The organism is Cupriavidus cauae (genome assembly GCF_026210475.1).
GTDB classification, from domain to species: Bacteria; Pseudomonadota; Gammaproteobacteria; order Burkholderiales; family Burkholderiaceae; genus Cupriavidus; species Cupriavidus cauae.
The window spans coordinates 1-56,238 of sequence record NZ_CP080293.1 but is presented as its reverse complement, the minus strand read 5'-3'; the positions used below and the strand labels follow the sequence as shown (position 1 = coordinate 56,238).

At 66.5% G+C, this 56,238-nt stretch carries 53 protein-coding genes, 1 tRNA gene and 1 pseudogene (1 of these 55 only partly in view); 24 read left to right on the top strand and 31 right to left on the bottom strand.

What is annotated here, in order from left to right:
• On the bottom strand, positions 1–31 hold the start of the coding sequence (locus KZ686_RS25445) for a helix-turn-helix transcriptional regulator (RefSeq protein WP_322784878.1). It extends 599 nt beyond the left edge of the window; 31 of the gene's 630 nt are visible here — the first part of the coding sequence; the start codon lies at positions 29–31; its stop codon lies off the left edge, out of view.
• 247 nt (positions 32–278) lie between these two features.
• On the opposite strand from KZ686_RS25445, the gene KZ686_RS00265 reads away from it, so the two are divergent.
• The 5 genes from KZ686_RS00265 to KZ686_RS00245 all read left to right on the top strand — a co-directional run bounded on the left by KZ686_RS00265 (position 279) and on the right by KZ686_RS00245 (position 7,514).
• Positions 279–2,393, top strand: coding sequence for a TonB-dependent siderophore receptor (locus KZ686_RS00265; RefSeq protein WP_265632793.1), 2,115 nt, complete (start codon positions 279–281; stop codon positions 2,391–2,393).
• A 321-nt stretch (positions 2,394–2,714) separates the two neighbouring features.
• The gene (locus KZ686_RS00260) at positions 2,715–3,662 is read left to right on the top strand and encodes a tripartite tricarboxylate transporter substrate binding protein (RefSeq protein ID WP_226107661.1); all 948 of its coding nucleotides are present in this window, start codon (positions 2,715–2,717) and stop codon (positions 3,660–3,662) included.
• A gap of 50 nt (positions 3,663–3,712) precedes the next feature.
• The gene (locus KZ686_RS00255) at positions 3,713–4,504 is read left to right on the top strand and encodes an enoyl-CoA hydratase/isomerase family protein (protein WP_149316747.1); all 792 of its coding nucleotides are present in this window, start codon (positions 3,713–3,715) and stop codon (positions 4,502–4,504) included.
• Positions 4,505–4,508: 4 nt separating this feature from the next.
• Entirely contained in the window at positions 4,509–6,614 is a 2,106-nt protein-coding gene (locus tag KZ686_RS00250) for an acetate--CoA ligase family protein (protein WP_265632792.1), read from the top strand.
• Positions 6,615–6,686: 72 nt separating this feature from the next.
• A complete protein-coding gene (locus KZ686_RS00245) occupies positions 6,687–7,514 on the top strand; it encodes an IclR family transcriptional regulator (protein WP_150083345.1) in 828 nt (275 codons plus the stop codon).
• Between the two features lie 33 nt (positions 7,515–7,547).
• Here the strand turns inward: KZ686_RS00245 and KZ686_RS00240 are convergent, their stop codons facing one another.
• The 3 genes from KZ686_RS00240 to KZ686_RS00230 form a co-directional block, all read right to left on the bottom strand.
• Positions 7,548–10,694 carry an efflux RND transporter permease subunit gene (locus KZ686_RS00240; RefSeq protein WP_265632791.1) on the bottom strand — a complete coding sequence of 1,049 codons (3,147 nt, stop codon included), beginning with the start codon at positions 10,692–10,694 and terminating at the stop codon, positions 7,548–7,550.
• Positions 10,691–11,794 (bottom strand): efflux RND transporter periplasmic adaptor subunit, encoded by a 1,104-nt coding sequence (locus KZ686_RS00235; protein WP_265632790.1) that lies wholly within the window; start codon positions 11,792–11,794, stop codon positions 10,691–10,693. The genes KZ686_RS00240 and KZ686_RS00235 overlap by 4 nt, the downstream gene beginning before the upstream one ends.
• Positions 11,795–11,871: 77 nt before the next feature.
• Positions 11,872–12,489, bottom strand: a complete 618-nt coding sequence (locus tag KZ686_RS00230; protein WP_149316752.1) for a TetR/AcrR family transcriptional regulator — start codon at positions 12,487–12,489, stop codon at positions 11,872–11,874.
• Positions 12,490–12,579: 90 nt separating this feature from the next.
• Between KZ686_RS00230 and KZ686_RS00225 the strand changes: the two genes are divergently transcribed.
• On the top strand, positions 12,580–14,040 hold the full coding sequence (locus KZ686_RS00225; RefSeq protein ID WP_265632789.1) for an efflux transporter outer membrane subunit: 1,461 nt from the start codon (positions 12,580–12,582) through the stop codon (positions 14,038–14,040).
• 182 nt (positions 14,041–14,222) lie between these two features.
• Positions 14,223–14,819: an alpha-ketoglutarate-dependent dioxygenase AlkB gene (locus KZ686_RS00220; RefSeq protein ID WP_265632788.1), complete on the top strand. Its 597-nt coding sequence runs from the start codon at positions 14,223–14,225 to the stop codon at positions 14,817–14,819.
• A 42-nt stretch (positions 14,820–14,861) separates the two neighbouring features.
• On the opposite strand, the gene denD is transcribed toward KZ686_RS00220, so the two are convergent.
• The 7 genes and pseudogenes from denD to KZ686_RS00185 all read right to left on the bottom strand — a co-directional run bounded on the left by denD (position 14,862) and on the right by KZ686_RS00185 (position 21,891).
• Positions 14,862–15,833, bottom strand: coding sequence for a D-erythronate dehydrogenase (gene denD, locus KZ686_RS00215; protein ID WP_149316754.1), 972 nt, complete (start codon positions 15,831–15,833; stop codon positions 14,862–14,864).
• Between the two features lie 116 nt (positions 15,834–15,949).
• On the bottom strand, positions 15,950–16,732 hold the full coding sequence (gene otnI / locus KZ686_RS00210) for a 2-oxo-tetronate isomerase (protein WP_265632787.1): 783 nt from the start codon (positions 16,730–16,732) through the stop codon (positions 15,950–15,952).
• 54 nt (positions 16,733–16,786) lie between these two features.
• Complete coding sequence (locus KZ686_RS00205; protein ID WP_149316756.1) at positions 16,787–18,109, bottom strand: MFS transporter; 1,323 nt, start codon at positions 18,107–18,109, stop codon at positions 16,787–16,789.
• A 91-nt stretch (positions 18,110–18,200) separates the two neighbouring features.
• Positions 18,201–18,839 (bottom strand): 3-oxo-tetronate 4-phosphate decarboxylase, encoded by a 639-nt coding sequence (gene otnC / locus KZ686_RS00200; RefSeq protein ID WP_265632786.1) that lies wholly within the window; start codon positions 18,837–18,839, stop codon positions 18,201–18,203.
• On the bottom strand, positions 18,836–20,188 hold the full coding sequence (otnK, locus tag KZ686_RS00195) for a 3-oxo-tetronate kinase (protein ID WP_265632785.1): 1,353 nt from the start codon (positions 20,186–20,188) through the stop codon (positions 18,836–18,838). The genes otnC and otnK overlap by 4 nt, the downstream gene beginning before the upstream one ends.
• Before the next feature lie 68 nt (positions 20,189–20,256).
• Positions 20,257–21,153: pseudogene (gene ltnD, locus KZ686_RS00190) on the bottom strand (L-threonate dehydrogenase); the annotation flags it as partial.
• 33 nt (positions 21,154–21,186) lie between these two features.
• Positions 21,187–21,891 carry a FadR/GntR family transcriptional regulator gene (locus KZ686_RS00185; protein ID WP_265632784.1) on the bottom strand — a complete coding sequence of 235 codons (705 nt, stop codon included), beginning with the start codon at positions 21,889–21,891 and terminating at the stop codon, positions 21,187–21,189.
• Positions 21,892–22,290: 399 nt separating this feature from the next.
• On the opposite strand from KZ686_RS00185, the gene KZ686_RS00180 reads away from it, so the two are divergent.
• Entirely contained in the window at positions 22,291–23,331 is a 1,041-nt protein-coding gene (locus KZ686_RS00180) for a phage integrase (RefSeq protein WP_265632783.1), read from the top strand.
• 119 nt (positions 23,332–23,450) lie between these two features.
• On the opposite strand, the gene istB is transcribed toward KZ686_RS00180, so the two are convergent.
• The 3 genes from istB to KZ686_RS00165 all read right to left on the bottom strand — a co-directional run bounded on the left by istB (position 23,451) and on the right by KZ686_RS00165 (position 26,671).
• Positions 23,451–24,257, bottom strand: coding sequence for an IS21-like element ISRme20 family helper ATPase IstB (gene istB / locus KZ686_RS00175; protein ID WP_011516034.1), 807 nt, complete (start codon positions 24,255–24,257; stop codon positions 23,451–23,453).
• Positions 24,257–25,288, bottom strand: a complete 1,032-nt coding sequence (gene istA / locus KZ686_RS00170) for an IS21-like element ISRme20 family transposase (RefSeq protein WP_042976508.1) — start codon at positions 25,286–25,288, stop codon at positions 24,257–24,259. Before istA ends, istB begins: the two co-directional genes overlap by 1 nt.
• A 193-nt stretch (positions 25,289–25,481) precedes the next feature.
• A protein-coding gene (locus KZ686_RS00165; protein WP_390885778.1) for an IS3 family transposase occupies positions 25,482–26,671 on the bottom strand; the annotation gives its coding sequence in 2 pieces (ribosomal slippage) (positions 25,482–26,383 and positions 26,383–26,671; 1,191 coding nt in all).
• Here KZ686_RS00165 and KZ686_RS00160 point away from each other — a divergent pair.
• Positions 26,582–26,989 (top strand): hypothetical protein, encoded by a 408-nt coding sequence (locus KZ686_RS00160; protein ID WP_265633505.1) that lies wholly within the window; start codon positions 26,582–26,584, stop codon positions 26,987–26,989. The genes KZ686_RS00165 and KZ686_RS00160 overlap by 90 nt on opposite strands.
• Positions 26,990–27,205: 216 nt before the next feature.
• Here the strand turns inward: KZ686_RS00160 and KZ686_RS00155 are convergent, their stop codons facing one another.
• Positions 27,206–27,979, bottom strand: a complete 774-nt coding sequence (locus KZ686_RS00155) for a hypothetical protein (protein WP_265632782.1) — start codon at positions 27,977–27,979, stop codon at positions 27,206–27,208.
• An 869-nt stretch (positions 27,980–28,848) separates the two neighbouring features.
• Here KZ686_RS00155 and KZ686_RS00150 point away from each other — a divergent pair.
• The 7 genes from KZ686_RS00150 to KZ686_RS00125 all read left to right on the top strand — a co-directional run bounded on the left by KZ686_RS00150 (position 28,849) and on the right by KZ686_RS00125 (position 32,185).
• A complete protein-coding gene (locus tag KZ686_RS00150; RefSeq protein WP_265632781.1) occupies positions 28,849–29,109 on the top strand; it encodes a hypothetical protein in 261 nt (86 codons plus the stop codon).
• Between the two features lie 84 nt (positions 29,110–29,193).
• Entirely contained in the window at positions 29,194–29,607 is a 414-nt protein-coding gene (locus KZ686_RS00145; RefSeq protein WP_265632780.1) for a hypothetical protein, read from the top strand.
• A 2-nt stretch (positions 29,608–29,609) separates the two neighbouring features.
• Positions 29,610–29,963, top strand: a complete 354-nt coding sequence (locus KZ686_RS25485) for a DUF1376 domain-containing protein (protein ID WP_407648497.1) — start codon at positions 29,610–29,612, stop codon at positions 29,961–29,963.
• Positions 29,964–30,418: 455 nt separating this feature from the next.
• Positions 30,419–30,634 (top strand): hypothetical protein, encoded by a 216-nt coding sequence (locus tag KZ686_RS00140; protein WP_265632779.1) that lies wholly within the window; start codon positions 30,419–30,421, stop codon positions 30,632–30,634.
• Positions 30,635–30,644: 10 nt separating this feature from the next.
• Positions 30,645–30,875, top strand: coding sequence for a hypothetical protein (locus tag KZ686_RS00135; RefSeq protein WP_265632778.1), 231 nt, complete (start codon positions 30,645–30,647; stop codon positions 30,873–30,875).
• Entirely contained in the window at positions 30,868–31,191 is a 324-nt protein-coding gene (locus KZ686_RS00130; RefSeq protein ID WP_265632777.1) for a hypothetical protein, read from the top strand. Before KZ686_RS00135 ends, KZ686_RS00130 begins: the two co-directional genes overlap by 8 nt.
• Positions 31,192–31,243: 52 nt before the next feature.
• Entirely contained in the window at positions 31,244–32,185 is a 942-nt protein-coding gene (locus tag KZ686_RS00125) for a hypothetical protein (protein ID WP_265632776.1), read from the top strand.
• A gap of 106 nt (positions 32,186–32,291) precedes the next feature.
• Here the strand turns inward: KZ686_RS00125 and KZ686_RS00120 are convergent.
• The 5 genes from KZ686_RS00120 to KZ686_RS00100 form a co-directional block, all read right to left on the bottom strand.
• Positions 32,292–32,376: transfer RNA gene (locus KZ686_RS00120), tRNA-Leu, on the bottom strand.
• A 145-nt stretch (positions 32,377–32,521) separates the two neighbouring features.
• Complete coding sequence (locus KZ686_RS00115) at positions 32,522–33,391, bottom strand: NAD(P)-dependent oxidoreductase (RefSeq protein ID WP_265632775.1); 870 nt, start codon at positions 33,389–33,391, stop codon at positions 32,522–32,524.
• Between the two features lie 79 nt (positions 33,392–33,470).
• Positions 33,471–34,670, bottom strand: a complete 1,200-nt coding sequence (locus KZ686_RS00110) for an ABC transporter substrate-binding protein (RefSeq protein WP_265632774.1) — start codon at positions 34,668–34,670, stop codon at positions 33,471–33,473.
• Between the two features lie 155 nt (positions 34,671–34,825).
• Positions 34,826–35,986, bottom strand: coding sequence for a methyltransferase (locus KZ686_RS00105; protein WP_226107666.1), 1,161 nt, complete (start codon positions 35,984–35,986; stop codon positions 34,826–34,828).
• Positions 35,987–36,063: 77 nt separating this feature from the next.
• Positions 36,064–37,005 (bottom strand): CysB family HTH-type transcriptional regulator, encoded by a 942-nt coding sequence (locus KZ686_RS00100; RefSeq protein WP_150083333.1) that lies wholly within the window; start codon positions 37,003–37,005, stop codon positions 36,064–36,066.
• A gap of 157 nt (positions 37,006–37,162) precedes the next feature.
• On the opposite strand from KZ686_RS00100, the gene KZ686_RS00095 reads away from it, so the two are divergent.
• The 7 genes from KZ686_RS00095 to cobA all read left to right on the top strand — a co-directional run bounded on the left by KZ686_RS00095 (position 37,163) and on the right by cobA (position 44,345).
• The gene (locus tag KZ686_RS00095; protein ID WP_265632773.1) at positions 37,163–37,936 is read left to right on the top strand and encodes a sulfite exporter TauE/SafE family protein; all 774 of its coding nucleotides are present in this window, start codon (positions 37,163–37,165) and stop codon (positions 37,934–37,936) included.
• Positions 37,937–38,011: 75 nt separating this feature from the next.
• Entirely contained in the window at positions 38,012–39,691 is a 1,680-nt protein-coding gene (locus KZ686_RS00090) for a nitrite/sulfite reductase (RefSeq protein ID WP_226107272.1), read from the top strand.
• A 41-nt stretch (positions 39,692–39,732) separates the two neighbouring features.
• On the top strand, positions 39,733–40,311 hold the full coding sequence (locus KZ686_RS00085; protein WP_149316766.1) for a DUF934 domain-containing protein: 579 nt from the start codon (positions 39,733–39,735) through the stop codon (positions 40,309–40,311).
• The gene (locus KZ686_RS00080) at positions 40,308–41,117 is read left to right on the top strand and encodes a phosphoadenylyl-sulfate reductase (RefSeq protein WP_226107274.1); all 810 of its coding nucleotides are present in this window, start codon (positions 40,308–40,310) and stop codon (positions 41,115–41,117) included. The genes KZ686_RS00085 and KZ686_RS00080 overlap by 4 nt, the downstream gene beginning before the upstream one ends.
• Positions 41,118–41,125: 8 nt before the next feature.
• A complete protein-coding gene (gene cysD / locus KZ686_RS00075) occupies positions 41,126–42,112 on the top strand; it encodes a sulfate adenylyltransferase subunit CysD (RefSeq protein ID WP_149316768.1) in 987 nt (328 codons plus the stop codon).
• Positions 42,113–42,218: 106 nt separating this feature from the next.
• Positions 42,219–43,532 carry a sulfate adenylyltransferase subunit 1 gene (locus KZ686_RS00070; protein ID WP_226107276.1) on the top strand — a complete coding sequence of 438 codons (1,314 nt, stop codon included), beginning with the start codon at positions 42,219–42,221 and terminating at the stop codon, positions 43,530–43,532.
• Between the two features lie 48 nt (positions 43,533–43,580).
• Entirely contained in the window at positions 43,581–44,345 is a 765-nt protein-coding gene (gene cobA, locus KZ686_RS00065; RefSeq protein WP_265632772.1) for a uroporphyrinogen-III C-methyltransferase, read from the top strand.
• 109 nt (positions 44,346–44,454) lie between these two features.
• On the opposite strand, the gene KZ686_RS00060 is transcribed toward cobA, so the two are convergent.
• From KZ686_RS00060 to ruvC, 5 genes are all read right to left on the bottom strand, one after another.
• Positions 44,455–45,078 (bottom strand): hypothetical protein, encoded by a 624-nt coding sequence (locus KZ686_RS00060; protein ID WP_265632771.1) that lies wholly within the window; start codon positions 45,076–45,078, stop codon positions 44,455–44,457.
• Positions 45,075–46,151: a Holliday junction branch migration DNA helicase RuvB gene (gene ruvB, locus KZ686_RS00055; protein WP_265632770.1), complete on the bottom strand. Its 1,077-nt coding sequence runs from the start codon at positions 46,149–46,151 to the stop codon at positions 45,075–45,077. Before ruvB ends, KZ686_RS00060 begins: the two co-directional genes overlap by 4 nt.
• Before the next feature lie 296 nt (positions 46,152–46,447).
• Positions 46,448–47,029 carry a Holliday junction branch migration protein RuvA gene (gene ruvA / locus KZ686_RS00050; protein ID WP_149316773.1) on the bottom strand — a complete coding sequence of 194 codons (582 nt, stop codon included), beginning with the start codon at positions 47,027–47,029 and terminating at the stop codon, positions 46,448–46,450.
• A 191-nt stretch (positions 47,030–47,220) separates the two neighbouring features.
• Positions 47,221–48,408: a glycerophosphodiester phosphodiesterase gene (locus tag KZ686_RS00045; protein WP_265632769.1), complete on the bottom strand. Its 1,188-nt coding sequence runs from the start codon at positions 48,406–48,408 to the stop codon at positions 47,221–47,223.
• 190 nt (positions 48,409–48,598) lie between these two features.
• Positions 48,599–49,144 carry a crossover junction endodeoxyribonuclease RuvC gene (gene ruvC, locus KZ686_RS00040; protein ID WP_150083327.1) on the bottom strand — a complete coding sequence of 182 codons (546 nt, stop codon included), beginning with the start codon at positions 49,142–49,144 and terminating at the stop codon, positions 48,599–48,601.
• Positions 49,145–49,284: 140 nt separating this feature from the next.
• On the opposite strand from ruvC, the gene KZ686_RS00035 reads away from it, so the two are divergent.
• On the top strand, positions 49,285–49,575 hold the full coding sequence (locus KZ686_RS00035) for a HigA family addiction module antitoxin (protein ID WP_149316776.1): 291 nt from the start codon (positions 49,285–49,287) through the stop codon (positions 49,573–49,575).
• A gap of 148 nt (positions 49,576–49,723) precedes the next feature.
• Here the strand turns inward: KZ686_RS00035 and purH are convergent, their stop codons facing one another.
• The 6 genes from purH to KZ686_RS00005 form a co-directional block, all read right to left on the bottom strand.
• Positions 49,724–51,298, bottom strand: coding sequence for a bifunctional phosphoribosylaminoimidazolecarboxamide formyltransferase/IMP cyclohydrolase (gene purH / locus KZ686_RS00030; protein WP_226107286.1), 1,575 nt, complete (start codon positions 51,296–51,298; stop codon positions 49,724–49,726).
• 16 nt (positions 51,299–51,314) lie between these two features.
• Entirely contained in the window at positions 51,315–51,548 is a 234-nt protein-coding gene (locus tag KZ686_RS00025) for a Fis family transcriptional regulator (protein ID WP_006578759.1), read from the bottom strand.
• Positions 51,545–52,603 (bottom strand): tRNA dihydrouridine synthase DusB, encoded by a 1,059-nt coding sequence (gene dusB, locus KZ686_RS00020; RefSeq protein ID WP_150083324.1) that lies wholly within the window; start codon positions 52,601–52,603, stop codon positions 51,545–51,547. Before dusB ends, KZ686_RS00025 begins: the two co-directional genes overlap by 4 nt.
• A gap of 259 nt (positions 52,604–52,862) precedes the next feature.
• Positions 52,863–54,191, bottom strand: a complete 1,329-nt coding sequence (locus KZ686_RS00015; RefSeq protein WP_265632768.1) for a UbiH/UbiF/VisC/COQ6 family ubiquinone biosynthesis hydroxylase — start codon at positions 54,189–54,191, stop codon at positions 52,863–52,865.
• Positions 54,172–54,639, bottom strand: a complete 468-nt coding sequence (locus tag KZ686_RS00010) for a hypothetical protein (RefSeq protein ID WP_265632767.1) — start codon at positions 54,637–54,639, stop codon at positions 54,172–54,174. The genes KZ686_RS00015 and KZ686_RS00010 overlap by 20 nt, the downstream gene beginning before the upstream one ends.
• Positions 54,639–56,024 (bottom strand): aminopeptidase P N-terminal domain-containing protein, encoded by a 1,386-nt coding sequence (locus KZ686_RS00005; protein ID WP_265632766.1) that lies wholly within the window; start codon positions 56,022–56,024, stop codon positions 54,639–54,641. Before KZ686_RS00005 ends, KZ686_RS00010 begins: the two co-directional genes overlap by 1 nt.
• Between the last annotated feature and the right edge of the window lie 214 nt (positions 56,025–56,238).

The window sequence follows — 56,238 nt, the reverse complement described above, 5'->3', positions numbered from 1 at the left end:
TGGGATTTTCCACAATCAGCAGCGCACGCATTGGTCCTCCCCGCCACTGTAGAGACCGTTTGTCGATTTGCCGGAAGGTGCCCGACCGAGTCACGCCGTTCCGTTATGGTCCCTGATGGAAGGTTTGATGGACGATGGTTTAAATGTCAAGGACGCTTACGCTGAACCCGTTCCGCGATCCGGCATCATCCCGACCCCGTGTGAGGGCTAATCGAAATGCGAATCGTTCGCGATTCCGGTTATCATTGCCGGTTTTCCGCCGACTTTTCGCTCCTTCGATGTCCATCACCCTGTCGACCCGCCGCTTCGCCTGGCCGGTCACGCTGGCTGTCCTGTCCGGGTTCGGGCTCGGTATGGCCCACGCCGACACGCCCAGCAACGATGCCCCCGCCGATCTACCCGAAGTCCGCGTCAGCGCGAATGCCGGCGGCGGCTACGTGCCGACCGAAAGCCGCGGCGCGACGCGCACCGACACGCCGTTGCGCGAAATACCGCAATCCGTTCGCGTGGTCACCACCGAACTGATCGACGACCTCGGCGCCACGCGCCTCGCCGATACGGTCGACTACGTCAGCGGCGTTTCGCGCCTGAACGATTTCGGCGGCACCTGGGACAACTATGCGATCCGCGGCTTCAGCAGCACGGACATGGGATACCTGGTCAATGGCTTCCCCGGCTCTCGCGGCTATAACCCGATGCGCGACAGCGCCACGGTCGAGCGCTTCGAATTCCTCAAGGGCCCGGCGGCCGCCGTCTACGGCAGCAGCGAGCCGGGCGGCACGATCAATATCGTGACCAAGAAGCCGAGGTTCACCCCGGCGACGAGCGCCGAGCTCAGCGTCGGCACGCTCGGCTTTCGGCGTGCCGCGGTCGAAAGCACCGGTCCGATCACCGACAAGCTGGCCTACCGCCTGAACGTCATGGGCGAAGACGGCGCGAGCCGCAGTTCGCTGATCGACAACAACAAGTACCTCGTCGCGCCGGCGCTGGCATGGGCGCTCGACGACAAGACGCTGCTGCAGTACGAAGGCGAGTTCATGCGCGTGCGCACGCCGCTGGACCGCGGCCTGGTCAACGTCAACGGCAGGATCGACCTGCCGCGCAACCGCTATCTGGGCGAGCCCAACGATCCGAACCTGCATCTGTCGAGCGATACGCATCAGCTGACGCTGGACCGCGAGCTGGCGCCGGGCTGGCGTACCCGCATCGGGGCGAGCTACAAGGAGTCGAGCTTCGAAGGCTATGCCGCCGATCTCGGCAGTGTGCTGCCCGACGGCCGCACGCTGACCCGCCGCCACAGCTGGCGCACGCTGCCGTCGCGCGACACTTCGATGCAGGCCGAAGTCGAAGGCAACTTCGACACGGGCGGTCTGGGACATCGCATGCTGTTCGGCGTCGACGCGTCGCGCCTGCACATGGGCATGGACATCGCCTACTCGACGCTGGCCACCAACCCCTATGCGATCGACATCTACCAGCCGGTCTACGGCCAGCCCAAGCCGCCGCTGGTGATGACGACCTCGACGCGAGAGAACCAGCGCAACGTGGGCGCCTTCGTCCAGGACGAGATTTCGCTGAGCGAGCAATGGAAGGTGCTGGCGGGCGTGCGCTTCGACAGCTATCACCAGCGCCTGGACAACCTGATCACCGGCCGGTCCACCAGCCAGGACCAACATGCCGTGTCGCCGCGCCTGGGCGTGACGTGGCTGCCCAATGCACAGACCTCGCTCTATGCCTCGTGGGGCAAGTCGTTCCGGCCCAACAGCGGCGTGGACGAGGCCGGCAACCCCTTCGATCCGCAGAGCGGCCGCGCGCTGGAGGCGGGCGTCAAATGGCAATCGGCCGATGCGAAGCTGGGCGCAACGCTGGCGGTCTTCGACATCCGCAAGAGCAATGTGCTGACGCGCAGCCCGACCAATCCGAACTTCAGCGTCGCGGCCGGCGAGGTCACCAGCCGCGGCTTCGAGGCGGACGCCTTCGGCCAGCTCGACCAGCATTGGCGTGTCAGCGCCAGCTTCACGCTGACGAACGCCAAGGTCACCGAAGACAATGCCATCGCGCCCGGTACCCGCGTGACCAATATCCCGAAGGTCAGCGCCAGTCTGCTGGCGATCCGCGAAGATGCGATGCCGCGATTCGGCGGCCGCTATGGCGTCGGCACCGGCATCGTCTACGTGGGCTCGCGCTCGGGGAATGCCACCGACACGTATTCGCTGCCCGCCTATGCCACGGTCAAGCTGGTGTCGTACTGGCAGATCGACCGCAAGACGCGCGTCTTCTTCGACGTCCACAACGTGTTCGACAAGGAGTATTACCCCGCATCGTGGGGCAATCTCGCGGTGATCCCGGGCCTGGGCCGGCAGTTCGTCGCGGGCGTCAAATATCAGTTCTGAAGGCCGCCGGCGGGCGGCATCCCCGGACCGGCCGCACAGGGCATCGTGCCCGGCAGCGTGCTTCGCGCTGCCGGGCTTTTTTTCGTCCGTGTGATCCAGCATCGGCGGCATTTTCCGGCATTTCCATGCAATGGAAATAGGGGGCTGTATGCCGAGCGGACAAGGCCTAAGCTGTCTCCCACAAACAAGGCGCGCCTCGCCGGCAGGTGAACAGGCGGCGGCGCTTCAAGGATTTTCAGGAGACGCTTGATGCCATCGATCCGCACCCCGATTTTCGGCCCCATTTTCACTCCATTCGCCCGCCGGCTCGCCAGCGCCGCCATGCCGTTGTTGATGGCCGTTGCCGCGCCGCTGCCCGCGCTGGCAGCCTTCCCCGACAAGCCGATCCGCCTGGTCGTGCCGTTCGCCCCGGGCGGCGGAACGGACCTGATCGCGCGCGCGATGGGCGTCACCATGGGCGAGGATCTCGGCCAACCCGTGCTGGTCGACAACAAGCCGGGCGGCGGCACGATCATCGGGACCGACCTGGTCGCCAAGAGCGCGCCTGACGGCTACACGCTGGTGATGGCCACCATGGCCCACGCCGTCAATCCGAGCCTGCACAAGAAGCTGCCGTTCGATACCGACAAGGCGTTCTCGCCGGTCATGCTGGTGGGGCGCTCGCCCAATGTCCTGGTCGTCAAGCCGGACAGCCCCATCAAGACCGTGCAGGACCTGATCGCAGCGGCCAAGGCGCGGCCGGGCAAGCTCAACTACGCGTCGCAGGGCCCGGGCACCTCGGCCCATCTGGCGGGCGAACTCTTCAAGAAGCTCGCCAAGGTCGACATCACCCATGTGCCGTATCGCGGCGCCGGCCCTGCCATTACCGACCTGCTGGGCGGGCAGGTCGACGCGATGTTCGCCACCGCGGCTGCCGTCGCGCCGCACCTGGAGAGCGGCAAGTTGCGCGCGGTAGCGGTCACGACCGCGCAGCGTTCCCAGGCGCCGGCGCTGAGCAAGGTGCCGACCATCGCCGAGGGCGGCGTGCCCAATTACGTGGCCGACAGCTGGTATGGCCTGTTTGCGCCGGCCGGTACGCCGCCGGCCGTGATCGCGCGACTGAACGCGGCGGCGAAGAAGGCCGTGCAGACCGAAGCGTTCCGCAAGCGCGCCGAGCAGGAAGGCCTGGCCGTTGGTGGCGGCACGCCGGAAGAGTTCGGCCGCTACGTGAAGGGCGAGAGCGAGCGGTGGAGCAAGGTCATCAAGGAAGCCAACATCACCGTCGACTGAGCGCGGCGCCGACCACAGAACCCATTCCATACACCGCACCGGATCAAGACATGGACCACTACTCCCTGATCGAACTGAAGATCGAAGCGGGCATCGCGCTGCTCGCCTTCAACCGTCCCGACAAGCGCAACGCCATCAGCGACGACATGCGCACCGAATTGATCGATGCGCTCGAACGTGTGGCGTCGGACAAGGCGATCCGCGCGCTGGTGCTGACCGGCAACGGCAAGGGCTTCTGCGCCGGCGGCGACGTGGCCGGCATGCAGCGCCGCATGGAAGCGCCGCAGGGCGAGGTGGCGTTCAACGGGTGGAGCCGCCAGCAGCGCGTGCACCATACCGTCAAGCTGCTGCATACGATGCCCAAGCCCACCATTGCGGCGGTCAACGGCGCCGCGGCCGGCCTCGGCGCCGACACCGCGCTGTGCTGCGACTTCGTGCTCGCGTCGGAAGCGGCATCGTTCTCCTGGTCGTACATTCACCGCGGCCTGATCCCCGATGGCGGCGGCATGTATTTCCTGCCGCGCCGCGTCGGCCTGTCGATGGCAAAGGAACTCGTGTTCACCGGCCGCAAGGTGCCGGCGCAGGAAGCCAAGGCGCTCGGCATCGCCGACCGCCTCAGCACGCCCGAAGCGCTGCTCGACGATGCACTGCGCTGGGCCGCGGAACTGAGCCAGGGCTCGGCCACCGCCATCGCGCTGGGCAAGAGCATCATGAACCAGTCGTTCGAGCTGCCGGCCGACCAGGTGTTCGCGCAAGGCAGCCAGGCGCAAGGCATCTGCTACACCAGCACCGCGCATCGCGAGTCCGTGCTGGCCTTCCTCAACAAGACCAGCCAGGCCTGACACCATGAACGCCATTCAACGACTGGTCAAGCCGCGCAGCGTCGCCGTGATCGGCGCTTCGGCGGACCCCGCCAAGACCGCCGGCCGTCCCGTGTCCTACCTGCGCAAGCATGGCTTCAGCGGGGCGATCTACCCGGTCAACCCCAAGGTCGATTCGATCGACGGGCTGCGCTGCTATCCCGATATCGCCTCGCTGCCGGAGGTGCCGGACGTCGGCATCGTGCTGCTCGGCGCCGAGCGTGCTCACGTGGCGGTGCGGGAGTTGGCCGCCCGCGGTGCCGGCGCTGCGATCGTGCTGGCGAGCGGCTATACCGAGACCGGCGCGGAAGGCGCACGACGCCAGGCCGAGCTGATCGAGGCGGCCGGCAGCATGCGCCTGCTCGGGCCGAACACCATCGGGCTGGTCAACCTGACCGACAATATTCCGCTGTCAGCCAGCGGCGCGCTCGAGATGGACCGGTTTCCGGCGGGCAGCATCGGGGTGGTGTCGCAAAGCGGCGGCATCCTCGGTGCCTTGCTGTCGCGCGCCGCGGCACGCGGCATCGGGCTGAGCAAGCTGATCTCCACCAGCAACGAGGTGGACCTGGACCTCGCCGACTTCATCGACTACCTGGCCGACGACGAGGCCACCCGCGTGATCGCGCTGTACGTGGAGAGCGTGCGCAATCCGGAAACCTTCCGCCGTGCCGCGCTGAAGGCGAGGCGCGCCGGCAAGCCGGTCGTCGCGTTCAAGATCGGCCGCTCGGAGAGCGGGGCACGGGCCGCCGTGTCGCACACCGGCGCGCTGGCCGGCGCGGACCGGATGTACGACGCGCTGTTCGAGCAGGTTGGCGTGATCCGCGCGCAGAACTTCTCGGACCTGCTCGACATGCCGGCGGCGCTGGCGGCCGGGCGCAAGCTGCGCGGCAAGCGCATCGCCATCCTGACTTCGACCGGTGGTGCCGGCACCCTGGTCTCGGACAGCCTGGGGCTGGCCGGCTTCGAGACGCCCGCACCGGACGAGGACACCGCGGCAAAGCTGCGCGCGCTGCAGAAGGGCGACCATGCGGCGCTCGACCGCAATCCGATCGACGTGACGCTGGCGGGCTTGCAGCCGGACCTGCTGCGCGCCGCGATCCGCATCCTGCTCGATAGTCCGAGCTATGACGCGGTATCCGTGATCGTCGGCTCGTCCGGTCTGGCGATGCCGGACCTGATGGCCAATGCCATCCGCGACTGTCTTCCGGACAGCGACAAGCCGGTGATCGCCTTCGTCAGCCCGCATGCGCCAGAAGTGGGATCGCTGCTCAACCGCCGCGGCGTGCCGGCCTTCACCGCGCCGGAGGCATGCACCGTGGCGCTCGACGCCATGTGGCGGGCCGGCAGGACCGCGACGGACGCCGACGAGGGCACGCCGGCGCTGCCGTTGCCTGACCTCGGTACGGTCGCTACGGGTTCGCTGGACGAGGCCGCGGCCAAGGCGTTTTTCGCGCGCTTTGGCATCCCGGTGGCGAAGGAGGTCATCGTCGGCAACGGCGAGGAGGCGAGCGCCGCCGCGCGGGACTTCGGCGGCAATGTCGTGCTGAAGGTGCTGTCGGCCGAGATCGCGCACAAGAGCGATATCGGCGGCGTGGCGGTCAATGTTCCGGCTGACGAGGTGGCGGGACGGCTGGCAACGATGGCGGCGGCGGTCCAGTCCGCGACGGGCATCGCGCCCGAGCGTTACCTGGTGCAGGAAATGGTCAGGGGCGGCGTCGAGGTTATCCTCGGCATGCACCGCGACGAGCTGGGTACCGCCATCCTGCTGGGCATGGGCGGCGTTGCCGCGGAGCTGTTCAGCGATACGACGCTGCGCCTGTTGCCACCCGGCCAGGGGCTGACGCGGCAGGCCGCATTGGAGATGATCCAGCGGCTGAAGACCGCGCCGCTGCTGCAAGGCTACCGCGGTCGTCCGGTCGCCGACGTGGAGGCGCTGGCGGACGCCATCGTCGCCTTCTCGCGGATGGTAGTCACGCTCGGCGACAGGCTGGTGGAGGCCGAGATCAACCCGGTGTTCGTCCTGCCGCAGGGTGAGGGCGTTGTGGCGGTCGATGGGGTGGCGATATTGGCCGGCGGGGGCAAGCGGGAATGAGGCAAGGGGGGCCGCCCCTTTGCAGCCATCGATGGCGCGGTCCCCTCCTGCATGCGAACGAGCCGATCCGCCATGGAGCACGCTCCTGCCGAATACACTGTCGGCATGGAACGGATCAAGCCAGGCCAGGGCAAGGCAACACCCAATCGCTCGCTCGAACGCGGCATCGCCGTGCTGCGCGCGTTCCGCGCCGGCTCCTCGATGCTGGGCAACGGCGAGATCGCCGAGCGAACCGGCCTGTCCCGATCGACCGTCAGCCGCCTGACGCAATCGCTGATCGAGACCGGCATGCTCGAATACGTCCCGCGCTTGCGCGCCTATCGGCTCGGCGTGTCGGTGCTCAGCATGGCCCACGCCATGCGCGACGGCTCGCAGATCCTCAAGGTCGCGACGCCGGTGATGGTGGAGGCCGCGGTGCGGCACAAGATCAATGTCGGCCTGGCCGCCGCCGACGGCGACGAGATGGTCTATCTCGAGTCGTTCCGCTACAACCGGCGGCAGTCGTTGCGAACGGTCGTCAGCGGGCAGCGCATCCCGATGGCATTGACCTCGCTGGGACGGGCCTACCTCGCGACGCTCGCCCCCGACGCGTTCCAGGCGATGTTGCTGGCGATGGCAGAAAAACACCGGGGCCGCGGCTGGAGCCGCCTGTGCCGCGAAATCGAGGCGGCCGTCGTTTCGGTGCGCGAGAAGGGCTACTGCGTGGCGTCATGGCAGCCGCAGGTGGTTGCCATGGCGACGCCGCTGCAGATCAGTGGCTACGGAGTCCATGTCCTGAACGTCAGCGTATCGACGCAACAGGATATGGAGACCGTCGAGGCCGACCTGGCCGGGCCATTGATGGCGCTGTCCGCGACGATACAGGCGCGGATGCGCCGGCTCGAGAGCGAGATGGCCTGAGGTCTGCCACACCCGGCTTTCGGCCGGACGCGGCTAGCCCCCTGTGACCGGCTCCCGCTCCTGCCAGTGCTCCCGCGTCGGCCGATTCGCGTCGCCGGCGTCGCGATCGAGGGGAGGGCGATCCGTGGCGGGACGGATCCTGAACCAGATGGAGTACATGGCCGGCAGGAACACCAGGGTCAGCACCGTCCCCGCGAACGTGCCGCCGATCAGCGTGTAGGCGAGCGTTCCCCAGAACACCGAATGCGTCAGCGGAATGAACGCCAGGATCGCCGCCAGGGCCGTCAATATCACCGGCCGCGCACGCTGCACGGTGGCCTCGACGACGGCGTGGTACGGACTGAGTCCCTGTTGCTCGTTATGGTGGATCTGCCCGATCAGGATCAGCGTATTGCGCATCAGGATGCCGGATAGCGCGATCAGGCCGACCAGCGCATTGATGCCGAACGGCTCCCGGAACAGCAGCAGGGTCGGCACGACGCCGATCAGGCCGAGCGGACTCGTGGCGAACACCATCACCATCGCTGCAATCGAGCGCACTTGCAGGATGATGACGAGCAGCGTCAGCGCGATCATGATCGGGAACAGCGGCAGCATCGCCACCGTCGCCTTGCCGGATTCCTCGATCGAGCCCGCCTGTTCGATCCGATAGCCGGCGGGGAGCGCATCGACGATCGGCTGCAGCTCCTTCATGACGGCGCTCGATACGTCCGGCGGTTGCAACTCTTCGGCGATGTCGCCTCGCACGGTGATGGTCGGCGTGCGATCGCGGCGCCGCAGGATGGGGTCCTCCATGCGGACGGAAACGGTTCCTGCCTGCGACAGCGGAATGCGCTGGCCGGCCGCTCCTTCCAGCGTGAAGCCGGCGATCTTCGACGGATCGAGCCGGATATCGCCGGCCGCGCGGCCCACCACCTGTACCGATCGAATGTCCTCGCGGACCTCGGTAAGCGGCACCCCGCTCAGCAGGAACTGCAGCTGCAGGGCCACCGAGCTCGAAGTCAGCCCGATGGCCTGCAGACGATCCTGGTCAAGCGTGAAGCGCAAGGTGGGAACACGCGGACCCCAATCCGTATTGACCGTACGCATCATCGGATTGGCATGCATGACCGACTCGACGCGCGCGGCGATCGTGCGCAGCTTGTCCGGGTCCGGGCCCACGACACGGAACGCCACGGGAAACGGCGAATAGGGACCGAATACGAGCTGGGTCACGCGCACGCGTGCCTCGGCGGCCAGCCCATCGGCGACCGCCCGGCGCAGCCTGGCTTTGAGGGCTTCCCGTTCCTGCTGGTTGCCGGTCAGCACCACGATCTTGGCGAATGACGGATCGGGCAGTTCCGGCGCCATGGCCAGGTAGAAGCGGGGAGCGCCCTGGCCGATGTAGGACGTCACGACCTTCGCCTCGCTCTGCTTCGCCAGCCAGGCTTCGACCTTCGCCGTCGCGGCGGCGGTTTGCTCGATCGCGGTGCCATAGGGCATCTGCACTTCGACAAGCACCTCGGGCCGGTCGGACGTCGGAAAGAACTGCTTCTTGACCAGCCCCATGCCGAGGATCGCCACCACGAATGCCGCGACGACGGTGCCGGCCACCAGCCATTTGCGGGCGATGACGTGCCGCAGCACCGCGCGCAGGCGTTGGTAGTGGCGAGTGTTGTAGATGGCATCGTGCCCCCCTTCGATCTTCCGGATGTCCGGCAGCATCCTGACCCCCAGATAGGGCGTGAATGCCACCGCGACGACCCACGATGCGATCAGCGCAATGCCGACGATCCAGAACATGTTGCTGGTGTATTCGCCCGCCGTGGAACGCGCGAAGCCGTTGGGCATGAAGCCGATGGCGGTGACCAGCGTGCCGGACAGCATCGGCGCCGCCGTGTGGCTCCAGGCGTAGGCCGAGGCGGCGAGACGGCTATAGCCTTCCTCCATCTTCACCACCATCATTTCGATGGCAATGATGGCGTCGTCGACCAGCAGCCCAAGTGCGAGGATCAGCGAGCCGAGCGTGATACGGTCGAAGTTCTTGCCGGTGGCGACCATGATGACGAACACGGCCGCCAACGTCAGCGGCACCGCGGCCGCGACGACGAGACCGACGCGCCAGCCCATGCTGAGGAAGCAGACCACCATCACGACGAGCAGGGCGGCGAAAAACTTGGCCATGAACTCGTTGACCGCCGAGCTGATATTGACCGACTGATCCGTGACCTTGGTCAGGGTCATTCCCAGCGGCAGCGCCGCGTTGATTTTGGTGGTTTCCGCCTCGAGCGCCTTGCCCAGGTCGAGCCCGTTCCAGCCATCGCGCATGACGATGCCCAGCAGCAATGCCGGTTCGCCGTTGTTGCGGACCAGGAAGGTGGCGGGGTCTTCGTAGCCGCGCTCGACGGTCGCCACATCCGACAGCTTCAGCGTTCGGCCCTGCGCGGTGATCGGGGTCTGGCGGATTGTCTCCAGCTTGTCGAACGCGCCATCGACGCGGATGAAGACCTGCGGCCCCCGGGTTTCGATGGAACCGGCAGGGGTCAGCACGTTCTGCGCGCTGAGCGCCGCGAAGATGCCCTGCGGCGTGACGCCCAGCGTGGCGAGGCGGTCGTGGGAGAAGGAGACGAAGATGCGTTCGGGCTGCTCGCCGATGATGTTGACCTTCTTCACCCCCGGCACGTGCAGCAGTTGCTGACGCAGCGCTTCCGCCTCGCGCGCCAGCAGCCGCTGCGGCTCGCCTTTGGCCTTGAGCGCCAGCAGTGCAAAGGTGACGTCCGCATACTCGTCGTTGATCATGGGTCCGATGACACCGGCGGGCAACCTCTTCGCCTCGTCGCCGAGTTTCTTGCGGGCCTGATAGAACTCCTCCTGGACCTCCGAAGGCGGCGTCCTGTCGAGCAGCGACACCATGGTGAAGGCCAGTCCGGGGCGCGTGTAGGTCTCGGTGCGGTCATACCACCGCAGCTCCTGCATGCGCTTCTCCAGCGGTTCGGCGACCTGGTCCTGCATTTCCTGCGCTGTCGCGCCCGGCCATGCGGTGACGATGGTCATCTGCTTGACCGTGAACGGCGGGTCTTCCGCGCGGCCGAGCTGGAAGAACGCGAGAATGCCCGCGGCGGAGATCAGGACGATCAGGAACAGCGTGATGGAGCGCTCGCGCACTGCCAGCGCCGAAAGATTGAAACGCCCCTCGGTCATCGACGTTCTCCGGCGGTCGTCGCTTCGCCATCGCCGACAGGCCTGACGGTCTCGCCCTCACGCAGCAGATGGGCCCCCAGCGATACGATCCGGTCCCCGAGCTTGAGATTGCCCGACACCTGGGCCATGTCGTCGGTCAAGGCGAGCACCTTGACGGAGCGCCAGACCGCCTTCGCCGGGCTTCCTTCGATGGCCCAGACGCCCGGCCCCTTGCCAGGATCGAACAATGCGCCGACCGGTACCAGCAACGACGGGGTGGCATTCGTGCCGTCCGGAATCTCGACGGTGACGGTGGCACCGAGCGGCGCCTGGGCCAGCGCGCCTTCGAGCACGTAGCGGGCCTCGAAGGTACGGCTGACCCGATCGGCCGCACTGGATATCTGCCGCAACTTCGCCGGCACGGCGGCCTCTCCGTTTCCGTACAGCCTGGCCTGCGCGACTGACCCCACGGCCGGCCGCAGCGTCTCGGGCAGATGCACGACGGCTTCGCGTTGTCCTGCCCGCGCCAGGCGCACCACCGGCTGGCCGGCGCTGACGACCTGACCTGGCTCGACCAGCGTCTCCACCACGACGCCATCCGCATCGGCAAGCAGCACGGCGTAGCTCGACGCATTCTGCGCGACGTCCGCCTGCGCCTCGGCGGCATTGAGTTGCGCGCGGGCCGAATCGGCCGCGGCCTTGATCTGATCGTATGCGGACGCCGACACAGCGCCTTCGGCGACCAGATCGCGGTAGCGCGCTTCGTCGTCCGCCGTTTGCCTGGCGCGCGCCCGCGCCGCGGCGACCGCCTCGCGCTGCGCCCGCGCCTGCAATCCCAGGTCCAGCGGGTCCATGCGCATCAGCGGCTGGCCGCGCCTGACGGTCTGCCCGGTATCGACGAGGCGCTCCAGCACCTTGCCGGAGACGCGAAAGCCAAGGTCGCTCTGCACCCGGGCGGCCACGATCCCCGTGAACGACCGCGACGGGGCGGATGCGGATTGCACCGTTCCCACCCTGACCAGCGGGGCCTCCGTGCGCGGATCGGAGGCAGAGGTGTCGCCGCATGCCGCGAGCGCGAGCGGCAACAGGCAGATGGCAAAGGGGGCAAGGCGCCGGAGCATGGGAATCCTTCCTGACGGAGTTGAATCCCCATTTTTATTCGTGTGACCAATTTAGTCAATGGTCACAGGGGGAAAACTTACGGTGCCAGGCTGCGCAATATCAGGCTGGACAGGTGCCGTGTGGCTTCGGCGGCATTGTCGAGGTTGTGCTGCAGCAGCAGCGGATTGATGTACGGCCGCATCACCAGGAAGATCGCGTTGGCCGCCTCGTCCAGCGGAGTCTTGCGCTCGAACTCGCCGGACTCGCGGCCATCGCGCAGGATCTGCAGCACCAGGTTCCTGAGGTGGTCCTCGTAGGCGCGAACCGACGGCCAGGACTCGCTGGCCGAGGTCGCGGCGATGTCGTAGAGCTTGCGGTCGTTGAAAAAGAGGTGGCTGCCGGCCTCGACCAGCGCGCCGAACATGCGGCGCAGCCGCTCCGACGCGGAGGAGACGTCGGCAACGGCTTCGTCGACGGCCGCCATGATCGCGCTCAGGCGGTTGGAGCAGATGACCTCGCCGATCGCCTGCTTGGAGTCGAAGAACTTGTAGATGTAGGCCTTGGAAAAGCCGATGGCCTTCGCCAGGTCGGAGACGGTCGTCTTCTCATAGCCGTAAAGGCCGAAGTATTCGGTCGCCGCTTCGACGATCTGGTGTCGGACATCATGGTCCGACGGCCCTCGAAGCTGGGGCGCGGGAGAACGTGTCTTGGTCATTCCATCAGATTACCCCGTGCGGTAAGGGTTGACAACGAGTGACCGATTTGTATTATAGTCACTCGCATCCGCCCACCCGAGGTTCCGCCCATGCCTTCCCGCCGTCCCCTCGTTCTGCTGCTGTGCGCCGGCGTGATGGCTGGCTGCGCGGTGGGTCCCGACTACCGCCGGCCCGACCCGCCCATTGCCAGCCATTACATCGGGCAGGCGGCCGTCAAACAGGAGCGGGGCATGCCTGCCGCCGAGCTCGCGACCTGGTGGCAGTCGTTTGGAGATCCACTGTTGCCGCGCTTCGTGTCGTTGGCGCTGGAACAGAACCTGGACCTCGCGCAGGCGCAGGCGCGCGTCACGCAGGCGCGCGCCGGACTCAAGGCTGCCAACGCGGCCTTGCTGCCGTCAGGCGTGGTGAGCGGCTCGGCCGCCCGTGCGCATCAGTCGATAGAAACGCCGCTGGGGCAGGTCCTCAATGCCACGCCCGGATACGACAGATGGGGAAGTGCTTACGAAGTGGGCGTGGGAGCGAGCTGGGAGGTGGACGTGTTCGGTGGGCTGCGACGCGGCCGCGAAGCCGCGCTGGCCGACTATCAAGCGACGCAGGCCAGTGCCGTGGCGGCCCGGCTGGCGGTGGCCGCGCAGACGGCGGACATCTACATCGCCATCCGGGGCTTGCAGTCGCGTCTGGACATCGCCCGGCGGCAAGTCGGCACGCAGCAAGACCTGCTGGCGAAAGTCGGGTTGCTGTACGCGAAGGGACTGGCCGCCGAGTATCAAGTGCGACAGACCGAAGGGGCGCTGGCGCGCGTCCAGGCCACCGTTCCCGTCCTGCAGACGGGCCTCGATGCGGCGATGAACGCGCTGGACGTGATGTTGGGTGTCCCGCCCGGCACCCATCGCGCCGAACTCGAAGCCGCGGCACCGATTCCCGCGACGCCGCGGATCGCCGAGATGGGAACGCCCGCCGAGCTGCTTCAGCGCCGGCCCGACCTGATCGTCGCCGAACGCCGGCTCGCCGCGGCCAATGCCCGTATCGGCGAAGCGATGGCCGAGTATTACCCGAAGTTCTCGCTGAGCGGTCTTCTGGGAAGCGCCACGGCGATTTCCAGCGGCAATCTGCTGACCGGTGGCGCAAGCCAGGCGTCCGGTGTGCTCGGGCTGCGGTGGCGCCTGTTCGATTTCGGCCGCATCGATGCGCAGATCGATCTCGCGAAGGGGCGGGATGCCGAGGCCTTGGCCGCCTATCGCCAGTCCGTGCTGCGGGCCACCGAGGATGTGGAAAACGCCTTCTCGGCACTGGTCAATCGCCAGGAGCAAGCCGCCGTACTGACGCAAGGGGAGGCCTCGCTCTCCCGTGCCAGAAGATCGTCGTTCGCGGCCTACCAGCAGGGGGCCGCGAGCCTGATCGACGTGCTGCACGCCGACGAATCGCTTCTGCAGGCGGCGGATGCCCGGGCACAGGCACAGACGGAATCGGCGCGAGCGGCGGTCGCCGCATTCAAGGCGCTCGGTGGCGGCTGGCAGCCCTTGCCGCCCGAAGCGCTGGCGATTCGTTGATACGTGAGCAGGCCAATCGCGTTTGCTGCAGGGTGCTTTGCGACGGCGTCGTCGGCGTAGACTGGGCAGGTGCAGGCGGCACCTTCGGGTCCTCCCGCCACACGGTGGATTGCCAGTCGGCTTTCCTGCCGCCCGGCAAACCGGGCCCCGCGGAAGGCGCCGTGAAAGCCAGAAGGAACGCGATGGAACAGTTCAGCTTGTTCGAGGGCGACGCCGCGCCGGCCTCGATTCCGGGGCTCGTCTACCAGCCCGAATTCCTGTCCCTCGATGAAGAGGCGTCCCTCATCGGCATCATCCGGACGCTCCCGCTCGAAGCCGCAAGGTACAAGGGCTACCTGGCGCTGCGCCGCGTGGTGAGCTTCGGCGGCAGTTACGACTTTGACAGCAATCAATTGCGGCCGGCACAAGCCCTGGATGAGCGGCTGCTGCCGCTGCGCGAGCGCGTGGCGCAATGGGCCGGCGTGCCGCCGGAGCGGCTCGTGCATGCCCTGGTGGCCGAGTACGCCGCAGGTACGCCGCTGGGCTGGCACCGCGATGTGCCGGACTTCGAGCGCGTTTTTGGCGTCTCGCTAGGCGGCGCCGCGCGGCTGCGCTTTCGGCCCTATCCCTACAGCCCGTCGCTGCGGCGTCAGATCCTGGCGCTCGAAGTGCAACCCAGGTCGATCTATCGGCTGGAAGGCGACGCCCGTTGGCGGTGGCAGCACAGCGTCGAGCCGACGCGGGAATTGCGCTGGTCGATCACGTTTCGGGAGCGGCGGAACGCGGCGCGTTCGCCCTAGCGCAACTTCGGCGTAGGGCAACTCGCCTTGTCGCAACCCGTCTTAGCGCAACTCATCCTCGATATAGGCCCGCACGACATCGACGAAGCTCGCGTCGCCGCGCAGCCCCAGTTGCTCGGCGCGCGTCGTGTCCCAGCGGCCCGGCCAGCTGCCGACGATCTGCTGCACGCGGCTGTCGGGCTCGCGGCGGATGCGGTTGGCGGCCTCGTCGCCGGCGACCTCCCGCAGGGCGTCGATCATTTCGTCCACGGTCACGGAAACGCCCGGCAGATTGACGATGCGCCGGTTGCCCAGGCGTTCGCCGGGCAGCTCGCTGCCGGCGATCAGCGCCTCGATGGCGCGGCGCGGCGACAGCAGCCACAGGCGCGTGTCGCCCGGCACCGGGCAGATTGCCTCCTCGCCGTTCAGCGGTTCACGAATGATGCCGCTGGCAAACGACGAGGCGGCGGCATTGGGCCGCCCGGGACGCACGCTGATGGTTGGCAGCCGCAGCACGACGCCGTCGACAAAGCCGCGCCGGCTGTAATCGGCCAGCATCAATTCTGCGATCGCCTTTTGCGTGCCATAGGACGATTGCGGATTGAGCGCGGTATCGTCGCGCACCACCTCGGGCAGCGTGCCGCCGTAGACGGCCACCGAGCTGGTGAACACGACGCGCGGCCGATGGCCCCTCGCCCGGCACACTTCCAGCAGCGTGCGCGAGGCGTCGAGATTGATGCGCATACCGAGATCAAAATCGGCCTCGGCCTGGCCGCTGACAATGGCGGCCAGATGGAACACCACGGCGGTCTCGCGGTCGATCGCGCGTTCGAGCAGGGCGGCATCGGCGATATCGCCGACCAGCGTGGTGACGCGCTTGTCGGCGAAATCGTTGCCTTGCACGACATCGACCAGCACCAGTTCCGTGATGGGGGCTGGCTTGCCGTCGGGGCCGTTCAGTTCGCCGCGCGACAGCAGCTGTTTGGCCAGACGCTGGCCCAGGAATCCGGCGCCGCCGGTGATCAGCACTTTCATGATCGGTTGCCTTGTTGAAATCGCGATGAATGGGGCAGCGCCGGACGAATGCGCCACTGCCCTGGATTGCCTCGGTGGCCTCGGTTGCCCTCGGTTGCCCTCGATTGCCGAAGGGGCTACCGCTGCAGCCACGCGCGCAGCCAGCCAAGCCCGTCGGTGGTACCCGCCCTGGGGCGATATTCGCAGCCGATCCAGCCCCGATAGCCGAGCGCGTCGATCGTCTCGAACAGATAGGGATAATTCAGTTCGCCGATATCCGGCTCGTGCCGCTCCGGCACGCCGGCGATCTGGATATGCCCGATGCCGGCGATGTCGCGCCGCAGCTTGGTGGCCACATCGCCTTCGACGATCTGGCAGTGGTAGCAGTCGAACTGCACCTTCAGGTTGGACGCGCCGATCTCGCGGCAGATCGCTTGCGCGTCGTCCTGGCGATTCAGGAAGAAGCCGGGAATGTCGCGCGTGTTGATCGGCTCGATCAGCACCGTGATGCCGTCGCCTTGCGCCGCGCGAGCCGCGTACTCGAGGTTGCGCAGATAGACGGCGCGCTGCTGCTCGCGCGGCACGCCTGGCGCGGCAAGGCCCGCCATCACGTGCAGCTTGTCGTTGCCGAGCACGCGCGCGTAGTCGAGGGCCGTATCGATGCTGCGCCGGAATTCGTCCTCCCGTCCCGGCAGCGAAGCGATGCCGCGTTCGCCGGCAGCCCAGTCGCCGGGCGGCGCATTGAACAGCGCCTGCTGCAGGCCATTCGCGTCGAGCCGGGACTTCAGTTCGCCCGCCGGAAAGTCGTACGGGAACAGGTATTCGACGGCGCGGAAGCCATCGTTCGCGGCCGCGGCGAAGCGGTCCAGGAACGCGTGCTCGTTGTACATCATCGAAAGATTGGCGGCAAAGCGTGGCATGGCAGCAAGTCGTGATGGGTTGGGAGAAGGCGGCGCAAGCGCGCCGCGTCCATATTAGCGGTTGACCAGCCTGGCCGGCGTCAGCCACACGGCGACGGCGCCAAGCACCAGCATGCCGGCCAGCACATACATGCCGCTGGCCGTGCTGTTGGTGGCGTCGCGCAGATAGCCGATCAGATAGGGGCTGGCAAAGCCGGCCAGATTGCCGATCGAATTGATGATGGCGATGCCGGCCGCTGCGGCGCTGCCGGCGAGGAACGCGGTCGGCAGCGACCAGAACAGCGGGGCGCAGGTCAGCACGCCGGCGGCGGCCACCGACAGCGCCACGATGGACAGCGTCGTGTTGCCCGCCGCGGAAGCGGCGACGGTGAAGCCGATGGTGCCCATCAGCGCCGGTACGATCAGATGCCAGCGCCGCTCCCGGCGCTTGTCCGCGCTGTGGCCGAACAGGTTCATCGCCACGATGGCCACCACGAACGGGATCGCGCTGAGCAGCCCGATTTCCAGCGTGCCCTTGATGCCCGTCGATTTGACGAAGGTCGGCATCCAGAAGGTCAGGCCGTACTGCCCGGACACGAAGGCGAAGTAGATCAGCGACATCCACCACATGCGCGGGTCGCGAAATACCGCGCGCAGCGAATGCGCGTTCTTCTGCTGCTCCTGCGGCTGCGCGGCGATCTCGTCGGCCAGCAGCTGCTTCTCGCGCTCGGTCAGCCATTTGGCGCTGCGGATGTTGTTGTCCAGATAGAGGATCGTCGCGATGCCGATCAGCACCGCGGGGATGGCCTCCAGCACGAACATCCACTGCCAGCCGTGGAAGCCGGCGCCGCCGTGGAAGCTCTCCATGATCCAGCCGGACAACGGATTGCCGAAGATGCCCGATACCGGAATCGCCGACATGAATACCGCGATGATCTTGGCGCGGCGGTGCGATGGAAACCAGTAGGTGAGGTAAAGGATCACGCCGGGATAGAAACCCGCCTCCGCCAGCCCCAGCAGGAAGCGCAGCACGTAGAACTGCGTCGGCGTCGTGACGAAGGCGAACATGGCCGACAGGATGCCCCAGGTGATCATGATGCGGGCAATCCAGATGCGGGCGCCGAGCCGGTGCATCAGCATGTTGCTCGGCAGCTCGAACAGGAAGTAGCCGAGGAAGAAGATGCCGGCGCCCAGGCCGAACACCGTCTCGCTGAACGCCAGATCCTGCGACATCTGCAGCTTGGCGAAGCCGACGTTGACGCGGTCCAGATAGGCCACCACGTAGCACAGCATCAGGAAGGGCACGATGCGCCAGAACACCTTGCGGTAGGTCAGGTCGAGTTCGGCTTTGCCGGGTGCGTCGACGTAGGCGGCCGCTGCCGCGTCGTAGGCTGTCATGGATTGTCTCCTTTGGATGGTGTCGGGCCGGCTGTCGCGCCGGCTCCGGTGTGCGTGACGAAAGCCCGTGCACACCGCGGGCTGGCGCGCGCTACCAGCGTGCGCCGAAGGTCTGGCGTAGTTCTTCGAGGGCCGCGGCGTCGAGCGGCGCCGGCTTCGGATCGGTCATCAACCACAGGCGCGCGGTTTCCTCGAGTTCTTCGAGCGCCCAGGACGCCTGCGACACCGACGCGCCCCACATCACGGGGCCGAGCCGATCCAGCAGTACGCCACGCACGCGCGAGGCCAGCGCGGCGACCTGCGCCGCCACCTCGGGGTCGCCAGGGCGCCGATAGCGCAGCAGCGGAATATGGCCGACCTTCATCACGTAATAGGGCGTGATCGGCGGCAGCACGTCGTCATCGCTCCAGACGCCGGCCAGCGTCAGCGCGACCAGATGCGTGGAGTGGGTATGGACCACGCCGCGCGCGCCCGGGTCGTTGGCGTAGATGCCACGATGCAGCGCCAGCGTCTTCGATGGCCTGTCGCCGGACACATGCCGGCCGTTCGCATCGACCTTGGCGATGCGCGCCGGGTCCAGGCGGCCCAGGCAGGCATCGGTGGGCGTGATCAGCCAGCCGTCATCGAGCCGAGCGCTGATATTGCCGGCGCTGCCTACCGCATGCCCGCGCGCATACAGGCTGGCGCCGATCGTGCAGATTTCCTCGCGCAGGCGGGTTTCCTCGCTCATAGCGCGCCTCCTTCCAGCTGACGCAGCGCCTTGGCAAAGAAGTCCACCGCGCCGAAATTCCCCGACTTGAGCGCCAGCCCCAAGGGCTCGGTATCGATGGTGGCGGTGGCCGGCACGCCGGGATCGATCTGTGCGCCGATCTGCAGCGATTTGACCTCGAGCGCCTGCACGACGGCGCCCGACGTCTCGCCGCCGGCGACGACGAACTTGCGCACGCCCATCTCGCGCAGACCGCGCGCGATGGCGGCGAGCGTTGCCTCCACCAGTTGGCCGGCCTCGGCCACGCCGAGCGCCTGCTGTACGTGACGCACTTCGTCGGGCGTCGCGGTGGCATAGATCAGTACCGGCTCGGGCAGATGCGAACGGGCAAACGCCAGCGCCTGCTCCACCACCGCTTCGCCGCGTGCCACCGCGAGCGGGTCGATGCGGAAACTCGGGCGGGCGTCTGCTGCCGAGTTCGTATTGGAATCGGAGTTCGTTGTCTCCCCGCGCCACGCCGCCACCTGCACATTGGTGGCTTGCGATGCGCTGCCTGCCAGCACGGCGGCGTAGCCCGCGATGCGCGGCAATTGCGCGGCATCGGTACGTTCGGCCAACAGACCCGCGCGGCGGAAGTTGGCGGGCAAGCCGAGCGCGATGCCCGAGCCGCCGGTCACCAGCGGCAGGTCGGCGCAGGCCTCGCCCAGGACATGCAGGTCGCGATCGGACAGCGCGTCGGCGATCGCCAGCCGTACGCCATCGGCGCGCAGCTGCCCGATCGCGTCGTGCACCGCGGCCGGGCCGGCGGCAATCGTGTCGTAGCGGATCAGACCGACCTTGCCGCGGGTTTGCCGTTGCAGCACGCGCACCAGGTTGGCATCGCGCATCGGCGTCAGCGGGTGGTTCTGCATGCCCGACTCGTTGAGCAGCGCATCGCCGACGAACAGGTGGCCGCGAAAGACGGTGCGGCCGTTCTCGGGAAAGGCCGGACAGGCGATCGAGAACCCAGGCTGGTCGCCGAGGGCATCGAGCAGTGCTTCCGCCACCGGGCCGATGTTGCCGGCGTCGGTCGAGTCGAAGGTCGAGCAGTACTTGAAGAAGAACTGGCGGCAGCCCTGTTCGCGCAGCCAGGCGAGCGCGCCCAGCGATTGCGCAATGGCATCGGCCGCGGTGATGGTGCGCGATTTGAGCGCCACGACGATGGCGTCCGCCTGCAGCGGCGCGGCGGACGGCGGCACGCCGATGGTCTGCACCGTGCGCATGCCGCTCTTGACCAGCATGTTGGCCAGATCGGTGGCGCCGGTGAAGTCGTCGGCGATACAACCAAGAAGCGGGCCCGGAAGCGGGCGGGGCGAGTTGGACTGGGACATGGGCAAACGGGGAGAGCGGGCAGCGGCAGCGGGCGACGGAGGACGAGCGACGTTCAGCGTGGCTGTCGTCAGCGTGAGGGCGGCAGCGTGATGCCGGGGAAGGTCTTGATCACCGCGGAGTCGTCCTCGCCACCATGGCCGGCGCTGGACGCGCTCATGAACATCTGGTGAGCGGTGGCCGACAGCGGCAGGGGAAACTTGCTGCGGCGCGCGGTATCGAGCACCAGGCCCAGGTCCTTGACGAAGATGTCGACCGCCGACAGTGGCGTGTAGTCGCCATTGAGGATATGCGGCACGCGGTTCTCGAACATCCACGAGTTGCCGGCGCTATGGGTTATCACGTCGTATAACGCGTCGGGATCGACGCCCTCGCGCAGGCCGAGGGCCATCGCCTCGGCGGCGGCCGCGATATGCACGCCGGCCAGCAACTGATTGATGATCTTGACCTTGGAGCCGGCACCGTACTGCTCGCCAAGGCGATAGACCTTGCCTGCCATGGCCTCCAGCACATCCTCGCAGGCGGCATAGGCGGCCGCCGGTCCCGACGTCATCATCGTCATCTCGCCCGACGCCGCGCGTGCCGCGCCGCCCGACACCGGCGCGTCGAGCATCAGCAGTCCCGCCGCTTCCAGGCGCGCGCCGAGTTGCGCGGCGAAGTCCGGGGCCACCGTGGCACTGGCGATCACGACGCTGCCGGGCTTCATGCGGGCAGCGGCGCCGTGCTCGCCGAGCAGTACCGCTTCGGTCTGCGCGGCATTGACCACCAGCGTCACCACCACGTCGCACTGCGCGCCCAATTCGGCCGGCGTGGCGCACGCGATGCCACCTTCGCCGGCGAACGCGCGCAGCACATCGTCGCGCACGTCGCAGGCGTGGACACGAAAGCCGGCGCGCAGCAGCGAGCGCGCAACGCCGAGGCCCATGGCACCGAGGCCGATGACTCCAATATGTCGTGACATGATCTGTTTCTGGTTGGCGCGTGCCGCCGCCGCGGCCGCTCAGCAGATGCCGGCTTGCGACAGCCGGCGCTCGGCGTTGTACAGGTGGGTGAGGGCGGCATTGCGCGCCGCCATGGGGTCGCGCGCACGGATCGCGTCGACGATGGCCGCATGTTCTTCGCGCACCTGGCGCGAGAAATCGTCGCGTGTCGCCTCGTTGCGGCGGGTCACTGCGACGCCGGCTTCGAGGTACTGGTTCAGGAAATTCAGTGTCTTGATGAAATAGGGGTTGCCGGTCACCGCGGCGATCTTGCGGTGGAAGGCCACATCCTCGGCCACGCCATCGCGCCCGGCGGCGACCGCCTCGTCGATGTTGGCCAGCGCCGCGTCGATGTCGGCGATATCCCGGTCCGTGCAGCGCCGCGCGGCCTCCGCCGCCACCTCCGCCTCGATGGCCCGGCGCACCGCCAGCAAATGCGGCATCGAGCTCGCCTCCACCGCCTCGGCGTAGTCGATCCGTAGCGGCCGGACCGCGCCATGCTCCTTCACGAACACACCGCTGCCCTGGCGCGGCTCGACCACCCCTTCGTTCTTCAGCCGGGAGATCGCCTCCCGAATCACCGTGCGGCTGACGCCGAACTGCTGCGCCAGCACGGCCTCGGTGGGCAGCTTGCCGGTGGCCGCAAAACTGCCGATCTCGATCTGCTTGAGCAGTTGCTGAGCGACCGTATCGCTCATCGCGGGGGCGGAAACCTTGTCGAACATGCCGGTGGTCGGTGTGATGCCTTATCAGGTAATAAGGTCATCATACAAATTTGGACTGAGGGGGTTCCATTGGGGTCAACCCTTGGGAACGGGCTTAAGGAGCCGAACCCGCTGGGTGCCACGCGGTATCAAATGTCGTGATACCTCGTGATACCTCTCGATACCGGGCAGCAAAGGCGACCAGTAAGGTGCGCGAAAAACCCACGCCGATGCATGTCCCTAATGGGGATGCTGGCCAAGCAATGTAGACAAGAGGGAATGGATTCGTGATGGTGCCCGGGGTCGGAGCCGGAACTCCCTCCTGCGGCACCATCTATTCCGTGAATAATCAAGGGATTACAGCGCTTTAGCCCGAATCTGAGTCGGTTTCAGTGGGGTAGCTTCTACGGTAAGCTACTCATGAAAGCGACTCTTGGTATCCTCCGCGTGACCCTCAAGTATGCCTTCCGCCGTGGCGGCGTCATTTACTTCCAGCGACCAGTCCCCAAGGACTTGCGAGACCGCTACCCGGGCAAGCTAATTAAGGCCAGTCTTGGCACTGGCGATGTCCGCATTGCGGCTCGCAAGATCGAGCAGCTAAACCGGGAGCTTGAGGCCGAGTGGACGCTTCTGCGGGCGAGTCCTGACGCGACCCCAAAGACCAGCAAGGCACAGGCGGAGGAGCTTCTCAAGAAGTGGGGACTATCGCCCGCACCAGCGGAGAACGATCCCGATGCGCGAGACCTCTTTTACGACCACCTCGAAGCTAAGCGAGAGCGGTATGCGGGAGGTGATGAGCACCTGTATCGGGAGAATCCGGCGGAGGAGTACCTCGATCCCGTTGAAATCAAGGCGGCGCAACTTTTGGCAGGGACCATCAAGCCGACACTGAGCGATGCCTTAGAGCTTTACCTGGAGGTGCACCCTAAGCGGACCGACGAGAAATTTGTCACGTACACCAAACGGGCCTTTGCAACGGTGACGACTGCGATAGGCGATAAGGCTATTCAAGACTTATCCCGACAGGATGCTCATGAGTATGTCGCCAAGGAGCAGCAACGAGGGAACAAGACCGGCACCATTCGGCGGCGTCTTAATGTCATAAAGTCTGTGATTGAGACTTACCTCCGTGAGAAGGAGATAGACCGCAAGAACCCATTTGCGTCTGTCCCAATTCCGACCGAGGGGGCCGATGAGAAGAAGCGCAAGCCGTTCTCTGAGGATGAACTCAAGACGCTCTTTGCTGCGTGCAAGGAGAAGGATGATGAAGTGCGGTGGCTCATTGCCATTCTCGGGGATACAGGCGCTCGGTTGGCAGAGGTTGCAGGTTTAGCATTGGACGACATCAAGCTCGATGCCGAGACTCCTCACGTTGTCATCCAGCCGCACCGGTGGAGGTCCCTCAAGAATGTCAACAGCAACTTAGAAGTGACCCACTTGGGCCGTTGTGCAGCACATTAGATTTGACCCACCTGGGTCACCAAGTTGATGCCCAGCATGTTGCGTGACCCTGGGTCAGCGTCAGTTGCTGGCCATCGGTTTCGCCTGACCCAGGGTCAAACGATGTTGCTGATCATCACTTACGCGTGCATCTCCAGTTGCTGTTCAGCACTTTCGGATGCACGGGATCGGATCACGCCGGCTTTTCGCTTGTCCTTCAGTCGGTAGCTTTCGCCTTTGATCTGTAGAACATGGCTGTGATGCAGGAGGCGGTCGAGCAACGCGGCCGTGAGCGTCTGATCTCCGGCGAACGTCTGGTCCCATTGCCCGAACGGCAAGTTGCTCGTTACGATCACGGAACCCTTTTCATACCGCTTGGCGATCACCTGGAAGAACAGATTGGCATCGTCCCGGCCGAGCGGCAGATAGCCGACCTCATCAATGATCAACAGCCGTGGGTTCATGATGTTGCGCTTCAGGAAGTCGGCCAATCGATCCTGCCGGGAAGCGGCGGCCAAGGCAATGACGAGATCCGCCGCAGAGATGAAGCGCGTCTTGATCCCCATCTGCGTTGCGATGTAACCGAGTGCGATCGCCAGATGCGTTTTGCCAAGGCCGCTCGGCCCGAGCAACACGATGTTCTCGGCGCGCTCGACGAAGGCCATCGACGACAGCTCCAGCACCGATTTCTTGGCAACGCCGTGAGCAAACGTAAAGTCGAACTCCTCCAGCGTCTTCAGCACAGGGAAGCCGGCCGTGCGCAGCAACATGGATTTGGTCCGCGTGTGCTTCGCGTCCATCGCAGATTTCAACAGCGCCTCGAAGAAGTCGGCAAACGTGAGTTGGTTCGCTGCCGCGCGAGCTGCCAACATGCTGTACTGCTCGCCCATCGTGTCGATCCGCAGTTGTCGACAGGCTTCGAGGATACGTTCGTGCTGGATGTCCATCAACGTGCCTCCGTCAGCAGGGCTTGATACACTGACAGCTGATGCTGCAGCGGCGTATCATCGAACCGCGACGGCGGTGGCATCGTCGGCACGGAAGCTGACGGCAGGTTCGCGCGCCACGGCTCCGGCAACTGCTGCAGCTTCGGTTGCTCAAGCAGGAGACGCTCGAGCGGCGACTGTCCAGTCGTGCCGTGGATGCGCACATTGGCGACATCTCTCAGCCAGCGCACGACCTCGGCGTTCGCCGTGGTCGCGTCAAGCGAGAGGCGATCCTGAGCGAGCCGGCTTGCCAGCGGATTGTAGAAGCTGCGGCGCAGGTATCCGTTGAAGCGCTCAACCTTCCCCTTGGTCTTCGCTCGGTAGGGCTTGCACAGGCGCGGCACGAAGCCGTGGTGCTTCGCAAAGTCGAGGAAGGCCGGTTGATAGCGATGCAGTCCGGGACCATAGGCGTCTCGGCCAATCACCACCGTCTTGACGTTGTCGTACAGGACCTCGCGAGGAACCCCACCGAAGAAGTCGAACGCGCGCTCATGGCATCCCAGCAGCGTCGGCAATCGTTCGTCGGTCACGAACTCGACGTAACTCGCCCGACTGTAACCGAGCGTCGCAACGAATGCCGACAGCGGCAGCTTGCCACGTCGCAACACGATCCAGTCGACCTGCATCTGCTGCCCCGGATCGGTTTCGAAACGTACCAGTGGCTCCGGCGCCTTGATCGACTTCAGCGACCGCAGATAGACCCGCAGCCGCGTCAGGCCTCCGTCATAACCCATCGCGCGAATCTCGATCAGCAGCGCGGTCGCCGGCAGCCAGGCCGGATGCGCTGCGCGAACCCGGTCATGCAGATAGGTTTTGAACGGATCGAGCTTCTGCGTGCGCCCCGATCGCGGCGCACGATCCTGCTCAGCACAACTGCGTAAGTATTTGCGCACGGTGTTCCTCGACAGCCCCAGTTCCCGCGAGATCTCCCGGATTCCTAATCCTTGGCGGGCCAACACACGTATTTCCACGATTACCTCCCTTGTAAGCACTGGCCCTCCAAAAAGGGCCCATCCTACCCGGGTGGGTCAAATCCAATGTGCTGCCGCTGGGTCATTTTCAACGTGCTGCTGACAAGAACAAGTCGAGTGAGCGTGTGGTGCCTCTCCTTGGTCATGCCCTATGGGCCGCGCAGCGGGTCAGAGAGAAGGCCATGAAGGGGCAGCGTGCGGTGGTCAAGTTTTATCAGACAGTCGTTAAGGTGGTCTGGTTGAACTTGTCCTCGTAATCCTGCGGCGACTCATACCCCAGTGTCGAATGCAGACGCATGGGGTTATAGAAGCCAACGATGTACTGCATGATGTCGCGCCGGGCTTCGGCCCGGTCGGCGTAGCGGCGCTGCCACACGCGCTCCATTTTCAAGTTCAGGAAGAAGCGTTCGGCCACCGCGTTGTCCCAGCAGTCGCCCAGGCGGCTCATGCTGCAGACCATCCCGTGACGCGCCAGCAAGCTCTGGTACTCGTCGCTGGCGTACTGGCTGCCACGATCCGAATGCACGATCAGACCCGGCCCCGGCTTGCGGTGCGCAATGGCCATCTGCAACGCGCTTACCACCAGGGTGGACGGCATGGCCGCGGCCATGGACCAGCCCACGACCTTGCGGGAGTACAGGTCCAGCACCACCGCCAGGTACAGCCAGCCCTCTAGCGTGCGGATATACGTGATATCCGACACCCACGCCTGGTTGGGCGCCGCGGGTCTGAACTGTCGATCCAGCACGTTGCGCGCGACCGGCCGGTCGTGCCGGCTGTTGGTCGTTGCCACAAATTTGCGTTTCCACACCGGACGCAGATGGGCCTGACGCATCAGCGTGCGAGCGCGATACCGGCCGATCTTGACCCCTTGCCGGCTCACATCCCGCGCCACCCGCCGGCTGCCATAGGTGCGCCCGCTGGCCTCGAATGCGGCGCGCACGTACACCATCTGTCTGGTCCGCTTGGCGTCGCCACCGGGGCGGCGCAAGAACGCATAATAGCCAGCGCGGCTGACACCCAGCGCCAGGCAGGCGCGGCTCAGGGGAATGGCCTCCTTCTGCAAACCACTGACTGCGTGATACATCACTTCAGTTCGCGGGCGAAGAAGGCCGATGCCTTTTTTAGGATCAGGTTGTCCTCCTTCAGGCGCCGGTTCTCTTCCTCCAGCTGACGGATGCGTTGCTGCTCCGGCGTCAGCGGCCTACCAATCCCCTTCTCGCCCTTGAGCTCGGCGTCGTACTGGGCCAGCCAGCGCCGTACGGCCGTCTCGCCAATGGCCATCGAGTGGCACACCTCGGCCACCGACAGGCCTTGATCCCGGATCATCCGGACCACCTCCAGCTTGAAGGCAGGGTCAAATTTGCGGCGTTGCTTCATGGTTCGGTCTTTTTCCTCGTCGATCGTGATTTTCCACTTATCGACCTGTCTGAGGAAATTGAACCACCGCAGCGGTTCGCTTTCCCCCGGTACACCTCAGCGGAGGGAACGAAGGCGGACATTGCATCCGCGACCATCGCAAAGTGGATTCGGGGAATGGGGATCGAGCACACCGCCCATGAGCTACGACACACGATGGCCGACAGACTGAGAGAGGTGCAGTGTCCTGAAGACATCCGCTTTGCCATCGGCGGGTGGGCATCGAAGGACATCGGGTCCAAGTACGGGAAGGGCTATAGCCTTCGCGTCATGGCGGAGTGGCTCGCCAAGGTGGCCATCTAACAGGAGGAGTAGTCATGGACTCAAAACAACACAGACTCACGCTGACCTGGGAAACCCCGAATGGGACCCGCACGGAGACCCTGACGTTTCCCTTCAGGCCAACTGAGGAGGAGCTAGGGCTCAAGCTCGCGGTGTTCTTCGGTGCCGATAACTTCCGCTTTAACGAGGCCCTTCAGGAAGTCCATGAGTGTGTCCTAGTGGAGCTTAGCTCGGACCTCAGCTAGCGCGGCGCGCACGAGACGCTCTATCAATGAGATACGCGAGGCGATGACACTCCGGGGTTGTCACCAAATAGTCCTTAGTGCTCCGGCATCGCATGTCTTGGTCAATGTGGCGCTCGGAATCATGGGGTACCACCCAAACTTCCTCGTCCCGCTCTTCCGATATCAGACCGATGTTCTTGAGGCGTAGGGCCCATATTCCAACATATCCGCCAATCTCAAATGGAGCAGCGGGGCGTAAGTAACCCCCCTCCAGTTCGCAGTGCGCTTGATCGTCAGCCACCAGTATTTTGGCCCAACCTAGGGCTTTAAGGCATTCCCGTTGGTGCTCACTTAAGCGGGGGACCTGAGCTTTAAGATATCCCGCGAACTCAAGGAATTCCTTGTCATTCAGGGTTTCCGCAGCCTGAAACATTTGTTCCTCACCTTCGGTTGCCGTTCGCCCCTCCAACACAATCTCCGCGGTCAGAAGACCGATTACCCGCGGGCCCAACTCGCGAGACGCAGATAAGCAGACACGCCTATACGCGTCGAACAGTAAGGAAGAAACTTCGTCTCGCTCGGACACCTTTAGTAGCAGATCATCAAGGTCTGCCGACTGACAGCGAACGTCCGCTTGCTTTTGAAATTCTTCCAGAAACGAATCATAGAATTTCTCCGCGCGATATTGGGACCATCTTTCGATGACCTTGCCTTTAATGAACTCGCCAACATACTTAACAACCGCGGTCTTGGCGGAAGAAACAAGTGCTGAGGTAACGGGTTCCATTGAGATAAACGTAATAGTCCGAAAATATTTTGCCAGAAAAATCTCAGAGCCCACTCAAGAATTCGGGCTTGGCAGTTTCCCCCCGTGCCTCCCACCGTGTCCTCGCAAAGGTGTCACCACCCCTGATCCCGGTGGCACACCCTCATGTCAGGCTGGAGTATATCCCTATCGGACGCCGCTCTCTAACGGGCGCCTTTGTCTCCAGTCCGAGGGGTGTTGGGCTTAGGCTTCCAGCCGCTAGCCATCTTCCGGCTCCACTCCTCATGGGCTTCCCGCTCAAGCTGCGTGAGTCCGCGTAAGTTAAAGATTGGGACCCTATCCTGACAGGTGGCACTAAAGGAGAGAGAGCCGTTCACCGACCGCCGCGTACATGCAACCCCGAAAAACACGTTAGCCGAAGATGGGCGAAGTTAGGGTTAGTGGCGACAATAGGAAGGAGCCGACGAAGTTAGCCGAAGATGTTTTCGGGGAAGTTTCGCAGGACGGCCCCACGAATGCAGCGCAGCGTCATCACGGAAGGTTCCCTTCTGCGGCCTTGAGGGAGGACGGTAGGAGGCCACCGGATGGCTGACGAGGCGCTCATACATCCCACCACCCACCATCATTTATCAACCCTCTCGTTCTGCTTTGCTCCGTAGGTAAGCACGGGTCGGTGGGAATCATTCGCCATTAGTCCATGAATGGTGATCCTTTGACAGGCCCTTAGACTCACGTTTCCTTTCCTTTCCTTGGCGTGGGTCTAGGGGTGCTGTTTTTCTTCTGGACGAGTGCGAGTCCGTCCATCAGTAGCTTTCGATATCTGCAAACACACTGAGGTCCCTTTGAGGGGCCTTTTTGTTTTGCGATTCACCACTCACAGCACAGACACCATGACTACCAAACCAACCATCGCTTACTCCCCGCGACTCCCCCGAACCACCTCAGCATTCTGGCGGATTCGCGTAGAGGCTCCCCTTGCAGAAAAACTCCAGGCCGCTCAACGCCGCCCCGAACTTGCCATCAAGGATGGCCGCATGCCGAGCACCTCCCTGCTTATCCGCCGTGCGATTCAGCGATACACAGCCGACCTCGCAGCGATGAAGGCGGATGAACTGAAAGACGAAGTGCTTGCGCTACACCGACTCATCTGACTGACCACCATGCTTACGCTACAGATCAGCATCCCCCACCATGGTCTCCGCATTCCGACAAAGCGACCCACGAAGACGGACCGGTTGCGCGCCTATCTTAAGGCCGGAAAGCATCTCCGCGATGACGCCAAGGGACTCACCCTAGGGAACGTCAAGACGCAGCGAGAGATTGCACGCGATGTTGGCTTTAGGGACCACTCAGGCGTCCGCTATGTGATCCGCCGCGAGTTTCCCGACATTGCAGACCTTATGACCGAGCGCCGTCCTTTCCCGGAGCAGAAGTCACCGAAGAAATCGGCATTCATTCGATACGTCAAAGCCGGTCAGCATCTCCGGGACCCTGATGGAAAGCCTGATGCTGCAAACCTCAAGTCACAGCGTGAGATGGCTTCGGACCTCAGCGTGGACCGAATGCTCATCTCCTACTACATGCGAGAGTACTTCCCCGACCTCGCAGCAATCATGACCACCAAGCAATGGTCTCGCCATAAGGAGTAGCCGTGAAGCTCCCATTCCAACAGGTGGATGTGGGCGAGTGGTTCGAGCGGACTGCGCACCTATCCATCATGGAGATCGGGATTCTCAGCTACCTTGAGAAGTCCTATTGGCGCACCGGAGAGCTACCCCCCAGAGAAGCAATTGAGAAAGCCATAAGGATGCGCGACGGGGACCCCGCTGCGTTGGACAGCATCCTTGCTCACTACTTTCCTGATGGCCGCTCGCCGCACCTGGATGCACAGCGCGCTGCTGCAATCGACCTCTCCCAGAGACGCAGCAGCAATGCGAGGAAGCAGCACGCAGAGAGACGGGGGCCGACACCTCGACCCGACTCAGGTAGCAATCAAGATTTCTGAGTGCACGTGTAGTGCAGATGCAGTGCAGATGCAGTGGCCGTGCATGGTAACAATAACAACAACACAACCAGAAACAGCAACACTAAGAGATAGACCTGCGGCAGCTTCGCTGCTGAGGACATGGATTGATGGACATGGATGATGTCTCAATCCTTGTCTCCCCCGAAGGGGCCCCTTTAGGGGCTCCTAAAGCGGTTTAAACGGGCCGCTACACCTCTCCCAGCTTTCCACCTACCTGCCCTAGGCGACCCCACATTCGTACGTCTGGAAGGCTCGTATTGCATTCCTATGGACCCTTTTGAAACCGAACTACACAGAACCATTGCGGTGCTGGAGGAGATGCTCGCCAGTTATCGGGAGCGCATCCCTTCCGTCTATCTCAACTCGTTCAACAAGAGTGTGTACACGCGCATAGGCCGCGCGAAGTCTCACCTGTTGCTCCTTGGAAACACCGAATGACTGACGACACCGCCAAGAAGCGCAAGCGCAGGACCCGTGCGAATGATCCGAGGTTTGACCTGCGCAAGCGGCTAGACCGATTCCTCGATAACCCAACGAACCCCAGCACCCTCGATTCATTGGTGTGGGGTCTCGTTGACTATGAACTCAATGCACGTCTGTTGGCAGTGCTGCCTGTAGAGGCGGACACCGCCGAGGACATCATCAACTAAGGACACCCTCATGGCTACCTACACCCCTGAGCAACTCATCGACTTCTACAAACGCGGCATCCGCTATTTCGTGACCAATGAAGACGGCAGCTTCGGCCCCGGCTTCTCTGACTTCGGCAGTGCTGCGAAGGCTGGAGGTCTTCCCACTAACGGCGTGGCGATTGTCAGCGTCGATGGCTCAACGGTCGTTCACAACCGTACTGCCCCGGACTTCTACGACTTCGGGAAGCACCGTGGCTGACATCACCGAGGACACGATAGTCCATCTCGAAGGCATGACCGGCACAGTCCGGGCATTCGTGGCCGGTGGATGGCTGGAGCCCAGAGAGGGCGAGGATGGCAAGGTGACGTACCTGACCAAAGGACCGTACCCGCATCCCCCCGAAGTGGTCCCTCCAGACTCCCCCAAGTACCCGCATGTCGATCCCTACAGCCTCCGCGGCTTGCAAATGCGTGGCTATCGCGTGATGGCCGGTAAGACCCGCGAGGAGGACCGCGTAGAGATCGGCGGGGGATTCTTCCGCATCTCAGCAGCCCGAGAGAACGGGCTCATCTGACTGGCAGCAACAACGCTGCCAACCCACTTTCAATTTCCAAGGATCAATCATCATGGGCGATTTCGCTAGCTATCAAACCCCCGTTTCCACCGAGGCAGACCAACCGACCTCGCAAACGATCACCAGCACCGAAGGCGGGACGTATTCCGTCACTATCGACGGCAACGGGTCCCGTTCGAGCTATTCCTCTGTCAGCACTGTCAACACCGCTGAGGACTTCTCCGCGTTCGATGCAGGGGACTGGCGCAGTACGGCACGCACGGACCAGGGTTCCCCGACCAACGAGATTACGAAGGACAGCGTTGTCACCATCGGAGGCGTAACCGCCAAGGTCGAGACCTTCGCAGCGACCGGCATTCTTCAGAAGCAGGGCGACCAGTATGTACTTGCCGGAGGCAATGCGAGCGGAGGTCAACCGCAGCAGGCAAGGGCCGAACAGGAGCAACAGGAACAAGGACGGGGCAACGACACGGCCTTGATGCCGCGAGACGTGGTAGAGACCATTGATCGAGCGGTGGAAGGGATGTCTCAGGCCACCGTGCAAAGCGGCATGGCTCTCGGAGTAGCCGCAGCAGTAGGCGACATTTCCGTTGAGGACGTTGCCGCTGGCGTGGCCCGACATACGGGATTGGACCCGGCAGACGCTGCGCAGCGGACCGGGTTCATCATCGACGCTTACCAAGCGCAGACCGACCAATTCCTCAGGTCCCAGATGGGGCTGTCCGCTGAGGGCCTTGACGGCTTTTATGAGTGGGCCAAGCAGCCTGAGAACAAGAGCGCCCTTCAGGAGGCCATTAAGGGGCAACTGTATGGGAACTCGATGGCCGGTTGGCGACCTCTCGTGGGTAAGTACTTCGCAACGGTATCGCCTAGCACGGATGCCCTGAAGTCTCGCGGGTTCGAGACGAAACAGTCGTCTGACGGCACAACGCTAGTGCGGATTCAGGGGCAGTGGATGTCGGTCGCGTCCGCAGCGAGTGCCGGGTTTATCTAAGCTTGGAGCGGGCCTTGGGGGTGGGGTAACATTCTGGGGTAACTCAACCCACCCCACGAGACCACCTCTAGGCCAGATAAGGCTTGGCGGGCCGTGAGTCTGTAAGTGGTGCCCGGGGTCGGACTCGAACCGACACGCCTTGCGGCGGGGGATTTTGAGTCCCCTGCGTCTACCTGTTTCACCACCCGGGCGGGTGCGCGATCGTGCCGGAGGGTTGCCGGAGAAACGGCGGAGGCACTGCGCTGAGCAGCGGATTATGCCGCAAATCGACTGGCCGGACAACCAAGGGGGGGCCGGCCACGGACTGGCCGGGCGCCGATTGGCCGGCCGCAGGCCTCAGCCCTGATCCTCCAGCACGCGCAGCAGCGACGAGGTGTCGTCCTTGCCCCAGCCGTTGCGCATCAGGGTTTGCAGCTGCGCCGCGGTGGCCTGCATCGCGGGCAGGGCGAGGCCCGCTTCGCGGGCGACGTCGGCGGCGAGGCCGAAGTCCTTGTCGTGCAGGCGCGCCTGGATGCCGGCGGCGAAATCGCGGGCGACCATCTTCGGCCCCATCATGTCCAGCATGCGGCTGCCGGCCATGCCGGTCGACATCGCCTGGAGCACGCGCTGCATGTCGACCTGCTGCGACTGCGCGAAGCGCATCGCCTCGGCGATCCCTTCGATATTGACCACCTGCGCGATCTGGTTGCACAGCTTGGCGACCTGGCCCGCGCCGTTGTCGCCGATATGCGTGATGGTCTTGCCGTAGCACGCGAGCAGCGGCCGAACGCGCTCGAGGAGCTCGGCCTTGCCGCCGACCATGATGGTCAGCGTGCCGGCCTCGGCGGCGACCGTGCCGCCCGACACCGGGCAGTCGAGCGCCTCGATGCCGCGCTCGGCGAGCGCCTGGGCGATCTCGCGCGTGACCACGGGCGAGATCGTGCTGTGGTCGATGCAGATCGTGCCCGGCGCGGCGCCTTCGATCGCGCCGCCTTCGCCGAGCAGCACCATGCGGACATCCTCCGACGAGGTCACGTTGGTGAATACGACCTCGGCGCCGCGAGCGGCCTCGGCGGGGCTGAAGAACGGTTCGGCGCCCAGTTCGCGCGCCGCGTCGGCGGCTTCCGGCCGGCGCACCGAGGCGCGTACGGTGTGTCCGGCCGCGAGCAGATGGCGCACCATCTGCGAGCCCATCGCGCCCAGGCCGATAAAGGCGATCGTAGTCATGACGACAACTCCTTGCTGATCTTGTTGTTGCGCGGCACCGGGCGCCGGCCAAGAAAGGCCGCGCCCGGCAATGCCGGCCTTATTGTCCCGCGTAACTGAACTTGCCGTTGCGGATCACGCCCATCACGCGCGAGCGCTGATCGAAGCCCTGGTGGTCGCGCGGGCTCAGATTCAGCACGCCGTTCGGCACGGTCAGATTGGCGGTGGTTTCCAGCGCGGTGCGCATGGCCTGGCGGAACTCGCGCGTGCCGGGCTGCGCGCCGGTCTTCAGCGCGCGCTTCGCGGCATCATCGAGCAGTTGCCACGCGCCCCACGCATCGCCGGCGAACTGCGTGATCGAGTCCGCGCCGTACTTGGCCTCGTAGCGGGTCACGAAGTCGAGCGCGACCTTCTTGACCGGATGGGTGTCGGGCAGCTGGCGCGCGACCACGACGGGGCCGGTCGGGAACAGCGTGCCCTCGACATCCTTGCCGCCCATGCGCAGGAACTCGCCGGTGGCGATGCCATGGGTCTGATAGACCTTGCCCTTGTAGCCGCGCTCGCCCAGCGTCTTCTGCGGCAGCACCGACGGCGTGCCGGCGCCGGCGATCAGGATCGCGTCGGGGTTGGCGGCCATCAGCTTGAGCACCTGGCCGGTGACCGAGGTGTCGTTGCGCGAGAAGCGTTCGCTGGCGACCACGCGGATCTTGCGGACCTCGGCGAGCTTGGAGAACTCGCGCCACCAGCTCTCGCCGTAGGCGTCGTTGAAGCCGATGAAGCCGACCGTGCGCACGCCGTGGTTGCTCATGTGCTCGGTCAGCACGGTCGCCATCTGCGAGTCGTTCTGCGGCATCTTGAAGGCCCAGCGCCGTTTGGGGTCGGTCTGCGGCTCGACGATCGCGGCCGAGGCGGCCAGCGCGACCATCGGGGTCTCGCCCTCCGACACCGCGTCGAGCGCCGCCAGCGCGGTCGGCGTGATGTTCGGTCCGACGATCACGTCGACCTTTTCCTCGGAGATCAGCTTGCGGACGTTGCGCACCGCGGCCGACGGGTCCGAGCCGTCGTCGAGCAGGATGTACTCGGCCTTCTGGCCGCCCAGCGTCGCCGGCCACATCAGGATGGTGTTCTTCGACGGAATGCCGATCGACGCGGCAGGACCCGTGGTCGAGACGTCGATGCCGACGCGGATGTCGGCGCGCGCGGTGCCGCTGAGCAGGGCACCGGCGGCGCCGACGGCGGCTAGCGCCAGCGTGACCGGGCGCAGCGAGCGTCGCAGGCGGGGCAGGGTGGATCGTGGCATGGGGTCTCCTCCTTCGGCTTGTTGGCTTCTGTCTGGCTCATCCAGCTTCGATGTGGCTTCCATATGGCTTCGATCCGGCTTCGATCCGGCTTCGATCCAGTCCTATAGGGCTTACATCCGGCTTCGATCGGACTTCCATCCCGTCGGGTCCGGCATCAGCCTGGCTGGCCGGCGGCCTTCGGCGCGAGCCGCCACAGCGAAGTCATCTCCGCGGCTCGGGCGGCGTGCAGCGGATCCTCGGCGTCGGCGGCGCGGGGATGGCGCGGCTTGATGTCGATGCGGCCCAGCACCTGCAGCCCGGCGGCCTCGATCATGCCGAGCAGCGCCTCGCGGCTGCGCAGGCCGAGATGCTCGGCGAGGTCCGACAGGATCAGCCAGCCTTCGCCGTCATCGGTGAGATGCGCGGCCAGGCCCGCGAGGAAGCCGCGCAGCATGCGGCTGTCGGGATCGTAGATGGCGTGCTCGATCGGCGCGTTGGCGCGCGCCGGCACCCACGGCGGATTGCAGACCACCAGCGGGGCGCGGCCGGACGGAAACAGGTCCGCCTGCACGATCTCCACCTGTCCGGTCAGCCCCAGCCGGGCGATATTGTCGGCGGCGCAGCCCAGCGCGCGCGGGTCCTGGTCGGTGGCGACGACGCGGGCCACGCCCCGTCGCGCCAGCATCGCGGCCAGCACGCCGGTGCCGGTGCCGATATCGAATGCCAGCGATTCGCGCGCCAGTGCCTTCGGCAACGGTGCCTGGCCGACGAGATCGACATACTCGCCGCGCACCGGCGAGAACACGCCATACCAGGGATGGATGCGGTCGCCCAGCGCCGGCACCGGCACGCCCTTCTTGCGCCATTCGTGCGCGCCGATCAGGCCCAGCAGTTCGCGCATCGAGGCGACATAGGGCTGGTCGCCCGGCCCGTAGGCCTCGGTGCAGGCCTCGCGCACATCGGGCGCGCGGCGCAGCGGTACGGTGTGATCGGCCCCGAACGGCAGCAGCAGCATGCCCAAGGTGCGGGCGCGCTGCGCCTGCGCCTGCCGATGCAGATGGAAGGCCTCGGCCGGCGTGGCCGGCGCGGGCTTGGCCTTGGCCTGGCGCTGGGCCCGGCGGGGCTTGCGTTCGACCCGGCGCGCCATCGCCTGCAGCAGCTGGCGCGCGTTCTGGAAGTCGCCGCGCCACAGCAGGGCGGTGCCCTCGCAGGCGAGGCGGTAGGCGGTATCGGCGTCGGTGCGGTCGTCGGCGATCACCACCCGTCGCGGCGGCGGCATGCCGGCCTCCGAGCGCCAGCGGGCGCGGTGCGTCACGCCTTCCTCGGTCCACTCGATGGTGGGCTCGGCCGTGGCGCCGAGGGTGGTCTCAGGCGCGCCGTCCTGGCTGGGCCGCTGTTCAGGTTGATGTGCGCTCACAGTTCGTACGCCTCGTGGTCGCCCGACATCGCCTGCTCGACCAGCTTGCGGTTCAGCGTCGGCGAGAACAGTTCGATGAAGGTATAGACGAAGCTGCGCAGGTAGGCGCCCTGCTTGACGGCCAGATGCGTCACATTGGTGCCGAACAGGTGGCCGGCCGGGATGCCGCGCAGATTGCGGTCGCGCTCGGGGTCGAACGCCACGCCGGCGACGATGCCGATGCCCAGGCCGATCTCCACATAGGTCTTGATCACGTCGGCGTCGATCGCCTCCAGCACGATGTCCGGCTGCAGCTGCCGCAGTTCGAACGCCTTGTCGATCTTGGTCCGGCCGGCGAAGTTCGGGTCGTAGGTGACGATCGGATAACTGACCAGGTCCTCCAGCGACAGGTGCGGCTTGTCCAGCAGCGGGTGGTCCGGCGGCGTCACGATGGTGTGCTGCCACTGGTAACCGGGCAGCGACACCAGATTCTTGTCGCCGGAGATGCCTTCCGTGGCGATGCCCAGGTCCGCATGGTCGTGCAGCACCATGTCCGCGATCTGCGCCGGGTTGCCCTGCTGAATGGAGAGGCGCACCTTCGGGTACCGCTTGGTGAACTCGCCGATGACCCGGGGCAGCGCATAGCGGGCCTGCGTGTGCGTGGTGGCGATCGTGAAGTTGCCCTGGTCCTGGGCGGCGTAGTCCTTGCCGACCCGCTTCAGGCTCTCGACCTCCTGCAGGATCTTCTCGACCGAGGTCAGGATGCGGCGGCCCGGCTCGGTCAGGCTGCGGATACGCTTGCCGTGGCGAGTGAAGATATCGACACCCAGCTCTTCTTCGAGCTCGATGATCGCCTTGGAGACCCCGGGTTGTGACGTGTAGAGCGCTTTAGCGGCTTCGGTCAGGTTGAAGTTCTGACGGACGGCCTCGCGCACGAAGCGGAATTGGTGCAGGTTCATATATCGTCGTCCGTATAAACAAACAACTTCTTATTAGTTTGAGATATGAGGCGAGTTTATTACGATTTGCGAACTTTGTTAATGAACGGCTAGTCCCCGTGCGCCCGGCGTTACATCGCCGGCGCGGCCCGGCGGGGACCCACTTCGGTGCGCCCCCATGTCCCTGGCCTTTACCGTTTCCGGTCTGTTGGTAGGCGTCCTCGTCGGTCTGACCGGCGTGGGCGGGGGCTCGCTGATGACGCCGCTGCTGACGCTGCTGTTCGGCTTCTCGCCTGCCACCGCGGTCGGTACCGACCTGGCCTTCGCGGCGATCACCAAGGGCTTCGGCACGCTGGCGCACCGCGCCCACGGCCATATCCAGTGGCAGGTGGTCAGGCGCCTGTGCATCGGCAGCCTGCCGGCCGCGCTGGCCGCCATCCTCGTCCTCAAGAGCGCCGGCGAACTCGACGCCGGCTGGCTGCACGCCATCCGTCTGTCGATCGGCATCTCGGTGATCCTGACCGTGCTGTCGCTGCTGTTCCGCCGCCAGCTGCTCGAATGGCTGGCCCGCAATCCCCGTTTTCAACTGGAAGGCCGCGCCCAGGCGGTGGCCACGGTGATCGTCGGCGTGGTGATCGGCGTGCTGGTCACGGTGTCGTCGATCGGCGCCGGCGCGGTCGGCGCGACGCTGATCCTGCTGCTGTATCCGCGCATGAAGCCGGCCGAGGTGGCCGGCACCGATATCGCCTACGCGGTGCCGTTGACCGCGCTGGCCGGGCTGGGCCACGTGTGGCTCGGCACCGTCGACTGGAACCTGCTGCTGGCGCTGCTGGTGGGCTCGATCCCCGGCATCTGGCTGGGCGCGCAACTGTCGCGCGCGCTGCCGGAGCGGCTGGTGCGCGGCGCGCTGGCCACCACGCTGACGCTGGTGGCGATCAAGCTGGTTTCCTAGCGGCGGTGCTGCTGTCTCGCGCCCCGTACGAACGAACACCCACGAACACGAACGCATACTGAACGGACCCACACCATGTATCAGTACGATGAATACGACCAGCGCATCGTTGCCGAGCGCGTCGCGCAGTTCCGTGACCAGGTGCGTCGCCGCCTGTCGGGCGAGCTGACCGAGGAAGAATTCCTGCCGCTGCGCCTGCAGAACGGCCTCTACATGCAGCGCCACGCTTACATGCTGCGCGTGGCGATTCCCTATGGCCTGCTGGCGTCGAAGCAGCTGCGCATGCTGGCGCATCTGGCGCGCCACTACGACCGCGGCTACGGCCACTTCTCGACGCGCCAGAACATCCAGTACAACTGGATGGAGCTCGAGCGCGTGCCCGATGCGCTGGCCGACCTGGCCTCGGTCGAGATGCACGCGATCCAGACCTCGGGCAACTGCGTGCGCAACATCACCACCGACCACTTCGCCGGCGTCGCGCCGGACGAGGCGGTGGACCCGCGTCCGCTGGCCGAGCTGCTGCGCCAGTGGAGCACGTTCCAGCCCGAATTCGCCTTCCTGCCGCGCAAGTTCAAGATCGCGATCTCGGCCTCGAAGGACGACCGCGCCGTGGTGCAGATGCACGACATCGGCGTCTACGCCTACCGCAACGCGGCCGGCGAGCTGCGCCTGAACATCCTGGCCGGTGGCGGCCTGGGCCGCACGCCGATCCTGGGCACGATCATCAAGCACGATCTGCCGTGGCAGCACATGCTGACCTATATCGAGTCGGCGATCCGCGTCTACAACCGCTATGGCCGCCGCGACAACAAGTACAAGGCCCGCATCAAGATCCTGGTCAAGTCGCTGGGCGCGGAGAAGTTCGCCGAGGAAGTCGAGGCCGAATGGCAGCACAGCAAGGATGGTCCCGGCACGCTGACGCAGGCCGAGTTCGACCGCGTCGCGCGGCATTTCGCGCCGCCGGCCTATGAGAAGCTGGCCGACACCGACACCAGCTTCGAGAAGCATCTGCTGGAAGACAAGGCCTTCGCCCGCTGGGTCCGCCGCAGCGTGCACGGCCACAAGGTGCCGGGCTATGCCGCGGTGACGCTGTCGACCAAGCCCGGCGTGGCTGCGCCTCCCGGCGACGTGACCGCCGAGCAGATGGAGCTGGTGGCCGACTGGGCCGACCGCTTCGGCTACGGCGAGCTGCGGGTCGCGCACGAGCAGAACCTGGTGCTGCCGGACGTGCGCAAGCGCGACCTGTACGACCTGTGGCAGCTGGCCAAGGCCAACGGCCTGGCCACGCCGAACATCGGCCTGCTGACCGACATCATCTCGTGCCCCGGCGGCGACTTTTGCTCGCTGGCCAATGCCAAGTCGATCCCGATCGCGCAGGCGATCCAGCAGCGCTTCGACGATCTGGACTTCGTGCACGACCTCGGCGAGGTCTCGCTGAACATCTCGGGCTGCATCAACGCCTGCGGCCATCACCACGTCGGCAACATCGGCGTGCTCGGCGTCGACAAGGACGGCGAGGAGTGGTACCAGGTCACGCTCGGCGGCGCGCAGGGCAACCAGACCGCGCTGGGCAAGGTGATCGGCCCCTCGTTCAAGGCCGAGGAAATGCCGGACGTGGTCAGCCGCATCATCGAGACCTTCGTCGCGCACCGCATCGAGGACGAACGCTTCATCGACACTTTCGCCCGCATCGGCGTCGCGCCCTTCAAGGAGCGCGTCTACGCGGACAAGCAGCGCGAACGCGCCGAAGCCTGAGATTGACGGCATCGACGACAGCAAACGCATCGAGAACGAATATGGCAAAGATCATCCAACTGCAACGCGCCGACGGCGGCCAGGCCGCCGTGCCGGCGATCGTCGATGACGCGTGGACCGTGCTGCGCGGCGCCGAGGGCCAGGCCCCGACCGACGAGCAGATCGCCGCGGCGGCATCGAGCCAGGACGCGGTGCTGTTCCCGCTGCCGGTCTGGCTGGCGCACAAGGACGGCCTGCTGGCCAGCCGCGACGCGGCCCGCACCGGCATCTGGCTGGCACCGGACGACGAGCCGGGCGACGTTGCCGGCGAGCTGGCGCGCGTGTCGCTGCTCGCGGTCGACTTCCCGGTGTTCCGCGATGGCCGCGGCTTTTCCACCGCCTATCTGCTGCGCACCCGCTATGGCTGGAAGGGCCAGCTGCGCGCGATCGGCGACGTGCTGCGCGACCAGTTGAACTTCATGAAGCGCTGCGGCTTCGACGCCTTTGCCGTGCGCGCCGACAAGAACATCGAGGACGCGCTCAAGGGCTTCAGCGAATTCACCGTGACCTACCAGGCCTCGGTGGACGAGCCGCTGCCCCTGTTCCGCCGGGCGCGCGCCGAACAGCGGGAATCGGCATGAGCGTGATTCCGATCGTCGAACTGCCGGCGACCGCCTCGGAGATTCCGGCCGCCTCGCCGCTGCGCCCCGCGCTGTGGACGGCGCCGGAATACACCGGCAGCACCGCCGCGCTCGAGGCCAAGGAGGCCACGCTGGCCGAGCGGCTCGAAGCGATCGCGAGCCGCTTCTACCGCGCGCGCTTTGCGTCGAGCCTGGCCGCCGAGGACATGGTGATCACCGACGCGATCCTGCGCGGCTCGGCCGCGCTGCGCGCCGGCATCCGCGTGTTCACGCTGGCGACCGGCCGCCTGCACGCCGAGACGCTGGCGATGCTCGACGAGGTCAAGGCGCACTACGGCTACGAGATCGAGCGCTTCACGCCTGATGCCGAAGCGGTCGAGAACTATGTGCGCAAGCACGGCCTGAACGCTTTCTACGACAGCGTCGAGCTGCGCAAGGAATGCTGCGGCATCCGCAAGGTCGAGCCGCTGAACCGCGCGCTGTCGCACGCCGATGCCTGGCTGACCGGCCAGCGCCGCGAGCAGGCGGTCACGCGTGCCGACCTGCCGTTCGAGGAAATCGACGAGGCGCGCGGCATTCCGAAGTTCAATCCGCTCGCGGACTGGACCGAGGCCGAAGTGTGGGCTTATCTGAAGCGCCATGCGGTGCCGATCAACGCGCTGCACGCCAAGGGATATCCCAGCATCGGCTGCGAACCGTGTACGCGCGCCGTGCGCGCCGGCGAGGATGTGCGCGCCGGCCGCTGGTGGTGGGAAAGCCGCGACTCGAAAGAGTGCGGCCTGCACGAACAGAACATCAAGCATTGAGGCCACAGATGGGCATCATGAACGAACTCCAGGCCGGCGCCGCGGCCACGCGCGACGGCAATCCCGACATCGCGCACCTGATCGAGGTGCAGAACGACCACCTGGACCGGCTCGAGGCCGAGTCGATCTACATCATCCGCGAGGTCGCCGCCGAGTGCCGCAACCCGGCGCTGCTGTTCTCCGGCGGCAAGGACTCGATCGTGATGCTGCATCTGGCGCTGAAGGCGTTCCGGCTCGGCAACCGCAAGATCGAGCTGCCGTTTCCGCTGGTACATATCGACACGGGCCACAACTATCCCGAGGTGATCGCCTTCCGCGACCAGCGCGTGGCCGAGATCGGCGCGCGGCTGGTGGTCGGCCATGTCGAGGATTCGATCAAGCGCGGCACCGTGCGGCTGCGCAAGGAAACCGATTCGCGCAACGCGGCCCAGGCCGTCACGCTGCTGGAGACGATCGAGCAGCACCAGTTCGACGCGCTGATGGGCGGTGCCCGCCGCGACGAGGAAAAGGCGCGCGCCAAGGAACGCATCTTCTCGTTCCGCGACGAGTTCGGCCAATGGGATCCGAAGGCGCAGCGGCCCGAGCTGTGGAGCCTGTACAACGCCCGCATGGCGCCGGGCGAGCAGATGCGCGTGTTCCCGATCTCGAACTGGACCGAGCTGGACGTGTGGCAGTACATCGCGCGCGAGAACCTGGCGCTGCCGCCGATCTACTACGCGCACCAGCGCGAGGTTGTCCGCCGCAACGGCCTGCTGGTGCCGGTGACGCCGCTGACGCCGAAGCAGGACGGCGATGTCAGCGAGGTGCTGTCGGTGCGCTTCCGCACGGTCGGCGACATCAGCTGCACCTGCCCGGTGGCCAGCACCGCGGCGACCCCGGTCGAGATCATCGCCGAGACCGCCGTCACCGAGATCACCGAGCGCGGCGCCACGCGCATGGACGACCAGACCAGCGAAGCGTCGATGGAACGCCGCAAGAAGGAAGGCTACTTCTGAGCCGGACCGATCCAGCGACATTGACGCACGCCGCGACGCAGCTAACGACGCAAGTAACGACGCACGCCGCGACGCAAGCAGCGACGCCCCGAGACAGGATTGCATCATGACCACCCAAGCCGCCCACCAGGGCCTTCTGCGTTTCATCACCGCCGGTTCGGTCGACGACGGCAAGAGCACGCTGATCGGCCGCCTGCTGTATGACAGCAAGGCGGTGCTGTCGGACCAGCTGACCGCGCTGGCGAACGCCAAGAACAAGCGCACCGCCGGCGAGCAGATCGACTTCTCGCTGCTGACCGACGGCCTCGAGGCCGAGCGCGAGCAGGGCATCACGATCGACGTGGCCTACCGCTATTTCTCGACCGCGCGCCGCAAGTTCATCATCGCGGATACGCCGGGCCATGAGCAGTACACCCGCAACATGGTCACCGGCGCCTCGACCGCGCACGCCGCGATCGTGCTGATCGACGCCACCCGCGTGACCGTCGCCGACGGCCGCGCGCAACTGCTGGCGCAGACCAAGCGCCATACCGCGATCGTCAAGCTGCTCGAGCTGCAGCACGTGATCGTCGCGGTCAACAAGATGGACCTGGTCGACTACAGCGAACAGCGCTTCAACGAGATCCGTGCCGCCTATGCGGAGCTGGCCAGCCAGCTGGGCCTGAAGGACGTGCGCTACGTGCCGGTGTCCGCGCTGCGTGGCGACAACATCGTGCATGCCAGCGAGGCGATGCCCTGGTATCAGGGCGAGCCGCTGCTGCCGCTGCTCGAGGCGCTGCCGGTCGAGGAAGTCGCGCCGCAGGGCGAAGCCGCGCTGCGCTTCCCGGTGCAGCTGGTGATCCGCCAGGACGGTGCGCAGTCCGACGATTTCCGCGGCTATGCCGGCCGCGTCGAGGCGGGCACGGTCCGTGTCGGCCAGACCGTGCGCGTGCTGCCGGCCAACCGCGAGGCGGTGGTCGCCGAGGTGCTGACGCCGAACGGCGCGGCCGAGGAGGCGAGCGCCGGCGAGACCATCACCATCCGGCTGGCGGAAGACGTCGATGTATCGCGCGGTGACATGTTCGTGGCCGCCGCCGCGGAAACCGAGCAGGCGCTGCCGGCGAAGAAGCTGCAGGCCGACCTGTGCTGGTTCGACGATGCGGCGCTGAACACCGCGCGCAAATACGTGCTCAAGCACACCACCGCCAGCGTGTTCGCGCGCGTGTCGTCGGTGGACCGCGTGCTCGACGTGCATACGCTGTCGCACGAGACCGGCCGTCACGACATTCGGCTGAACGATATCGGCTCGGTGCAGATCACGCTGCAGAAGCCGGTGGTGTGCGACGTCTACAGCGACAATCCGGCCACCGGCGCGTTCGTGCTGATCGACGAGGCCACCAATCACACGGTCGCCGCGGGCATGATCCGTGCATATTCCTGACATCGAAGCGAGATCGAAGTCGGTCCAGGAATCACGAGGAGCAGCAACATGGGCAAGGTCTACCTGATTGGCGCCGGTCCCGGCGCGGCGGACCTCATTACGGTGCGTGGTGCACGACTATTGGGCGAAGCCGAAGTGGTGCTGCACGATGCGCTGGTGTCGCCCGAGATGCTGGCCTGGTGTCCCCAGGCCCGGCTGGTCGAGGTCGGCAAGCGCTGCGGCAAGCGCTCGACCGCGCAGCTCTTCATCAACCGGCAGATCGTCGACCTGGCGCACAAGTACGAACGCGTGGTGCGCCTGAAAGGCGGCGATCCGATGCTGTTCGGCCGCGCCGACGAGGAATTGCAGGCGCTGGAAGAGGCGGGCATCGCCTACGAGATCGTGCCGGGCATCACGGCCGCGCTGGCCGCCGCCTCGGCGATCGCGCGTCCGCTGACCAAGCGCGGCGTGTCGCGCAGCGTGGCGTTTGCCACGCAGGCGAAGGCGCCCGACACCATCGACGTGGAGGCCGACGTCAAGGCCGATACGCTGGTGTACTACATGGGCCGCGACCAGGCGGCTTCGATCGCCGCACAGCTGATCGCGCACGGCAAGTCGGCATCGACGCCGGCCTGGGTGGTCGAGGCCGCCTCGACCCCGCACCAGCGCAGCCGCCAGTTCACGCTGCGGCAGATGGCGGCGGGCGAAGCCGCGGCGTGGATCGATCCGCAACACCCGAGCTTGCTGATGATCGGCGAGGCGCTGGGTGCGCGCGCCAGCGGTGCGGTCGACGATGAGCAGCGGGACCGCGAGCGCCAGCCGAAAGCGGCCTGACGCAAGGCTCGTCAGCCGGTAGCCGCCGCAATGGGTTTTCTTCCCTGTCCCGCTCGCGGGAGAGGGGAGCAAACCTTCCCGACTCCGATCACAGCGGACAGCGTCGGGACTACCGTCCCTCCCTCGTAATCTCCACCGTCTCCCGATACACGATCCGGGCCATCTGGCCCGGCCGCAGGCCGGCCACGTCGATCGAGATGTCGTCCGCCCGCGCGGCGTGCTCCGCGTTGCGCGGGCCGCGGAACGTCACCGTGCGTCCGATCGGATCGACCGCAACGATTTCGGCGGTGGCCGTGGTGGTGATCTCGCGCACCACGCCGGGCCGGCCGTCGTCGAGACGGCGCGACAGCCGGTCCACCGATTCGGCGGTCGCGACATTTCGGCTCGCCAGCGGCTCCAGCTTCGTGATCCGTGCCGGGCCGCGCGTCACCGTCAGGCGGTCACCGGCGTTGACCGTACCGAAATGGCGAGCCTCGTCGCCGGTCATCAATTCGGTCAGCTGACCCTGCGGTCCGCGCACCAGTACCGCATTCGAGGCGTCGATGCGGACGACCTCCGCCGCGGTGGTGGCGGACGCGGCTTGTGCGTTCGCGACGCCGATGGAGCCGGCTGCCAATGCGCAAGCCGCCGCGCAGTTCACCGCGCAGGCCAGCGCCAGCGCGCGCGCCCCGCGTCGTATCGTGCTGTCTCGATCGTTCCGCATCGGCGCCTCCACAGTCGTTGATCGCGTCAAACGTCGTCCGGCAGGATGCTGCCCTGCGCGCCGCCCGGCGCCGCCAGCCCGAAGTGCCGGTAGGCCGCCGGGGTCGCCACGCGTCCGCGCGGCGTGCGTTGCAGATAGCCCTGCTGGATCAGATAGGGTTCGAGCACGTCCTCGATGGTGTCGCGCTCCTCGCCGATCGCCGCGGCCAGGTTGTCGACGCCGACCGGGCCGCCGCTGAACTTGTGCAGGATCGCCTCGAGCAGCTTGCGGTCCATCAGGTCGAAGCCGACACGATCGACATCGAGCATCGCGAGCGCGGCATCGGCCATCTCGCGCGTAATGGTGCCGTCGCCCTTGACCTCGGCGTAGTCGCGCACGCGCCGCAGCAGGCGGTTGGCGATACGCGGCGTGCCGCGCGAGCGGCGCGCGATCTCGAGCGCGCCCGTCGGATCGATGCGCGCATGCAGCAGCTGCGCCGAGCGCGTGACGATGCGGGCCAGCTCGTCGGCGGTATAGAACTCCAGGCGGGCGACGATGCCGAAGCGGTCGCGCAGCGGATTGGTCAGCATGCCGGCGCGCGTGGTGGCGCCGACCAGCGTGAATGGCTGCAGATCGAGCTTGACCGAGCGCGCGGCCGGGCCTTCGCCGATCATGATGTCGATCTGGTAGTCCTCGAGCGCGGGGTACAGGATCTCCTCGACGACCGGCGACAGCCGGTGGATCTCGTCGATGAACAGCACGTCGTTGGCTTCGAGGTTGGTCAGCAGCGCGGCAAGGTCGCCGGGCCGCTCGAGCACCGGCCCGGAAGTCTGGCGCAGGTTGACGCCCATCTCGCGCGCGATGATATGAGCCAGCGTGGTCTTGCCCAGGCCCGGCGGGCCGAACAGCAGCACGTGGTCGAGCGCCTCGCGGCGATTGCGCGCCGCGTGCATGAAGATGTCGAGCTGGTCGCGCACCTTCTGCTGGCCGACATAGTCGTCGAGCAGCTTGGGCCGCAGCGCGCGCTCGAAGGCCTCCTCGCTGCTGGAGGCGGGCGTGGCGGCGATCAGGCGGTCGCCGCTGTCGGCAGGGCGGCTCGGGGCGAACTTGTCGGTCTGGATCATGGGGCGGAGGCGGGAAAACTGGCTCGATTGTAGCCCACGGCATCATCGGCGCCGGCCGCCGTCTCAGCGGGCACAGGTCACGCGGGGGCTCGCGCGCCGGCCAGCACACCGGCCCGCACACGGGCTCGCACACCGGCTCGCGCACGGGCTCGCACACGGGCTCGCACACCGGCTCGCACACCGGCTCGCGCACGGGCTCGCACACCGGCTCGCACACCGGCTCGCAAACCGCCTGCACACCGGCTCGCATGCCGGCTCGCCCACGGCTGCACACCGGCCCGCGCCGCCGCGCGGCCTCAGCCTTTCGACAGGGCCTTCAGCGCGAGCTTGATCCCTTCGGAGACGCCGGTGCCGGCCGGCACCTGCTTGGTCGCCGCGGCGGCCTCCTTGTCGGAATAGCCCAGCGCCAGCAGCGCGTTCAGGATATCGGCGGCGCTGTCGTGCGCGGCCGCCGCGCCGCCGACGTGGCCGAGCTCCGCGCCGAGCTTGCCCTTGAGCTCCAGCAGCAGCCGTTCGGCGGTCTTCTTGCCGATGCCGGGAATGCGCGTCAGCCGGCCGGCCTCCTGCAGCGTGATGGCCTGCGCCAGTTCCGCGACCGACATGCCCGACAGCACCGCCAGCGCCATGCGCGCGCCGATGCCGCTGATCTTGATCAGCTCGCGGAAGGTATTGCGTTCCTCGGCGCTGCCGAAGCCGTACAGCAGATGCGCATCCTCGCGGACGATCAGCTGCGTCAGCAGCGTGACGGGCTGGCCGACCGCGGGCAGGTTGTAGAAGGTGCTCATCGGCACGTCGACCTCATAGCCGACGCCGTGGCAGTCGACCAGCAGATGCGGGGGATTCTTCTCGATGAGGGTGCCGGCGATGCGTCCGATCATGGTGGCTTGCGGGGGATGGGCTGCCGGCGCGTTGTTGCGCACGCCGGCATGGGTCGGTCTGAAAGGGCGCCAGTGTAGCGCAGCGAGGCAGACGGTCCGCCGCGCGACCACGGGGCTCCATGGCGGTCCATGGCGTGTCTGCGGCGGGTCTACTCCGCTTCTACGGCGCTTCTACGGCGCTTCTACGCCTTCTACGGCGCATCCACCGCGCGGCGGCCGAGCGCCGGATCGTCGGTGAAGAAGCCGTCCACACCGGCGTCGATCAGCGCCCGCGCCTCGCGGATCATGCCGGCCGGATGCCGCGCCGCGTCCCCGCCCGGGCCGCGCAGGCTCTTGGGCAGGAAGGCGTTCTCGGGCCGCAGCGTGTAGGGATGCACGACCAGGCCGGCTGCATGCGCGTCGCGCACCAGCGCGGTCGGCGTGCCGAGCGCGCCGGCGCTGTCGCGCGGCAGCACGTGCGTGCGCTCGGGGCCGATGCCGTCGGCATAGGTGGCCACCTCGCGCAGTCCGAGCGGCGTGACCATGTCCGCGTAGCGGCGCGTATCGCCGGCCAGGCGCCAGTCGGCCGGCGCCTTCGTGGCATTGCCGATCAGCTGCACCAGCTTGACGTTCGGCATCGACTTGCCGATGCGCTGCCGCAGCGCGCGCAGATTGGCGGTCTCGAACGATTGCAGATAGACCGGCGCGCGGCGCGTGTGGGCGTTGGCGCGCAGCGCGTCGACCAGCTTCTCTTCGATCGGCAGGCCGATGCCGCGGAAGTAGCTCGAATGCTTGGTCTCGATATAGAGGCCGATGGTCCTGCCGCTGCGGCGCGAGGCATTGGCGGCCAGTTCGATGATCTCGGCGAGCGTCGGGATCTCGAACTTGTCGTCGTATTGCGTATTGGCCGGGCGCAGTTTCGGAATGCGCTCGCGCGCCCGCAGCGTCTTCAGCTCGGCCAGCGTGAAGTCCTCGGTGAACCAGCCTTCCAGCCGCTCGCCGTCGATCACCTTGATGCGCTTGCGGTCGGCGAACTGCGGCAGCGTGGAGACGTTGGTGGTGCCCCCGATCTCGTTCTCGTGCCGGGCCACCAGCACGCCGTCGCGGGTGACGACCAGATCGGGTTCGATCAGGTCGGCGCCGTCCTCGATCGCCTTGGTGTACGCGGCCAGCGTGTGTTCGGGCCGCAGCGCGCTGGCGCCGCGATGGCCGATCACCAGCGGCTTGGGCTTCGGCGGTGCCGGTTGGGCTTGCGGCGGTTCGGCGGCAGGCGCGGCGGGCGGCACGGGTTGGGTGGCGCAGCCCGCGAGCAGGGCGGCCAGTATTGCGGCCGACATCGCGGCGTGGAGCCGCGCGGCGGGCTGCAAGGCAAAACGGGGGATCAAGCTGGGACGGGACATGCGGCCTCCTCGAGCGCGGGATGAGGCCGATTGTAAGTGAGGCGGGCGTCGCCTGGGACGCCGTCAGCGCCGCGGGGGCCGGAGAGCCGCCAGAGCCCGAGAGCCCGAGAGCCCGAGAACCCGAGAACCCGAGAACCCGAGAACCCGAGAACCCGAGAACCCGAGAACCCGAGAACCGAAAGAGCCGCTGCTAGCCGACCAGTCTGCCGCGCCGCACCCGCACGCCCTTGCGCGCGAGTTCCGGCGCCAGGCCGCTCAGCGTGGCAAGCGTATCGCCGCCATTGGCATGGCAGATCGCCACGCCGAGCGCGTCGGCCGCATCGGAGCTGGGATGGCCGGGCAGGGCCAGCAGCCGCGCCACCATCTCCTGCACCTGCGCCTTGTTGGCGCGGCCATAGCCCACCACGGCGACCTTCAACTGCAGTGCGGTGTATTCGAACACCGGCAGGCCATAGCCCACCAGCCCGCAGATCGCCGCGCCACGGGCCTGCCCGAGCAGCAGCGTCGATTGCGGATTGACGTTGACGAACACCTTCTCGATCGCCGCGCAATCGGGCGCATAGGTTCGCGTGACCTCGGCAATGCCGTCATACAGCGTCTTCAGACGCTCGGGCAGGCTGCCGTTGCCATCGCTCTTGATGGTGCCCGAGGCGATGTAGGCGAGCTTGTGGCCGTGCTTTTCGACCACGCCGAAGCCGGTGGTACGAAGGCCGGGGTCGATGCCGAGGATGCGCATTGGATCAATGAGTCTAGGTTGGCCGCTAGTGTAAGCGCGTTCGTTACGGTCGTCGAATCCCGCAAATCGCCGGGCGTAAAGCCAAAGCTCTCAGAGGGTGGATACCAGGACTATCACTAGGCTATCGAGGGGATCGAATCATGACGAGGATGCACAACCCACCGCATCCGGGTACGGTGCTCGCCGAATGGCTGCGCGACCTGGATGCCATGACGCTGACCGATTTCGCGCGACATATCGGCGTCACGCGGGCGACGCTATCGCGCATCGTCAACGGGCACGCCGCGATCACGCCCGATATCGCCCTGCGGCTGGAAGACGCGCTGGGCACCAGCAGCGAGATGTGGATCGGTTTGCAGTCCGCCTATGATCTTTGGACTGCCTCACGAAAGCCGCGCAAGCGCATTCAAAGGTTGGCGCGCGCGGCTTGAGGGTCGTCAAGGTTCCCTCTCCCGCTAGCGGGAGAGGGGCAGGGGAGAGGACAGCCGGTGCTCGTCGAACTGCGCGTTCGTACCGCTCATTCGATCTGCTCGCCCGGCTGCGAGCGGCGCGTTGCCGCTCGGTCCCCTTGGTCCGGACTCAATGCCGGAAATGCCGGGTGCCGGTCAGCACCATCGCGATATTGCGTTCGTCCGCGGCGGCGATCACTTCGTCGTCGCGCATCGAGCCGCCCGGCTGGATCACGCAGGTCGCGCCCGCGTCGACCACCACGTCCAGGCCGTCGCGGAACGGGAAGAACGCGTCGGAGGCCACCGCCGAGCCGGCCAGCGTCAGGCCGGCGTTCTGCGCCTTGATGCTGGCGATGCGGGCCGAGTCCACGCGGCTCATCTGGCCGGCGCCGACGCCGAGCGTCATGCCGCCGCCGCAGAACACGATGGCGTTGGACTTGACGAACTTGGCGACGCGCCACGCGAACAGCAGATCGCTCATTTCCTTCGGCGTCGGATGGCGCTTGGTGACGACGCGCAGCTCGGACGGCTGCACGTTCTTGGCGTCCGGGCTTTGCAGCAGCAGGCCGCCGCCGACGCGCTTCAGGTCATACTGGTTGACGCCCTTGCCGAGCGGAATTTCCAGCAGGCGCACGTTCTGCTTGGCGGCGAACACCTCGCGTGCTTGCGCGCTGAACGACGGCGCGATCAGCACCTCGACGAACTGCTTGGCGACCGCCTGCGCGGCCGCGCCGTCGAGCTCGACGTTGAAGGCGATGATGCCGCCGAAGGCCGAGGTCGAATCGGTCTTGAACGCCTTCTCGTAGGCCTCCAGCGCATTGGCGCCGATCGCCACGCCGCACGGGTTGGCGTGCTTGATGATGACGCACGCCGCGCCATCGCCGGGCCCGAAGGACTTGACGCATTCCCACGCCGCATCGGCGTCGGCGATGTTGTTGTACGACAGCTCCTTGCCCTGCAGCTGCACGTAGTTGGCCAGCGCGCCGTCGACGGCCTTCAGGTCGCGATAGAACGCCGCCGACTGGTGCGGGTTCTCGCCGTAGCGCATCTCCTGCACCTTCTCGAACGCCAGGTTCAGCGTCTGCGGATAGGCGCTGCGGGCCTGGTGCGACTTGTCCGGGCCGAGGCTGGTCAGGTAGTTGGTGATGGCGCCATCGTATTGCGCGGTATGCGCGAACACCTTGGTGGCCAGCCGGAAGTTGGTGTCGTAGCCGACCTGGTTGCCGTTGGCGCGCATTTCGTCGAGCACCGGCGCGTAGTCGGCCGGATCGACGATCACCGTCACGTCGCGATGGTTCTTCGCCGCCGAGCGCAGCATGGTCGGGCCGCCGATGTCGATGTTCTCGATCGCGTCGGGCAGCGTGCAGTCGTCCTTGGCGACGGTCTGCTGGAACGGGTACAGGTTGACCACCAGCAGGTCGATGGTCGGGATGTCGTGCGCGGCCAGCGCGGCCATGTGTTCCGGCAGGTCGCGGCGCGCCAGGATGCCGCCGTGCACCTTCGGGTGCAGCGTCTTGACGCGGCCGTCGAGCATCTCGGGGAAGCCGGTGTAGTCGGCCACTTCCGTGACCGGCAGGCCGGCGTCGGCGAGCAGTTTGGCGGTGCCGCCGGTGGACAGCAGCGTCACGCCGAGCGCATGCAGTTCGCGTGCGAAGTCGACGATGCCGGTCTTGTCGGAAACGGAGAGAAGGGCTTGCTTGATCATGGTGATGGAGGACGCTTCAAAGTAAACCGTGCTGCTGCAGCTTCTTGCGCAGCGTATTGCGATTGATGCCGAGATAGGCCGCGGCCAGCGACTGGTTGCGGTCGGCACGCGCCATCACCGTCTCCAGCAGCGGCCGTTCCACCGCCTCCAGCACCATGTTGTACATGTTCGACGGCTGCTCGCCGTCCAGATCGCGGAAGTAGGCGCTCAGGCTGTCCCGGATGCATTGGTCGATAACATTGCGGCTCATGCGGCAAGCAACTCCCTGTTGTTGTTGTTCGATGCGCCGGTCTGTGCTTCGCCTTCGTCGACATACACCAGCCGGTCGGACAGCGCGGCCTGCTCGTCGAAGAAAGCGTTGACGGCGGCCAGCTGCGCCTCGGTGCTTTCCAGTGTGTTCATCCGGTGCCGGAACAGGTTGGCACCCTTGAGTCCGCGCGTGTACCAGGCAATATGCTTGCGCGCGGTACGCACGCCGGTGAATTCGCCATAGAAGGCGTAGTGGTCCTGCAGATGCGCGTTCATGATGGCGCGGATCTCGGCCACTTCCGGCGCCGGCAGCAGCTCGCCGGTGGCCAGGAAGTGCGCGATCTCGCGGAACAGCCACGGGCGTCCCTGCGCGGCGCGGCCGATCATGATCGCGTCGGCGCCGGTAACTGCCAGCACGTGGCGCGCCTTCTGCGGCGTGGTGATGTCGCCGTTGGCGACCACCGGGATGCGGATCGCATCCTTGACCGCGGCAATCGTCTCGTACTCCGCCTCGCCGTGGTACAGGTCCGCGCGCGTGCGGCCATGCACGGTCAGCATGCTGATACCGGCCGCTTCGGCCATGCGCGCGACGCGCACCGCGTTGCGGTTCTGCCGGTCCCAGCCGGTGCGGATCTTCAGCGTGACAGGCACGCGGTCGCCGACCGCGCCGACCACCGCCTCGACGATGCGCACCACCAGCGGCTCGTTCTGCAGCAGCGCCGAGCCGGCCGCGACGTTGCAGACCTTCTTGGCGGGGCAACCCATATTGATATCGATGATCTGCGCGCCGCGGTCGACGTTGTAGCGCGCCGCCTCCGCCATCATGCCGGGCTCGGCGCCGGCGATCTGCACCGCGATCGGCTCGACCTCGCCGTCGTGGTTGGCGCGGCGCATGGTCTTTTCGCTCTTCCACAGCTGCGCGTTCGACGCCACCATCTCCGAGACCGCATAGCCCGCGCCGAGCGTCTTGCACAGCTGGCGGAAGGGGCGGTCCGTGACGCCGGCCATCGGCGCGACGAACAGGTTGTTGCGAAGTTGGTGAGGTCCGATTTGCACGGCTAGGGTCCGGCGACGTCCAGAAAGGCTGGCCGTGACCGGGCGCCACTGGGCGGTGTCACGGATCGAATGGCGAAAGGCATGCCCGGCCGAAGCAGCGTCGGCGGTGAAGCGGGGGGCATGTGCGAGGGCGGGATTTTACCGCTAAACCGGCCGGCTGCCCAATAAATAAGCAGGGCCGATGTGCTGCGGCGCGACATGGGACCGGAGCGGCCGGGAGCCGGCTCCGAACTCCCGACGACTCGTTGCGCCAGCGGGATCAGCGGCGCATGCCGTAGATCATCTGATGCGCCAGCGCGTGCTTCAGCGGCGACAGGCAGGCCAGCGCGGCCAGCGAGGCGCCGCGCCCGTGCGCGGCCAGCGGATAGGGAATGCCGAACACGCGCGGCAGCAGGTCGGTGACGCCGATGGTCACCGCGCGATCGAGCCGGTGGCGTGCGCCGAATGCGGCCAGCGCCTGCGGCGTGCAGGCGGTGCGCAGCTCGTCCGCCAGCGCGAAGGCATCGCGCAGCCCCAGGTTCAGCCCCTGGCCGGCGACCGGATGCAGGGTCTGCGCGGCGTTGCCGATCGCCACCAGCCGGCCCTTGACGGTCAGCTCCGCGGCATTGAGGCCCAGCGGGAAGGCGTGACGCTTGCCGACCCGCGTGAAGCGTCCCATGCGCGGACCGAAGACCTCGCCGAGCTCGGCCAGGAAGCGGGCGTCGTCCAGCGCCAGGCGCCGCGCGGCCTCCTCGGGCGAGCAGCACCAGACCAGCGCGTAGCCCGAGCCGCCGTCGCCATGCGGGTCGTCGTCCAGATCGTGCGGCAGCAGCGCCAGCGGCCCCTGCTCGGTGAAGCGTTCCCAGGCCCAGCCGGGCAGCGGATGGCTGCAGGCGACATGCGAAACGATCGCGGTCTGCCCATAGTCGCGGCGGCGCGTTCCCGTGGCGCCGGCCGCGGCCGTGCGCGCGACCTGCTGATGGAACAGGCCGCCCTCGGCCTGCACCGCCAGGCGCGCGCCCAGGCGCACCGGCTGGCCGTCGGGACCGGCGCCGCGCAACTGCACCGGCGCGGTGTCCGGCGAGCCCGCGGCGACGGCCTCGGCCGCGGCCCCCGCGGGGCCGTGCCTGGCTTCGGGCGCAAAGCCTCCGCCCATCCGGCCGGTCCGGTAGATCTGGTCGATGGCATCGAAGCGCGTGTCGAACGCGCGCACCAGCCGCTGCTGGCCGCCGGCACGTCCAAGCGCGTGCTCGAGCGCCGCGCACAGGTCGCCGTAGCGGACCACATAGCCGAGCGCCGGGATGCCGTAGTCGTCGTGATGCAGCTTGACGTGGCCGAAGCGGCCGCGCTGCGACACATGGATGTGCTCGATCGGCGTGGCCGCCACGGGCCACGCATCGAGCTGCGCCAGCAGATCGCGGCTGCCGTGCGACAGCGCGATCGCGCGCGGATCGCGGGCGGCGCGCGCCGGCGTGGCGGCGTCGATCAGCGCGATGCGCCAGGGGCTGGTCTGCAGCAGCCGGCAGGCCAGCGCGAGGCCCACCGGGCCACCGCCGACGATGGCGATGTCGCAGGCGTCGCCGTGCAGTTCAGGGCTGGGCTGGTTCATCGTTGGCACCTCCGGCAGCGGCGCTTTCCGGCCCGCCGCGCTGCCAGCACACCACGTCCTCGCGCGTCCTGCCGTTGCGCGCATCGCGCAGGGCGTTGTCGAGCAGGGTCTGATCGAAGCCCGGCATTGCGCGCAGCCGTGCCAGCAGCGCCTCGTGGTTGACGGCGTCGAGCGGCGTCACGCAGCCTTGCTGGCGGCCGTCGGGGCGTTCCTCGCCGATCAGGATCAGCCAGGCCTTGCCGGTCCACGGCGCGCGCCGCGAGACCCGCGCGACCACGCGCTCCAGCGCCTGCCATTCGACCTCTTCGCGCTGGCCGTCGGGACGATGGACCACCAGGCGGTCGTCGAACAGATTGACGATGAACGGCTGTTCCGGCTCCGCCTGCGTTCGCGACGCCGTCGCGTTGCCATCGGCACCGCCGAACAGTTTTCTCAACCAGCTGACCATTACAACTCACTCCGTTCGCGCATCAGCGCCTCTATCTCGTCGGCGTCGACCGGGACGCCGCGGGTCATCAATTCACAGGGACCGTCGGCCGTGACCACCGCGTCATCCTCGATGCGGATGCCGATATGCCAGTAGCGCTCCGGTACGTCCTCGGCCGGGCGGACGTAGATGCCGGGCTCGATCGTCAGCACCATGCCGGTCTCGAGCGGGCGCCACGGGCGTTCGCCTTCGGCGGGGGCCGGGCCGGGCACGCGGTACTCGCCGACGTCGTGCACGTCCATGCCGAGCCAGTGGCCGGTGCGGTGCATATAGAAACGCCGATAGCTGCCGCTGGCGATCACGTCGTCGACGCCGCCTTCCTTGTTCCGGTCCAGCAGGCCGGTGTCGAGCATGCCCTGCGCCAGCACGCGCACCGCCGCGTCATGCGGCACGTTGTACGGCACGCCGACGCGCGTCTGGTCGATGGCAGCCTGCTGCGCGGCCAGCACCAGATCGTAGAGCTCGCGCTGCGCCGGCGAGAAGCGGCCCGACACGGGAAAGGTCCGCGTGATATCGGACGCGTAGCCGTCCAGTTCGCAGCCGGCGTCGATCAGGCACAGGTCGCCGTCGCGCAGTTCGGCCGGGCCGGCGCGATAGTGCAGCACGCAGGCGTTGGGGCCGGCGGCGACGATCGAGTTGTAGGCCACGCTCTGCGCGCCGTTGCGGCGGAATTCGTACAGCAGCTCGGCTTCCAGATGGTATTCGCGCAGGCCGGCGCGGCTGGCCTGCATCGCGCGCACATGGGCCTGGGCCGAAATCTGCGCGGCGCGGCGCATGATGTCGAGCTCGCCGGCGTCCTTGAACAGCCGCATCTCGTCGAGCAGCGTGCGGATGTCGAGCGCGCTCGACGGCGCCACCACGCCGGCGCGGCCCTGCGTGCGCACCGCGTCGAGCCAGCGGCGCACCTGCATGTCGATGCGGGTCGAAGCGGCCAGCGGATACGCGACCAGATTCTGGTTGGCGAGCAGCTGCGGCAGCTGGGCGTCGATCTCCTCGATCGAGTGGGCCTCGTCGAAGCCGAACACCTCGCGTGCCGCTTCGGGGCCGTAGCGGAAGCCGTCCCAGATCTCGCGCTCTTCGTGCTTGGGGCGGCAGAACAGGATGCTGCGGTCGCTGCCGCCGGCCGGCGCGGCGATCAGCACCAGCACCGACTCGGGCTCGGTGAAGCCGCTCAGATAGTAGAAGTAGCTGTCGTGCCGGTACGGGAAGTCGCTGTCGCGGTTGCGCATCGCTTCCGGGGCCGTGGGCAGGATCGCCACGCCGCCGCCGGCGGCGCGCAGGTGGTCGAGCACGCGGGCGCGGCGCGCGCGGCAGGCCTGGAGAAGGGCGGAATCTGGTGCGGACATGAGGGGACCGACTCGCATCGGGCAGGCAGTGGGCAATGGCCCGATTCTAACGCCGCTCGTTGCCGAGGTTGACGTGCGCGGCGAGGAGGTCTCGCCGATGCCTCCACGTCGTTCCTGCGCAGGCGGGGGCCTCAGGGATGTCGAGGGCCGCGCGCCAGGCCGCCGAGCCGCGCCTGCGCGGCAACGACAGGCGATGACAGCCGTTGCGAGCGCG

Bases quoted from the DNA above. Each gene is read 5' to 3' on its own strand.
- KZ686_RS00100 (WP_150083333.1), bottom strand. From the start codon at position 37,005: ATGAACCTGCACCAATTCCGCTTCGTGCGCGAGGCCGTCCGTCAGAAC.
- KZ686_RS00240 (WP_265632791.1), bottom strand. From the start codon at position 10,694: ATGACCGAGGGGCGTTTCAATCTTTCGGCGCTGGCAGTGCGCGAGCGC.
- KZ686_RS00245 (WP_150083345.1), top strand. From the start codon at position 6,687: ATGGAGCACGCTCCTGCCGAATACACTGTCGGCATGGAACGGATCAAG.
- KZ686_RS00085 (WP_149316766.1), top strand. From the start codon at position 39,733: ATGGCAAAGATCATCCAACTGCAACGCGCCGACGGCGGCCAGGCCGCC.
- KZ686_RS00025 (WP_006578759.1), bottom strand. From the start codon at position 51,548: ATGAGCCGCAATGTTATCGACCAATGCATCCGGGACAGCCTGAGCGCC.
- denD (WP_149316754.1), bottom strand. From the start codon at position 15,833: ATGAAAGTGCTGATCACCGGCGGCGCCGGATTCCTGGGCCAGCGTCTG.
- KZ686_RS00260 (WP_226107661.1), top strand. From the start codon at position 2,715: ATGCCGTTGTTGATGGCCGTTGCCGCGCCGCTGCCCGCGCTGGCAGCC.
- KZ686_RS00255 (WP_149316747.1), top strand. From the start codon at position 3,713: ATGGACCACTACTCCCTGATCGAACTGAAGATCGAAGCGGGCATCGCG.
- KZ686_RS00035 (WP_149316776.1), top strand. From the start codon at position 49,285: ATGACGAGGATGCACAACCCACCGCATCCGGGTACGGTGCTCGCCGAA.
- KZ686_RS00250 (WP_265632792.1), top strand. From the start codon at position 4,509: ATGAACGCCATTCAACGACTGGTCAAGCCGCGCAGCGTCGCCGTGATC.
- KZ686_RS00225 (WP_265632789.1), top strand. From the start codon at position 12,580: ATGCCTTCCCGCCGTCCCCTCGTTCTGCTGCTGTGCGCCGGCGTGATG.
- otnI (WP_265632787.1), bottom strand. From the start codon at position 16,732: ATGCCACGCTTTGCCGCCAATCTTTCGATGATGTACAACGAGCACGCG.
- istB (WP_011516034.1), bottom strand. From the start codon at position 24,257: ATGGACATCCAGCACGAACGTATCCTCGAAGCCTGTCGACAACTGCGG.
- KZ686_RS00140 (WP_265632779.1), top strand. From the start codon at position 30,419: ATGACTGACGACACCGCCAAGAAGCGCAAGCGCAGGACCCGTGCGAAT.
- KZ686_RS00150 (WP_265632781.1), top strand. From the start codon at position 28,849: ATGACTACCAAACCAACCATCGCTTACTCCCCGCGACTCCCCCGAACC.
- KZ686_RS00180 (WP_265632783.1), top strand. From the start codon at position 22,291: ATGAAAGCGACTCTTGGTATCCTCCGCGTGACCCTCAAGTATGCCTTC.
- ruvB (WP_265632770.1), bottom strand. From the start codon at position 46,151: ATGATCCAGACCGACAAGTTCGCCCCGAGCCGCCCTGCCGACAGCGGC.
- KZ686_RS00235 (WP_265632790.1), bottom strand. From the start codon at position 11,794: ATGCTCCGGCGCCTTGCCCCCTTTGCCATCTGCCTGTTGCCGCTCGCG.
- KZ686_RS00045 (WP_265632769.1), bottom strand. From the start codon at position 48,408: ATGTCCCGTCCCAGCTTGATCCCCCGTTTTGCCTTGCAGCCCGCCGCG.
- KZ686_RS00125 (WP_265632776.1), top strand. From the start codon at position 31,244: ATGGGCGATTTCGCTAGCTATCAAACCCCCGTTTCCACCGAGGCAGAC.
- KZ686_RS00265 (WP_265632793.1), top strand. From the start codon at position 279: ATGTCCATCACCCTGTCGACCCGCCGCTTCGCCTGGCCGGTCACGCTG.
- KZ686_RS00220 (WP_265632788.1), top strand. From the start codon at position 14,223: ATGGAACAGTTCAGCTTGTTCGAGGGCGACGCCGCGCCGGCCTCGATT.
- KZ686_RS00115 (WP_265632775.1), bottom strand. From the start codon at position 33,391: ATGACTACGATCGCCTTTATCGGCCTGGGCGCGATGGGCTCGCAGATG.
- KZ686_RS00205 (WP_149316756.1), bottom strand. From the start codon at position 18,109: ATGACAGCCTACGACGCGGCAGCGGCCGCCTACGTCGACGCACCCGGC.
- KZ686_RS00010 (WP_265632767.1), bottom strand. From the start codon at position 54,639: ATGGTCAGCTGGTTGAGAAAACTGTTCGGCGGTGCCGATGGCAACGCG.
- KZ686_RS00005 (WP_265632766.1), bottom strand. From the start codon at position 56,024: ATGTCCGCACCAGATTCCGCCCTTCTCCAGGCCTGCCGCGCGCGCCGC.
- KZ686_RS00185 (WP_265632784.1), bottom strand. From the start codon at position 21,891: ATGTTCGACAAGGTTTCCGCCCCCGCGATGAGCGATACGGTCGCTCAG.
- KZ686_RS00090 (WP_226107272.1), top strand. From the start codon at position 38,012: ATGTATCAGTACGATGAATACGACCAGCGCATCGTTGCCGAGCGCGTC.
- otnK (WP_265632785.1), bottom strand. From the start codon at position 20,188: ATGTCCCAGTCCAACTCGCCCCGCCCGCTTCCGGGCCCGCTTCTTGGT.
- KZ686_RS00135 (WP_265632778.1), top strand. From the start codon at position 30,645: ATGGCTACCTACACCCCTGAGCAACTCATCGACTTCTACAAACGCGGC.
- KZ686_RS00015 (WP_265632768.1), bottom strand. From the start codon at position 54,191: ATGAACCAGCCCAGCCCTGAACTGCACGGCGACGCCTGCGACATCGCC.
- KZ686_RS00110 (WP_265632774.1), bottom strand. From the start codon at position 34,670: ATGCCACGATCCACCCTGCCCCGCCTGCGACGCTCGCTGCGCCCGGTC.
- KZ686_RS00080 (WP_226107274.1), top strand. From the start codon at position 40,308: ATGAGCGTGATTCCGATCGTCGAACTGCCGGCGACCGCCTCGGAGATT.
- cysD (WP_149316768.1), top strand. From the start codon at position 41,126: ATGGGCATCATGAACGAACTCCAGGCCGGCGCCGCGGCCACGCGCGAC.
- purH (WP_226107286.1), bottom strand. From the start codon at position 51,298: ATGATCAAGCAAGCCCTTCTCTCCGTTTCCGACAAGACCGGCATCGTC.
- KZ686_RS00095 (WP_265632773.1), top strand. From the start codon at position 37,163: ATGTCCCTGGCCTTTACCGTTTCCGGTCTGTTGGTAGGCGTCCTCGTC.
- ruvC (WP_150083327.1), bottom strand. From the start codon at position 49,144: ATGCGCATCCTCGGCATCGACCCCGGCCTTCGTACCACCGGCTTCGGC.
- KZ686_RS00070 (WP_226107276.1), top strand. From the start codon at position 42,219: ATGACCACCCAAGCCGCCCACCAGGGCCTTCTGCGTTTCATCACCGCC.
- otnC (WP_265632786.1), bottom strand. From the start codon at position 18,839: ATGAGCGAGGAAACCCGCCTGCGCGAGGAAATCTGCACGATCGGCGCC.
- cobA (WP_265632772.1), top strand. From the start codon at position 43,581: ATGGGCAAGGTCTACCTGATTGGCGCCGGTCCCGGCGCGGCGGACCTC.
- ruvA (WP_149316773.1), bottom strand. From the start codon at position 47,029: ATGATCGGACGCATCGCCGGCACCCTCATCGAGAAGAATCCCCCGCAT.
- KZ686_RS00230 (WP_149316752.1), bottom strand. From the start codon at position 12,489: ATGACCAAGACACGTTCTCCCGCGCCCCAGCTTCGAGGGCCGTCGGAC.
- KZ686_RS00155 (WP_265632782.1), bottom strand. From the start codon at position 27,979: ATGGAACCCGTTACCTCAGCACTTGTTTCTTCCGCCAAGACCGCGGTT.